The organism is Duganella sp. AC917 (assembly GCF_979258245.1).
In genome coordinates this window covers 1,887,125-1,944,795 of the sequence record NZ_OZ409848.1, presented here as the reverse complement: position 1 = coordinate 1,944,795, position 57,671 = coordinate 1,887,125, and the positions used below count along the sequence as shown (strand labels likewise).

Genomic DNA, 57,671 nt, shown 5'->3' with positions numbered 1-57,671 from the left:
AAAACCTTCACCGTCACCGACGTCAGTAGCCAATTCAAATCCCACGGTAACGGTATGGGACGTCAGAATGGCGAGAAGCTGCAGGTCGATCCCGGTTCCGGCAATGTGCTTTATGCGGGCACGCGCCGCGACGGCTTGTTCAAGAGCGCCGACGCCGGCGCGACCTGGAACCGCATGCCGGGCTTCGACGTCACCAGCACGCCGAACGACAATGGCGTCAGCTTCGTACTGCTCGACCCGACCAGCGTCGACGGCGGCCTGGCGCAGCGCATGTTCGTCGGCGTGTCGCGCTTCGATTCGGCGGGGCCCAACCTGTACTTCAGCTATGACGCGGGCGAAACCTTCGTGCCGGTCGAAGGCGGTCCCGCCGGGCTGATGCCACAGCGCGCGGTGCTGTCCGCCGAGGGACTGCTGTACATCACCTACGCCAACGGCGCCGGTCCGCACCCGGGCAGCGACGAACCAATGGACAACGGCCAGGTATGGGAGTACGACGCCGTCGGCGGCAACTGGACCAACATCACGCCGGCCGGCTTCGCGCGTCCGTTCGGCGGTATCAGCCTTGACCGCAACGATCCCAAACACCTGGTGGTATCGACCATCAACACCTGGATGCAGCAGGGCGCCAACCAGTACGGCGACCGCATTTTCACGTCGAGGGATGCCGGCCGCACCTGGACCGACGTTGTGGCGCGCGGCTTCGCGATCGACGCCAAGGGCGCCAACTGGATCACCGACACCTCGATCCACTGGGCCGGCTCGGTCGAAATCGATCCGTTCGATGGCAAGAAGGTGTGGGTGGTATCCGGTAACGGCTTGTTCAAGACAAACGACATCGACGCCAACACCACTACCTGGAACTTCGACGTGGCCGGGCTGGAGGAAACCGTGCCGTTCGATTTCCAGAGCATTCCGAACGGACCGTTGGTGTCGGTGATCGGCGATTTCGATGGCTTCATCAACAGCGATCCGTCCCAGTACGGCGTGCGCCATACGCCGCAAACCGGCACTACGACAGGGCTGGCCATCGCAGCGCAGGACCCGCGCATCATGGCGCGCGTCGGCAACGATATGTACTACACCACCAACAGCGGCTCGAGCTGGACCAAGTCGCCGGTGCTGAACGGCGCCAAGGGCTACATCGCGCTGTCGGCCGACGGTTTCGCCCTGCTGCATAGCCCCGCCGATTCGGCCATCAGCTATCGCTCGACCAACTTCGGCGCCAGCTGGGCGGCCATCTCCGGGCTCACGGCAAGCAATGCGCGCCCAGTTGCCGATCCGGTCAACCCGACGAAGTTCTACGCCTACGACAACGGCAGGCTGCTGGCCAGCGTCGACGGCGGCGCCTCGTTCGCCGTCAAAAGTACGCTCGCCTCGGGCGGTTCGAAACTGATTCGCCCTGCGCCCGGACGCGAGGGCGACCTGTGGGTTTGCCTGAATGGCAGTGGTTTGTCGCGCTCCACCGACTCCGGCGCAACGTTCAGCAAGATCGCAACGGTGAACCAGTGCGACGCTGTCGGTTTCGGCAAAACCGCGCCGCAGGCCGGCTATCCAACCGTCTACCTTCACGGCACCGTCGGCAGCGTCCACGGCATGATGCGCTCGACCGACGCCGGCGCCACCTGGGTGCGCGTCAACGACGCCGCCCACCAATACGGCGGGTTGGCCAACGGCGGCATGGTTGCCGGAGACATGAACGTCTACGGCCGGGTGTACATGAGCACCGCCGGAAGGGGCATCGCCTACGGCACGCCGGCGACCGCTGGCGAGGTGCTGGTGACGCCGGTGACCGCAGGCCCGCCCGTGGTGACGCCGCAACCGGTCAACGAATGCAGCTACGTCGTCACCGCATCCTGGTCGGGTGGCTATAACGCGGCCGTCCGCATCAAGAACAACCGTTCGACCGCCGTCAATGGCTGGGCGGTCAGCTGGACCTACACCGACAATTCCAGCGTCCAGGGGTTCTGGAACGCCGAGGTCACCGGCGCGCCGCCGACCTACACGGCCATGCCGAACCAAAGCTGGAACACGAACATTCAGCCCGGCGACACCGCCGAATTCGGGATCACGGTCAGCGGCGAGGCTATTCCCGTCGTCACCGGCGACGCTTGCAAATAACGAGAGACAAACATCATGAAAAAATTACTGACTGGTTTCTTGGCCGGCGCCGTGCTCGCACTCGCATCGCCTGTCCACGCCACTGTTGTGGACTTCGATGACGTCAGCGCCGGCGGCAAGCTGTCGACACTCTCCAAATACAATCCTTACGAGGATCTGACCTGGACCAACAGCTGGTTCCTGGGCGACACCGCCGTCAATGGCTACAGCAATGGCGCGCATTCGGGCACGCAGTTCGTCTCCAACGGATTCGGCGTGAATAATCTGGGCATCAGCAGCGCGACGGCGTTCAATCTGGACGGCGCATGGTTCGCCACACCCGCCACCAACGGGTCGAAAGCCACGTGGATCAACATTACCGCCTACGATGCGGCGAACCAGCTGATAGGCAGCACCGGCAATATCGCCATCAATGGCAGCTATAGCTGGGTGCAAGCCGGCTTCACCAACGTATCCCGGTTGACGATCACGCGCGACAAGGGTTGGTTCGTGATGGACGACCTGTCGATGTCCGCCATCGGCCCGGTTCCGAGCCCTGTGCCGGAGCCGGGCGCCCTGGTCCTGCTGGCGGCGGGATTGCTGATGACGGGTTTTGCCGCAGCGCGCCGGAAGTCCTAACCACGTAACCACGAAAGGTCACATGATGAAACCCTTTTTATCGATGATGCTTTTCCTCCTAGCGCTGGGCGCGGGGCCGCTCGCGCAGGCGCAGAATTGCGGCAGTGGTGGCGGCGCGACCGTCTGCCTGACCGCAACCGGCTCGCCGGATAATATCAAGTTGACCTGGACGGTCAGCGGCGCCGTGACCGGCATCCAGGTCTACCGCGACACCGACAGCGATACGGCCGGCCGCAGCCGGTTGGCGATGCTGGCCGTATCGGCCACCACCTACACCGACACCACGCCGGCGCAGGGCACGCCGTATTGGTACTGGATCAAGTTCACCACCAGCGGCGGCACCTACAATTCCGGCGCGGCCACGGCGCTGCGTTCCGGCGCGGTGCGCAACCTGACCAGCCTCCAGCTGGCGGCGCAGATGTCGCCCGGCTGGAACCTGGGTAACTCGCTGGAGGCCATTGGCGGCGAGACCGCCTGGGGCAATCCGCAAGCCAACCAGGCGCTATTCAACGGCGTCAAGGCGGCGGGCTTCAAGAGCGTGCGCATTCCGGTGTCGTGGAGCCAATACGCCGACGCCAACTACAACATCAGCGCCAGCTGGATGGCGCGTGTGAAGCAGGTGGTCGATTACGCCCGCAGCGCCGGCCTCTATGTGATCATCAACGTTCATTGGGATGGCGGCTGGATGCAGCCTTCGTTTGCCCAGCAGGCGGCGGTGAACTCGCGCCTGAACAAATTCTGGACGCAGATCGGCAACAACTTTAAAACCTACGACGACTATCTGCTGTTCGCCGGCACCAACGAGACCAATATCGAGGGGGTGTTCAGCGCGCCGACAGCGGAGAACTGCACCGTGCAGAAGAGTTTTAACCAGACCTTCGTCAACGCGGTTCGCGCCACTGGCGGTAACAACGCCCAGCGGCATCTGGTGGTGCAGGGATATCTGACCAATATCGATTACACGGTGGGGTGCAACGCGACGATGCCGACCGATTCGGTGGCCAGCCGTTTGATGATGGAGGTGCACTACTACGATCCGTACAACTTCACGCTGAGCGAGAGCGACAATATCTGGCAGTGGGGCGCCAGCGCCACCAATCCGGCGGCCACCGAGACCTGGGCCAACGAGTCGTTCACCGACGGGCAGTTCCAGAAGATGAAGACGAATTTCATCGACAAGGGTGTGCCGGTGATCCTGGGCGAGTATTCGGCCAACTTGCGCAGCAATGTCGACCCGACCGGCAAGTACCGCAAGCTGTGGAATCAGTACATCACCCAGGCGGCCTTCAAGCGCGGCATAGTGCCGATGTACTGGGACAGCGGCTACACCGGCAACCACGCCTCGGGACTGTTCAACCGCGCGAACGGCACCCAGGCGTATCCCGATGTCGTCACCGGTATCATCAACGCCGCTAAATAAATCAAGAACCCGGGTCAGGCCTCGACGGCGATTTCCGTCGCCGACATGCGCCAGCGCTTGTCGGCGTCGGCGGCGGCGTTGAGGTCTTGAGGGAAATCGTCCACATGCACCGACAGGTCGGTAAAGCGCGCGAAGTCCGATAATGCGCGGCGTTCCTCCGGCGTCACCAGACCTTTGGCGGCTGCCCGGGTGACCCATTGCTCCATCTCCGGCAGGCTCTGTGGCATGCCATCGAGCTGGCCGGAGCGCACCGCCGGCTTGAGACGGTGTTCAACCGCTTCCACCTGTGGCAGCAGGGCGAAGGCCAGTTCGCCGCATGCCACCGGATCGCGCAGATCGTCGGCCAGGAAGCCATCGGCCAGCAATCGTTCGCGGCTTGCACCGGCGGTCTGCATGGCGTTCGCCACGGCGCTACCCAATGCATCGGACGGCGGCGCGTACGGAAGCCCGAACGGGAACGTCAGCAGGCGCGCCAGGACGGCGGCGGGGCGGTTGGGGAAGTTTTCCAGCACGCCGTCCAATGCCAGCTGCGCCTTGTGCAGCGCGTCCTGCACCGACCAGTGGACGTAGGGCGCGTCGGCTATCTGCCGGCCATCGTCCTCGTAGCGCTTCAACGTGGCGCTGGCGAGGTACATCTGCGACAGCGCGTCGCCAAGTCGGCCGGAAATGCGTTCGCGGCGTTTCAATTCCCCTCCCAGCACGAACATCGACACATCGGTCATCAGCGCGAACGCGGTGGACATGCGGCCGATGGCGCGGTAGTAGCCGGCCATTTCCGCAGCCGCCTGCTCCGGCACCGGCGCAGTGCCGCCGCCTGTCAGCCCGTACCACAGGCCGCGCGCCGCGTTGGCGCAAACGAAGCGCATATGGCCGAAGAAGGCCGCATCGAAATCGTGCAGCGCCTTGCGGTGGTCGCTGTCGGCCGTGGCCTGCATTTCCTTCAGCACGTAGGGATGCGAGCGGATCGCGCCCTGGCCGAAAATGATCAGGCAGCGCGTGAGAATGTTGGCGCCTTCGACGGTGATGGCGATCGGGATCTGCTGGTAGGCGCGGGCGAGGAAATTACTCGGTCCCATGCAGATGCCTTTGCCGCCCAGGATATCCATGCCGTCGTTGACCACGGCGCGGCCACGCTCGGTGACATGGTACTTGGCGATGGCCGAGATCACGGCCGGCTTCTCGCCCAGATCGACGGCCAACGCCGACAGCTTGCGGGTCGCGTCCATCATGTACAGATTGCCGCCCATGCGGGCCAGCGCTTCCTGCACGCCTTCGAATTTGCCGATAGAGGTTTTGAACTGCCGGCGGATCGCGCAGTAGGCGCTGGTGCCGCGCACCGCCAGCTTGGCCGTGCCGACGCTGGCAGAAGGCAGCGAAATCGCCCGTCCGGCCGCCAGGCATTCCATCAGCATGCGCCAGCCCTTGCCGATCTGGCCCGGGCCGCCGATGATCCATTCCATCGGGATGAAGACGTTGTCGCCGCTGGTCGGACCGTTCTGGAACACGGCGTTCAGCGGCCAGTGGCGGCGGCCGATCACCACGCCGGGATGGGTGGTCGGGATCAGCGCGCAGGTGATGCCGGTGCTGGTCCCGGCCGGCAGCAGGCCATCCGGATCGACGACGCGGAAAGCCAGGCCCAGCAAGGTGGCGATCGGCCCCAGCGTGATGTAACGCTTGTTCCAGGTGATGCGCAGGCCCAGCGTCTCGCGGCCCTCGAACTGGCCCATGCACACCACGCCCGTATCAGGAATCGCGGCGGCGTCCGAGCCGGCGTAGGGACTGGTCAGCGCGAAGCAGGGGATTTCGGTGCCGGCGGCCAGGCGCGGCAGATAGTAGTTCTTCTGTTCGTCGGTGCCATAGTGCAGCAGCAGTTCGGCCGGGCCAAGCGAATTGGGCACCATGACCTGCACCGCCAGCGCCGAGCAGCGCGTCGACAGCTGCATTACCACTTGCGAATGCATGTAGGCGGAAAACGCCTTGCCGCCATATTCCTTCGGGATGATCATGCCGAGGAAGCCCTTGTCGCGGGCGTATTGCCAGGCCGGTGCCGGCAGGCCTTGCCAGACTTGCGTCGCTTCCCAGTCGTCGACCAGTTCGCACAGATGGCGCACTTCGTTGTCGAGGAACGATTGTTCCTCCGCCGTCAGCGTGGGACGCGGCAGCTTCATGAACTTGTTCCAGTCGGGTCGGCCCGAGAACAGGTCGGCGTCCCACCAGGTGGTGCCGGCTTCAAGCGCGTCGCGCTCGGTGTCGGACATGGCAGGCAGGATGCGCTTGAACAGCGCGAAGATATGCGGGGTGACCAGGCTGCGGCGCAGCGACGGTGTGGCGAGGATGATGGCGGGAACGCCGATCACTATCACGAAGAAGAAAAATAAGATCATATCGTGCTCCTTTATTATTGGAGCACCATACCGCTCAGGAAACTAAATTACCGTGCGTTCACGCGCATAACAGTTATCTAAACTGCCATGCGCGTCTGCCTGCTAACGTTTTACCGGGGGCGATGTCAGCACTTTTTCCGGGCTTCCGGTATTGATGGTCTGGTTATATAGGTAGTTCTGCGCGGCATCGAGTCCGGCGTTGTAGCGTACCGTCGCCATGACGCTGCTGGTGTCGATGGTCCACTCCTTGAATGCCGGGGCGGACGCCAACGCGGGCTGCACGGCGCGCATTTCCGCGACAATGTCGTCACGGCTTGCGCTCTCTGCCAGCTTTTGCTGCCAGGTGGTCGCCCAGGTCGCGGTCTGGGGATCGAGCGTGTTGAGCGCCAGCGTCTTCATCAGGATTTTCGCTTGCGAGGTATTGCCCAGGTAGGCGTGCGTCAACGCCGCCGATCTGGCGAACACGCCAACTTCCCGAGCGCTGTGCCAGGCGGTGAGGGCGCTCTCCAGCGCGGTTTCGCTGAGCTCGGATCGTCCCAGCAATTCGGCACGGAAGTAGGCGTGGGCGGCGTCGGCCGACTCCGGATTCAGTTCGCGGGCGTTGAGCAGCTGTTGCTGGGCCGTCCGAAGATAAGCCTGCGCCGCGGCGTCCTTGTTTTGCTCGGCCAACGTCAAGTTCGCCAGACCCGACAGATACACCGCATCGAAATTGCGCGCATTTCTTGCGATGGCCTGCGTCAGCCAAGGTAGCGCTTCCTTCGGATCGCCAAAAGCGATACGCGCCCGGCTCAACGTCATCTGCGCGAAATCATTCTTGGGGTATTTACCGGCCTCGCTCGCGATCTTGCCGAGCAGCGCTTGGCCCGCCGGCTTGGCCGGGCAGGATTTGACGGCAGCGTCGAGCATGACGAAATCGCTGGCCGCTTCCGGCAACGCGGTGAAGTTGACCGTGGCCGCAGGCAGATACGGCACGTCCACTTGCAGCACCTTGACCGACGTGCGACGGTAGCGCCACATCTCGGTCCCCAACTGGGACGCTTTCAAATCGAACGCGCCCTCGAACGACGCCACCGGGTCCTCGCCCTGGTAGACCGAGTTCAGGTATTTGGTGAGGCGGCTGCGGTTGTCTTCGGAACCCAGCATGTAATGCATCAGCAGCCAGGACTTGGCGGCGAACTCGAGGCGCACACCTGCAACGCCAGCGTAGTTTTTGGCGTTGCCGGTATTTTGCGTGAGCACGTCGGTGTAGTCGAGGCTGTAGCGGTGACCCTCGTCGAGGAAGTCGAGGTATTGCGCGATATTCGGCGGCGTTTTACCGACGATCATCTGCGCGTCGGTGAAGCGCACGCTGGCGAAGTACTGGGCGAATCCGTCGATGAACGCGGCCGGCGCACGGATATCCGTGTGACGATAAACGAAGTGGCGCGTGTAGGCCTCGAAGATGTAGGAAAGCCCTTCGTTCTGTGGCGTTTCGCCCAGATGGAAACCGAAGCCCTGCACCCCGGCGGCGCAGCTGCTGTACAGGCCGATGGCATCTGCCGGCAGCGCGGCGTCGATGCCGCTCAGGCCGGCGACCCGGTCCTGGTAGTAAAAGGTCAGCTTCTGCTCGGAACTGTTGGCCTTGCGGTAGGGCTTGGTGTAACTGCGCAGCAGGAAATCGAGACGCTCCAGATTATTCAGCAGCTCGGTTGCCGCTTCGCGCTTGGTATCGGCGTACACGACGAAGTGCTGGCTCTCGGCGCGGAACCATGGCGACGCTTTTTTGTAATTGGCGATGGTAACACTTTGCGTTGGCTGGGGCGCCCCGCTTTGTTGGGCGGCGGCGTGGGACATCGAGAGGATGCCGAGCGCCGCAAGCGCTCCGGCACGAATTGCATTGTGCATGTTTGTCTCAGGTAAAATTTTCCCAACACGATAGCACAAACGATGTATTTATTTGCAACTGTTTTTTCCCAGACATTGCAGGATCGCGCAATCTTTTGCCGCCTGTACTTCCAGACACTGTCCGCGCAGACCGCGCAGTTGCTGTTCAAGGCTGCGCAGTTGGGCGATGCGGTCGGCCACCTCGACGATATGCTTGTCGAGCAGCGCGTTCACGGCGCCGCAGCTTTGTTCGGGCTCGTCGCGGAAAGTCAGCAGGCTGCGGATCTCGTCCAGGGCCATGTCCAGCGAGCGGCAGTGCCGGATGAACTGCAACCGCTCCAGATGGGCGCCGCGATAGAGCCGGTAGTTGCCGCCGGAGCGCGCCGGCGCGGGCAGCAAGCCCTGCTGCTCGTAGTAGCGGATCGCCTCCACCGTATAGCCGGTCCGGGCGGCCAATTCACCGATTCGCAGTTGATCCTGTCGCATGGCTTGACCTTGTAGTGACTTCAGGGTTTCTAATGGCGACTATACAGGGAAAGGAAAACGCATGTCCGACTGCTGCTCTGGAGGTTGTGCACCGACGAAACCGGTGGTCGATCCGCGCTATCGCCGCATTTTATGGATCGCGCTGCTGGTCAATACGCTCATGTTCGGCGTCGAACTGGCCGGCGGCCTGGTCGGCAATTCGGTCGCCTTGCTGGCCGACGCCGTCGATTTTCTGGGCGATGCCGGCAATTACGCGCTGTCCCTGCTGGTGCTGGGTTCAACGCTGACGTGGCGCGCGCGCACGGCGCTGTTCAAGGGCGTGACGATGGGGGCATATGGCGTTTTCGTGCTCGGCAAGGCCGCGTGGCACATGGTGTCCGGCCCTGTGCCCGAGGCGGCCGTGATGGGAGGCATCGGCCTTGCCGCGCTGGTTGCCAACGGCTCGGTCGCGTTGCTGCTGTACGCCTATCGCGACGGCGACGCCAATATGCGCTCGGTGTGGTTGTGCACGCGCAACGACGCGATCGGCAACGTGGCCGTCATGCTGGCGGCGCTGGGCGTGTTCGGCACACAAAGCGGCTGGCCCGACATCGGCGTGGCGCTGGTGATGGGCTGCCTAGCCCTAAGTGCCGCGCGCCAGGTCATCACCCAGGCCAGCGGGGAAATGTCAAAAAGCCGCGAGGCCATAAAAATATCTGAAATACGCAGGACGGATCAGCCGAAGGCGTAATCCGCCCTGTATGCGCCGTCACCGAAGCGGAGGACGACGAAGCAGGCTCAGTTCAGCTTACCCGCACCAGCCTTGGCTGGCACGGTTGTCTGCGCCGCAGCCGCAGTCTGCAATGTGTACGCATACGGCGGCGTCCACAAGTTCGCCGCGCTTGGCGGCGCAAACCCGCACTGGCCGTCAATCGAGTTGCTCCCCGAGCGGTCGCTGCTGAATATATGTCCCGACGAGCGGAAACCAATGAAGCTCTTGCCCTTGATTACCTTGCCGCAGAAATCCTCGAGCTTCAAGCCCTCGATCGTGTAGTAGTTATTCTGTAGCAGCATGTTCGACTGGTAGCGCGCATCGCTGCCGCCTTCGAACTTGATGTCCGGATTCTTGGTCGTGGTACTTCCTGTCACAACGTTGTTGAACATGTGCACCTGACCAAAGCGGTTCAGCGGCAATCGCGTGGTCGCGCCGTTCCACCAGTTGCCCGAGAACGTCACGTGCAGGCGGCCGGCGTCGCTCCAGGCACGGCCGGAATCGCCGTTACCCACCAGGGTGGTCTTGTGGTGATTGGCGAACAAGCTGTTGGCAATGGTGACGAAATCGCTGCCGCGCACCACGTCGAGCGCGCCGTCGTGCCGCGTCTTGTAGCTGCCGGTCGCGCTCGAATCCGGCGTGTCGCCATCGCTGACGGTGAGGTGGTCGATGTAGATATTCTGCGCCCGTCCCAACGTGATGCCGTCTGCGTAGGCGTTGGCCGTATCCTCGGGATTCACATCCCACGGCGCGTCGAGCGCCAGATTGCGGACGATGACGTTGCGGGTCCAGGTTGGATAGTCGTCGCCATCCTTGCCGTCGGCGATCCACTTTTTGAAGTCCGACTCCGGATCGCCGCCGGGCGCCAGCGCCAGCTCGCCGCCGATCAGCAGCGAGGTGCCGGTGATGCGCGCCGGCCGACCCTGCGCATCGTTGATCCCCACCAGCGTGGTGTTGGACGGCAGGCTGATCGAGCCGCCGAACTTCTGGTCCGAGTAGCTGGTGTACTCGCGGAAGACGGTGTTGTTCTGGCTCCAGCGCAGATCGATATGGCCGATCACGCGGATGATCTTCGGTTCGTTGCCGGCCTGCTGGATGGCGGCGATCAACTGCTGGCCGTTGTAGACGGTATAGACGCGGTTGGCGGTTGCCGAAGCACCGCCCGTCACCACCACGTTGCCTTTGCGCGACCACGCGTGCCAGCCGGCTGCGGGCGCGCTCTGGCGCTCGAAGGTGAGCACGCCACCGGTCGGATCGGCCGAGGCGAACTGCCAGGTCGGCAGCTTGGGCGCAGCCATGTAGCTGGCGGGATCGTGCTGGCCGTTCACCAGCGCTGGGGCCGAGTAATTGCGCACCCCGTACTGGGCGGTTTGCAACGGCGTGCTGGCGCCGACCAGGATGGCGGCGTCGATGGCGGCTTGCGCCGAAGTGGCCACCAGGATGCTGGCAACAAGAACAGTGTATTTCATGCGTGTCTCCAATGTGGAAGTAACGTGCGGCGTGCGTTCTTTGGTGAACGCTTCATTTTCTGCTCGCGCTACGGTCCGTACCCGCGTGGGGACGCCTTGCCTGACGCAATGCGAAATCAATTTTCGATCTGAAAATCGACAACAATGTCCGCCGGAGGCGGTGACGGTTGGCCACGCGGATCGCGACGGACATTTTCCAACTGGGTGGGTACGGACAAACATTCAGCATCCGGACAGCGATGGCTGAAACAGGCACCTTGCGTACCTGTCGCCGTTGCGAGGAGGGCGGTGGGCCGAGTTCGCGCAGGTCAAAGATCCGGCGCCGGCGAACCCTGGAGGGCGCGTATCGACGTCGATGAAGGAATACTAATCCTGAAGAAAGAAATATGCAATCTTGGATTTATGTTATGTCGCATCCCAAGTTGCAAGCCAGCTTGAGCGTCAGGGCTGCAATGGCGTGGGCAGCCCGGCGTACTCCGATATTAATTGCACCGCCGGAGCTGTTACGCTATGATACTTCAACAATTATGGAATTATGGAAGCACTTCATGGACACCAACGACGTACTCAAGGCGCTGGCCGCGATCGCGCAGGAGAGCAGGCTGGCCGTATTCCGCCTGCTGGTGCAGGTCGGACCGGCCGGCATGGCCGCCACCAGGATCGCCGAGCAATTAAACATCGCCCCGTCGTCGCTTTCGTTCCACATGAAAGAGCTCTCGCACGCCAAGCTGATCACTTCACGCAATGAAGGCCGGTTCGTCATCTATTCGGCTGACGTTGGCGTCATGAACGGCCTGATCGGGTACCTGACCGAAAACTGCTGCGGCGGCGTTCCCTGCGGCCCGGCCGGCTGCGCCACAAATTGCCCGTCCATCTGACCAGGAAAACGCCATGCCAGAAATAGCCCGTAACGTTCTCTTCCTTTGTACCGGCAACTCCTGCCGTTCCGTCATCTCCGAAGCCACCTTCAATCATCTGGCGCCGCCCGGATTGAAGGCGATCAGTGCCGGCAGCCAGCCTGTGGGCAAATTGCATCCGCGCGCGGTTTCGCTGCTGGCGAGCAAGGGCATCCCGACCGCAGGCTATTTCAGCAAGTCGTGGAATAATCTGCCGGTCAGACCGGACATCGTCGTCACGGTGTGCGGCAGCGCCGCCGGCGAAACGTGTCCGGCCTATCTTGGGCCGGTGACCCGTACCCACTGGGGCGTCGACGACCCGGGCCACGTCATCGGCACGGAAGAGGAAATCGACGCCGCGTTCGAAGCAACCTACCGCATCATCCGCGCGCGCGTCGAGGCGTTCCTCGCGCTGCCACTCGCCGAGCTGGCCAACGACCAGTCAGCGCTGAAAGTCGAGCTCGATAAAATCGGCCACATCACCACCTAAATCCAAGGTCTGGCCATGGTTGCTGCGTTTTTGATTTTTCTTACCACATTAATTCTTGTGATCTGGCAGCCACGCGGGCTAGGCATCGGTTGGAGCGCCGCCGCCGGGGCCGTCGTGGCACTGCTCGCCGGCGTGATCCATGTCGCCGACATCCCCGTGGTGTGGCATATTGTGTGGAACGCCACCGGCACGTTCGTCGCGGTGATCATCATCAGTCTGTTATTGGATAAGGCGGGCCTGTTCGAGTGGGCCGCGCTTCACGTGGCGCGCTGGGGGCAGGGTAGCGGCAAACGCTTGTTCGTATTGCTGGTCCTGCTGGGCGCCGCCGTGGCCGCGCTGTTCGCCAACGATGGCGCGGCGCTGATCCTGACGCCGATCGTCATCGCCATATTGCGCGCGCTGCGCTTTAGCGCCAAGGCCACGCTTGCCTTTGTCATGGCGGCGGGCTTTATCGCCGATACGGCCAGCCTGCCGCTGGTGGTGTCCAACCTGGTCAATATCGTATCGGCCGACTATTTCGATATCGGCTTCGCCCGCTACGCCGCCGTCATGGCGCCCGTCAATCTGGTCTCCGTGGCTGCGACGCTGGGCGCACTGTTGTGGTTCTTCCGCAAGGACATCCCGGCCAACTACGCGCTGGCCCAGCTGAGAGCGCCGCACGAGGCGGTCCACGACCGCGCCACCTTCATCACCGGCTGGTGGGTGCTGGTCCTGCTGCTGGCAGGGTGCTTCTGGCTCGATCCATTGGGCGTGCCGATCTGCGCTGTCGCGGCGGCCGGCGCCGTCTTGCTGCTGGGGGTCGCCGCGCGCGGCCATCGTATCTCGACACGCGCCGTGGTCCGTGACGCGCCGTGGCAAATCGTGATTTTCTCACTGGGCATGTATCTGGTGGTCTACGGCTTGCGCAACGCCGGTCTCACCGTTTACCTGACCGGCGTACTCGACGAATGCGCCGCCTATGGCGTGTGGGGAGCGGCGCTCGGAACCGGGCTGATCACGGCGTTGCTGTCGTCAATCATGAACAATATGCCGACCGTTCTGATTGGCGCGCTGTCGATCGACGCGACCACCGCCCAAGGCGCGGTGCGCGAGGCCATGATCTATGCCAACGTTATCGGCAGCGACCTCGGCCCTAAAATCACGCCGATCGGCAGCCTCGCCACGTTGCTGTGGCTACATGTCCTGTCGAGCAAGGACATAAAGATCTCCTGGGGCTATTATTTCCGCGTCGGCATCGTGCTGACCCTGCCGGTGCTGTTGATCACGCTGGCGGCACTGGCGTTGCGGCTAGCCTGAAAACGCATGAACCAACCTGGACTCAACATGGAAAAGATCACCGACCTGCCCAACATCAATCCAGACCAGATCGATTTGCCGACGCCCGACAAGCTGGCCCAAACCGGCGACCTGAATCATCCGCCGCGCATCCTGATGCTATACGGCTCGCTGCGGGAGCGCTCGTTCAGCCGCTTCCTGACAGAAGAGGCGGCCCGCATCCTGGAGCACTTCGGCGCCGAGGTGAAAATTTTCGATCCGATGACGTTGCCGATGGCCGGCAGCGTGGACGACGATCATCCGAAAGTTGTGGAGCTGCGCGAACTGTGCCTGTGGTCCGAGGGCCAGGTGTGGTGCAGCCCGGAGCGCCATGGCGCCGTCACTGCCGTGATGAAGAACCAGATCGACTGGATTCCGCTGGAGATGGGCGCGGTCCGTCCCAGCCAGGGCCGCACGCTGGCAGTCATGCAGGTGTGTGGCGGCTCGCAGTCATTCAACGTGGTCAATACGTTGCGCCTGCTCGGGCGCTGGATGCGCATGTTCACCATTCCCAACCAGTCGTCGGTGCCGATGGCCTACAAAGAATTTGATGACGCGGGGCGCATGCGGGCGTCGGCCTATTACGACCGGGTGGTCGATGTCATGGAGGAGCTGTTCAAGATGACGCTGTTGCTGCGTGGCCGCACACACTATCCGACGGACCGCTACAGCGAGCGCAACGAACGGCACATGAAATTGATCGACGCGGCCGCCAAGCGGATTTGATCCGACGCACCGCAAGTGACATGGGCGATCACCAGTCTTTGCCCCAAGGCCAAAACAACGGATAATGGCGGCCAACTCATTTTGCGCACCAGATTGGAATTCCCATGGAAATTAAGGTCAACTTCCTCGATAAGCTACGTCTTGAAGCCAAGTTCGACGATTTCACCGTCATCGCCGATCAACCGATCCGCTACAAGGGCGATGGCTCCGCGCCAGGTCCGTTCGACTATTTCCTGGCTTCGTCGGCACTGTGCGCCGCTTACTTCGTCAAGTTGTATTGCGTAACTCGCAATATTCCAACCGAAAACATCCGCCTGTCGCAGAACAATATCGTCGATCCGGAAAACCGCTACCAGCAGATTTTCAAGATTCAAGTGGAACTGCCGGCGGATATCTCCGACAAGGACCGCCAGGGCATCTTGCGCTCGATCGACCGCTGCACCGTGAAAAAGGTGGTGCAGGCCGGGCCCGAGTTCGTGATCGAAGAGGTCGAGAATCTGGACGCGGACGCCCAGGCGCTGCTGACCCTGAATCCCTCTGGCGATGCCAGCACCTATATCGCCGGCAAGGATTTGCCGCTGGAGCAGACCATCGCCAACATGTCCGGCATTCTGGCGGGGCTGGGCATCAAGATCGAGATCGCCTCTTGGCGCAACATCGTTCCCAACGTCTGGTCGCTGCACATCCGCGACGCGCACTCGCCGATGTGCTTCACCAACGGCAAGGGCGCGACCAAGGAAAGCGCGCTGGCGTCGGCCTTGGGCGAATACATCGAGCGACTGAACTGCAACCACTTCTACGCGGGCAGCTATTGGGGCGAAGACATCGCCAACGCACCGTTTGTGCATTATCCGAACGAGCGCTGGTTCAAGCCCGGCCGCAAGGATGCGCTGCCGGCCGACATCCTCGACGAGTATTGCCTGGAAATCTATGACGCCGATCGCGAGCTGCGCGCCTCGCATCTGTACGACACCAACTCGGGCAACACCGAGCGTGGCATCTGCTCACTGCCATTTGTCCGCAAGTCGGACGGCGAGGTAGTCTATTTCCCGTCCAATCTGGTTGAAAACCTTTACGTCAGCAACGGCATGAGCGCCGGTAACACCCTCGCCGAAGCGCAGGTTCAATGCCTGTCTGAGATTTTCGAAAGGGCGGTCAAGCGCGAAATTCTGGAAGGCGAGATCGCCTTGCCCGATGTGCCGCAAGAAGTGCTGGCCAAGTATCCGGGCATCGTCGCCGGCATCAAGGGCCTGGAAGAGCAGGGTTTCCCGGTGCTGGTCAAGGATGCATCGCTCGGCGGCACTTATCCCGTGATGTGCGTGACGTTGATGAATCCCCGGACCGGCGGCGTGTTCGCCTCGTTCGGCGCGCACCCAAGCCTGGAAGTGGCGCTCGAGCGCAGCCTGACGGAACTGCTGCAAGGCCGCAGCTTTGAAGGCCTGAACGATTTGCCGCGACCAACGTTTGTCAGCAACGCCGTCACCGAGCCGAATAACTTTGTCGAACACTTCATCGATTCCAGCGGGATCGTTTCATGGCGCTTTTTCAGCGCCAGGGCGGATCACGATTTCGTCGAGTGGGACTTTTCGGGCCAGGGCGAAAACTCCAACGCCGAGGAAGCCGCCACCTTGTTCGGTATCCTCGAAGGCATGGGAAAAGAGGTGTACACGGCCGTGTACGACCAGTTGGGCGCGACCGCCTGCCGGATACTGGTGCCGGGCTATTCGGAAGTCTATCCGGTGGAAGATCTGATCTGGGACAACACCAACAAATCGCTGCTGTTCCGTTCCGATATCCTCAACTTGCACCGCCTGGACGACGACAGCCTGGAAGCGCTGCTGGAACGTCTGGACAACAGTGAGCTGGACGAATACGGCGACATCGCGACGTTGATCGGCATCGAATTCGACGAGAACACGCCGTGGGGCCAGCTGACCACCCTGGAGCTGAAGCTGCTGATCAACCTCGCCTTGCAGGATTTCGAGGAAGCCAAGGAGCTGGTGGAAGCCTTCCTCCAGTACAACGACAATACCCTCGAGCGCGGACTGTTTTATCAGGCCGTGAACGTGGTGCTGGAAGTGCTGCTGGACGACGACCTGGAGATGGACGACTACGTGGTCAATTTCCGCCGCATGTTTGGCGACGAGCGGATGGACGCGGTGCTGGGAACGGTTGACGGCAGCGTGCGCTTCTACGGCCTGACGCCAACCAGCATGAAGCTTGAAGGTCTCGACAGGCATGCGCGCCTGATCGACAGCTACAAGAAATTGCACGTCGCAAGGGCCAAGGCGGCGGGGTGACCCTGCGGCCACTCCCGTCCATCCCACGTAAGCGCCGCGCCGGGGCTTACGGTTTGATCACCGCCACCGCGCCGCCGGACGGCGCCAGCTTCAGGGTGATGCTGCCGGAGGCGGTGACTTTGCTGTCGCTGGCCTTCAGATGCGTGGGGGCGGCGCCATCCTGCAGCACGTGCGCGTTGTGCGCACCTTGGCCGAGGAAGGACAACGGCACTTTCACCGTCCGCGCCGCCTCGTTGGTCATCGCGCCGATGTACCAGGTGTCGCCCTTGCGCCGGGCCGAGACGATGTACTGGCCGATATCGCCGGCCAGGATGCGGGTCTCATCCCACGCGGTCGGCACCGTCTGGATGAATTCCGCGCCGTCGGCGTTGGCGTAGGCGGCCGGGGCGTCCGCCACCATCTGGAACGGACTGTCGTAGACCACGTACATCGCGAGCGCCTGGCCGCGCGTGGTCATCACCATCGGCTCGTGGTTGCGATGTTTGAACTCGGCCGGCGTAACGTTGCGGAAGCCGCCCGGCGTGTAATCCATCGGTCCGAGGATCATGCGCGTGAACGGCAAGGTCACGTTGTGCGTGGCCGTGATGCGCGCGCTCCACTTGTTGTTCTCAGCTCCCAGCACGCCTTCTTGCGTGATGTAGTTCGGCCAGGTGCGATTCAGGCCGGTCGGAGGATAGGCGCCGTGCAGGTTGACCATCAGGTGGTGCGCGGCCGCTTTCTCCAGCACCTTGTGGTACCAGTCGACCATTTCCTGGTCGTTGCGGTTCATGAAGTCCACCTTGACGCCCTTGATGCCCCACGCTTCGTACTGCTTGAAGGCCGCATCCATCTGCGCGTCCAGCTGCTGCCACTGCACCCACAGCCACACGCCCACGCCTTGCGACTTGGCGTATTGGAGCAGGGCGGGCATATCCATCTCCGGCTTGCCGCGCGTGACGTCCGCATCCGGATTCGGCTCGATGTCGCTGCCGACCGACCAGCCTTCATCGATCAGAATGTCCTCCAGCTTCATGCGCTTGGAAAAATCGACAAACGCTTTATACGTGGCGGTGTTGACGCCGGCATTAGGTACATCGACCGCCCAATCATTCCACCAATCCCAGGAGGTCTTGGCCGGTTTGATCCAGCTGGTGTCCTTGATTTTCGACGGCGCAGCCAGCGTCGGGATCAACGAGGACGCGGCCAGGTCGCCCGGCGCATCGGCCAGCATCACCACGCGCCACGGCGTCTGGAAGCCTTGTCCCTTCAGCTGCACAGTTGCCGAGACGGATTTGCGGGAGCGGAAGTTGCGGTCGTTGTCGAAGCGCGGCGGCAGCGTGACCGCCACGCCCAATCCCGCATCGCCACGGCCGGACAGGAAGAAACCGGGATAATCTTTGACGTCCGATTCGGCGATGGCGAAGGTCGTCTGGCCCGCACCGGTCTTGCACACCAATGGCGAGATGTAATGGTGGAAGTTGCGGATCTTGGACGACTTGGTCTGGTCGTACTCGGCCTCGAAGCTGGTGTCGAAGCGGCCCATGTTGGCGCCCCAGCAGTCGAAGTCCTTGGCAAAGTTGAACTGCGTGGCCTCGTTCTTGACGTTGATTTTGCTCACGCCGGCTTGTTCCGGCAGCGCGTAACGGAAGGCGACGCCGTTGTCGTAGGCCCGCACCAGCAGGTGGAAGCTGAGCGGTTTGCCGGCGGCGGCGAACGCCAGGTCGGCGTGGTTGTAGTGGTCTGGCGCGCTGCGCGCTTTGCCCAGCACGATGTCGTAGGTTTCGTTGACGGTACCACCGGTGCGGCCGGTCAGCTTGGCGCCGGCGCCGATGGCGCCAATGTCCATGCTCAATCCGAGTGGCGAAGGTTCGATGATGGTCTTGCCGTTGCGGCTGACGGAATAGGTCAGCTTGTCGCTGTCGACGGTTACCTCGTTGCTGCCGTTGGGCGATTTGACGGTGATCGTTTCCGCGTTGGCGGAGGCCGTCGCGGCAAGTAGCGTGGTCATCGCGATCAGGGTGGCGGCGCGGGCGTGATCTTGCATGTGGTGGTGTCTCCGAAGTAATTGGGGGTTTCGTCTTAATTGCCAATGCCGCTAAATTGTATTGCGTTACGCGCAATATTCCTATCGAAACATAGGCTTTTGCCAAACAAAATTTTTGGCCCTGGGAACGTCGATTGAGGTTGAATTGGACTCTCGACGAAATTTTGCGGACTTTCGGACGTAGAAAGTCCTCCTCCCGTTGGATATAGTGAACCCTCTCAACCACTTCACTGGAGCAAACATGAAAACCGTCCTCATCACCGGCTGCTCGTCGGGCTACGGCCTGCAAACCGCGCTGCACTTCCACGACAAAGGCTGGACCGTCATCGCCACCATGCGCACACCGAATGCGGACATCCTGCCGCGATCCGAACGCATGCGCCTCGTTGCGCTCGACGTGACCAATCCAGAAAGCGTTACCGCCGCTATCAATGCGGCCGGCCCGATCGACGTGCTGGTGAATAACGCCGGCATCGGCGCCGTGGGCGCTTTCGAAGCGACGCCGATGTCGTTGATTCGCGAACTGTTCGAGACCAACATCTTCGGCGCCATGGCGATGATGCAGGCGGTCATTCCGCAGTTCCGCGAGCGCCGGGCAGGCGTGATTGTCAACGTGACTTCGAGCACCACGCTCGCGTCATTCCCGCTTGCTGGCGCTTACACGGCCACCAAGACAGCGCTGGACGGCCTGACCGGGTCGGTAGCCCACGAGCTTGCCGCCTTCAACATCCGTATCAAACTGGTGGAACCAGGCTACGGGCCGGGTACACGCTTTGCCGAGAACGGGGGCGCACGCATGCAAGGCCTCATCCCGCCTGCTTACATACCGTTCGCCGAGCCGGTCTTTGCCGCATTCGCGAATCCGGCGCTGGTCACGACGGCGCAGGACGTCGCCGAGATGGTGTGGAAAGCAGCGAACGACACCTCTGAGCAACTGCATTTCGCCGCAGGCGCGGATGCTGTCGCGCTGGCGAACGCGCAGGCTGATCGAAAGCAGGGGGCTTAAAGAGAGCGGGACGACGCGTATCGGCTGGGCGATTGGCCCACGTGCCGGGTGAAGGCAACGCTGAATGTGCTGATGGACCCGTAGCCGACGCGCTCGGCAACTTCGGACACGGACAAGCCTTCCCGGCGCAGAAGGTCTTTTGCGATCTCGGTGCGCCAGGAAAGCAGGTATTCCATAGGCGGCACGCCGACCGTTCGCGTGAACCGATTGAAGAATGCGGACCGGGAAAGGGCGGCTGTGCGCGCAAGTTCGCCCACGGTCCACGCACGATCTACTTGGGCGTGCATTTGCTTCAAAGCCGGTGCAAGCCGCTCATCGCCCAGGCCGCGCAGCAAACCCGGCGGCGCGCTGCCAGCGGTCGTCGAGCGCATGGCTTCGACCAGCATCATCCCGATCAATCGAGACAGCATGAACTCGGTACCGGGCTGCTGATCGGCGTATTCCTCGCCCAGCATATGGACAAGTTGTGTAAGTCGTCTTGAGTTTTGGACGTGTACGACGCCTGGCAACAACGAGATCAGCAGCTTCGGATCTGCGTTGTCGAACAAAAAAGCGCCGCCAAGTGAGCGCATCTCGGGTTGACCGTCTTGGTCGCCGTAACGGCGCTCATCGGCGCCTTCGGTCATCGTGTGAGGATCGGCATGTATGCAGGGTCCGGGATCGATGCTTGAAATAGTAAATGGCGGGGTTGCGGGCAATAACACGAAGTCGCCGGCGCTGATCGTTATGGGGTCGTGGCCGTCGACGGCCAGCAGACAGCTTCCTTCCAATATGATACAGAAGCTGGGCTTGCCGTACGAGGAATAGCGAATGGCCCATTTTCCCTTGCCGCTGATTGGATTCGCGAAGACTCCATACGGCTGTAGGAGCCGGACAACTTGACTCAATGGGTCGCTCATGGGGCATAAGGGTTAGCTAAACAAATGAGGACTTTACCACGAGGGTAATTCTGGCTGATCCATAATGCGTTTCCGCGTGGTCAGCGTCGGGTTGGGATCCGTCGGCACCATTGCCGGGTCTGACTAAAATTTCGCATAATTTATATTCCCTGTAGTCGCCTGCTCTGCGACCCGCATGTTTGCGGCGTTCGCGTCCCCCGGTGTCAAAAATAAATTGACACTCATCACGACCACGACGGTTGCGGCCGTCGCTGCGGCCCTTTCCATAAAAACCGACCAAAGCGTCGGCTTGCCTTCCTTTTCCGCACGGTCTATGCATGCTGCGCCCACCACGTGTAGAGGGTCGATGTTGAGCTGCATTGCAATTTTTAGACACGTCTCATCGTCCATTACGCGCCGACCTGTTTTGTAGTGGCTGACAGCTGGTCCGCTCAGGTCCAGCAATTTGGCAATCCCGGCATCGTTGGTGCCGGTCTTGTTCTGCAAATCCAACAAGTATTTCACGCTTTTCATATATTTCTCCTTGACATGCATTACACCTGTAATCTATCGTTACACCTGTAATGCTTACGCCTGTAATGTAGTAAGGATCGTAGGGGTAAACCGGTGCTCAGTCAACCAGTTAACGCTATGAAATCTATCCAATTATCACTTTGACCGGTTCTTCTCTCGTCGCCGCCGCTCAGCCCGGAAGCCGATGTAGGTCAGGACTGCACAGAGCGCTAGACCGGGTACGGCGTATGTGAGGAACAGGTTGATGAATAGGTTAAATATTTCTTTTTGATTGGTGGGCGGCATGGATTTTGATCTCGTGATTTTTTTGAAAGTACTCCTCGCGATTGTATTGCATACAGGAATTCTTTATTTCATTTTCCGTCAACTCGACAAACTGTTCGGTGCCAAAAAATGAACGTCCAAAGCATGCATTTGCCCGGTGACCGGTATCGCATTCAGTTGCGTTTGGTTGGCGAGGCTCAGTGGGTAGATAGCACTGAGCACTCCGAGCTTTTCCCGTCGGAGTGGTCTGCTCAGCTGGTTAGGGAACTCAATGAGGTTGCTGACGGCATCGTGTATCAGGCTGTGCTGGTTGGTGCTTGTGCTGATGAGTCTGTGCTTGCCGTTGTCGCTGACGATGTGCGCATCCGGGATGTGTCTTTGACGGTCGCTGAGGACGCCATGTTGCGCATGTGGTTGCCCTTGCAAATCGAGTGCCTTGACGCCTCGGTAGCTGACTCTAAACGTTGGGAGATATGGCGCTGGCAAGCTGACGCCGCCCGGTTGTTGCTCCAAAAGATTTCGTGACTTGTCACACTAATTCGTTGCGTCGTTGAGACGCTTTTTTAATACCCGCTCTAGAGGGCGGTAACTTCGGAGAATTCCATGAAAGCTAAGATCGAGATTGTCCACGTCGTACAGGTAGCAGGTACGTCCCGTAAGACCGGCAATGACTACGACATTCGCAACGCGCAATGCGTCGTACGTGATGCTGATCCTGAAACCGGCGAGGTCAAGCCACGCATCGGTGTGCTGTCGCTTCCCGCACGCTACAAGGATTTGCCAAAGGGCGTCTATCACGTCGAGTTTGACGCTGCCGTTGGTCAGAATGGGCGCATCGTCTCTGAAGTCGCCGACATCCGCGCATGGGATGCCACCGCTGTTGACACGGCACCGCGCAAGGTAACCGTTGAAGTTCTCGGCGTAACGCCTTTGTCCGGCTTCTCCAAAAAGGCTCTCAAAGATTACGACATGCGCCTTGCTGATTGCATCGTCCACAAGGTGGACCGCGAGACCGGTGACGTGTCCATGCTGGTCGGTGAATTGCTGGTGCCTGAAGCGTACAAGGATATCAAGCCGGGTACTTACGACGTCGAATTTCAGCTCTTGATTAGCCAGGACAAACGGATTGGTGGCCGCGTCGCGAGCATGCAGTTGCAGCATTCTGCAAAGGCTATTTCGCCTCAAGTCAAGCCCTCCGTGCCTCCAGTAGCTTCTGCTGCCGGTAAGGCTGCTGCGTAATCATGCCCGCGTGTCTCAAGTCGTGGAGTTTGTTTTCTATTTCTCCTGACTCGTCATTTAGGTTTGTCGTGTTGTCGTCTACTGCTACTGGTGGGACTACCGGTGCTAGAGCGACTGTGTTGGTGCCTGACACTACTACAACCGACTTGGCAAACTGCGCTGCCGTGGCTTTATCAGGTGCTGAGTTTCAATCGCTGACTGCGCGCATTACGACGCTTGAGAACAAACCGGCGTCATCAACAGGGGGTTCCACGGTGAATGTTACCGCTGATATTTTTGTGGGTGCTGCGTTGGTGTGCATCTTCGTGTTGGGCTGGATCGCTGGGGCACAACGATGAAGCAGTTGTTTTTATCGGTGCTGCCTGTGTTGTTCCTGCTGGCGGTGTTCGTGGGAGCCGTTCACTTCGTTGCATTTATCGTGCGGCGTTTTAAGGGGATGTAGATGAGTTCGTTGTCCGCAGTGCAGATCATAGCGTTGTGTTTTACGGCCTTCGGTCTTGGGTACATGGGCGGTTCTTTGCAGCGTATCGCAAGACGCGCTATCGAGATTCTTGATTAATTTTTTCGTTGTACTGGATGGCTTGCCGAACCTTCCTTTTATGTTGGCTCATTTCTAGGGAAATTGTATGAACATCAAAAAAATCGCCGCTGCTGCGGTTGCTGTAATGGGTTCCGGTGCCGCCTTCGCTGCCGATCCGGGTGTTGACGCCATCACCGGCCTGAGCGCCACCGCAACGCTGTACATCACGGCAGCTTTCGGCGTCGCTGTGGTCGTTGCTGGCGGCTTCTGGGGCATCCGCTTCATGAAAAAAGCGTTCTCGGCCGCGGCGTAATCGTCGCTGTCTGATCTATTTTTCGGGGCGACTAGTGCGCCCCTTTTTTTTTGAGTTGTTCGTCGTAAGGTGAATTATGAGACGTTATTTCTTCGCGCTGTGCTGTTTATTGCTGCTCTGTGGTCAGGCGTCGGCGGCTCGGAAATTTTCGTTTAGCTTTTACATGAACGGCTCTCGCTCTTACCCTCTTGATCCCATTACATGCCTGCCGATTTCTGTTGGTTTGAAGGTAGACGGTTTTGTCGCTGATGCCGCCGACGTTTTGTGTAATGAAGCCGAATTATCTGCTTCCGTGATTAACGGCTCGTCGTTTACGGTTCGTCGGAAGCAAGATGGTTACACCATGTCTATCGGTGTGCAAAGGATTTCTGGCGATTGTCTGAAAGGTCGAGTCGCTGGGCCTGTTACCGTTCCTCTGGCTTACGTCGACAAAGATAATATCGATAAAGTGTTGCAGGTTATTCGTGATCCGATGACGCTTAAAGGTAGTCAGGGTGGATGCGAGATCGCTGCTACTGAAGTAGGCGGGTGCATCATGTATACGGCCAATCAGCCAGCCTTAAAGGAGTGTACCGTTTATTTTGCGGAGACCGGTGGCGAAACTGGCGCAGATGCATCGATTGATAGTTCTGTTCCCGCTTATACCGGTGGGGCGGGCGGTGGTGGTGGTGGTGGTGGTGGTACTACACCTGGGGATGGCGGAGGTGCTACACCTGGTGATGGCGGTGGTACGACTCCCGGTGGCGGTGGTACGACTCCTGGTGGTGGCGGCACTACTCCTGGCGATGGTGGTGGCGGCACTACACCTGGTGGTGGGGGTACTACGCCCGGTGGCGGCGGCACTGGTGACACTCAGGCTCATTGTGGCGCTCCGGGTCAGCCCGCTTGTGCGATCAGTGAGGGCAATACCCCTACAGGTATCGGCGGTTTAATGGACGGTCTGATGAAGCTTGTGGACGGTCTCGGTGAGGGTCGTCAAACCGGGATCGACGATGCTAAATCCAACGACGGCAAGAATACTGATGTCGCTAATTTCGCTATGAGCATTCCGCGCGCTGAGTGTTCAAATCCTACCGTCACTGAACCATTCTCTGGTCGCGTATGGACGATAGAAATCTGTAAGTACATTGCGATGGCTGCTGTTGCGTTTGACGGATTTTGGGTGTTCGCTTTTGCTGTCGCGGTCATGTCCTTGGTTTCTCGTGCCACTCAAAAGCCTGTTGCATAACCGGATTCACTTATGCCAATTTTCGCCAATTTTCTCCTAAGTCTATTTACCGGTGTCGCCACGTGGCTCGCTAAATATCTCACACAAAAGATTTCCGTTGCGGTCGCTTTGATCACTATTGTTACCGCGCTGTTTGTTGGTCTCTACGCAGCCCTCAACACACTTATCAACGCTGGCCTGAGTGTTGTGGCGTCGTTCCACCCCATGTTCGGCGCTGGTGTCGCCATGGTTATCTCTCCTCATACTGCCTCGCTTATTTCCAGTTACGTTACCTTCTGGTCGTTGGTCGAACTGTATAAGTGGAAGGTCAACATAATTTCTATATGGACTCGCACGATATGACCGGCTCAATTATTGAGGTAGTTATTTTGCTTGGAACGTTTGTCACTGTTGTTGTGGTGATCCTCAAGGTGATCGTCGCCGATCTGCCAGATAACTTTTTGACCAAGTCCAACGACCGTTTAAAGCAAATGAAGGAAGAGAGAAATGGCCGTCTACGCGATCACGGGTAAGTTGGGTAGCGGTAAGGGTAAGGCGGGCATCGATCAGATCCGGCGTTACCTGAGTGCTGGGAAGCGAGTCGCGACAAACTGTGATGTTTTTCTTGAGCATTTGATGCCGCTTCGGAATCGCGCAACCGTCCTTCGAGTTCCTGACAAGCCTGCTGCTGTCGATCTTTACATGATAGGTAGCGGCAATCGGTTCGTAGATTTTGAGCCACTCCTGTCGTCTGGCAAAAATGGGTTTGATGCTGTCGCGCCTGCTCCTCGGTTGTTGCCCGGTTTTGATGAATCGCACAATGGGGCGCTAGTGCTCGATGAGTGTGGATCGTGGCTCAATACTCGGAACTTTCAAGATAAGGGCAGGGCGGAAATGCTGGAGTGGGCTATCCATGCGCGCAAATATGGCTGGGACATCTTTTTCATCATGCAGAACATATCCCAGGTCGATAAGCAGTTGCGCGATAGCTTGTTGGAATATGTCGTTCGATTGAATCGGCTTGATCGCATGAAAGTGCCTGTCGTGAGCGGGTTGCTGAAAGTTCTGACCGCCGGTGCGGCATCCGGCAATCTGCCGCGTGTCCATATCGGTGTCGTTCGGCTCGGCGCCAATCCTGATGGTCTTGTTGCCGACCGGTGGGTTTTTCGCGGCGACGATCTTAACGATGCGTACAACACTACGCAGGTGTTTTCGGATACCTATCCTCACTCGACACATTGCTTGCTCTCTGCTTGGCACTTGTCGGCTACGGTCGGCCTTCCCGCTGATTTCGTTGGTCCCGTTTTGCCCGGTCCCCTAGGGTTGCAGCTTCTAACCCCTCGTGCTTTGCCGCCTAAAAAAGTAAGTAAGCATATGACTAAATTTCTCGTGATTGCTATGTGCATCGGTGCCGCTATCGGCGCTTTTGGCTCCATGTGGTTCGCGCCTAAGGTCGTGTCCGGTGGTGGCTCGGTTGTGTCTCAGAGAGTGTTCTCTGACAAGGTGCACGGCGTTGGGTATGTTCGTGATTCCGTTGGACGCGTGTATCTAAATTTGTCCGATGGTCGTAGTGTCCAGCCCCTGAACATGATTGTTGGTGCGGGTGGAGCATATCAAGCTGAAATTGCTGCTGGTGAATGGGTTCGGGGTGGACAATGAAAAAACTATTTATACTGTTTATGGCGTTTCCGCTGTTTGCGCTCGCCGCTCCTGTTTCGTTCAATTTTAGCGAGGTATCGCTGTTGGCTTTTAGCCAAACAACTTTGAAGAATTTGCTGCACGTCGATTACGTAATCTCGCCTGACGTGTTGGCGATGGACAGAAAAATAACATTGAGCGTTGCTGATGTGGAGCAGTCGAAAGTGTTTGAATTTGTCGAAGGGATTTTGCGTCAGCAGGGGATAGCTGTTGAAAATCGTCGTGGTGTTTACTACTTGGTCCCGGCTGTTCGTAGTGACGCTGCATCCGTACCGGCAGTGTCCTTGCCCGCGCCGTCTTCTGCTTCTGTCGTTGAGGCAGTTTCCAGCTCCTTGTCGTCCGTCGTTGAATCGGCGTCTGGCATCCCGCGCAAGGATGACGATGAGTCCGAGTTGTACTCGCCTTTAAACCGGTCCAGTGATTTTCTTGCCGCCGTTGTCGGTTCGGCGTTCGGTGAAAAGTCGGTGACTGTTGCTGGGTCTGATGTAATGATCACAGGGTCTGACTCCCGCTTGAAGAAAATGCGGAAGCTTCTAGAGTCCGTGGACTCGTTGCCTAAACTTGTCGATGTGTCCGTGTCGTGGGTTGAGGTTACTAGTAATAGCGCTACTGGTCGCGGTCTCTCGCTGATGGCTAATGTGTTGGGTGCCAAGCTTGGCATGTCTCTCGGTGCGGTTGGTGGTGCCTCTGCTATCAGCGTGAAGAGCGCTAACTTTGAAGTGGTCATTGATGCGCTCAATACGGATGGACGGTTTAAGCAGGTGTCCAATAGCCGTGTCGTCGGTGATGATTATGAGAAGCTTGTTCTGACCGTTGGCGACGAGACGCCTACTATCGCCAGTACTGGCCGTGATAATTCCGGTAACTCGGTTCAGAACGTCGTCTATCGGCCTTCTGGTGTCATCGTTGATGTCCTGCCTAAGGTGCTTGGTAATGGGCGTATTCAGTTGCTTGTTGACGGCCAGATCAGCAGTTTTAAGGCTACCGCTACCGGCGTCACTGCGTCGCCTACTCTTATAAAACGCCAGGTCAAAACAAAGGTCACTGTTGGTGATGGCGATGTGCTCCTCATTGGTGGTCTGAATGATCAGCAGTCAGCCGGCACTTCCAATGCGCTCGCCTTCCTTCCGTTTTGGCCGGCGAAGTCTGATTCATCCTCGCAAACCGATCTGGTCTTGGTGCTAAGCGCGAAAGTGCTGCCGCGTCCTTGATCGTGGTCCGGAATTTCGTTACTTGTCACGTTAATTGGAGGCTGTATGAAGCAGGCTGAGGACAAGGCTACCGGTGATCTGCTTGATGGTTTTAAGCGCCCGGTGGGCCGTCCGCCTACCGGTAAAGCTATGTCCGCCGCCGACCGGCAAAAGTTGCGTCGTGATCGGTTGGCTACGGAAGGGAAGGGCATGCTCACCGTGGAGGTGAAACTCGATGTGATCGCCGCCCTCGATGCGTTTGTGAGGTTTAAGGATGTGACCAAGGGCGATGTGGTCGACCGTATTTTGCGCGGTACGTTGTTGAGGAAACGCTGAAGTGATCAGGTTTGCGGTGATTGCACAAGCGGCCGTAGGCAAAATCTTTGGGGGCTTGCTGGCGTCGGTGTTTGATCTTGAAGTAATTCCATCTGGGGCCTGTTGGTGTCGGAGCGAGGAGCGACAAGTCTCCAAAGTTTTAGCGGGTAGTCCGCTGGCTTGTTTAGCGCCTCGCTGGCGCACGTCGGCCACCGGCACCACCCTGAAGACAGGTTTTCTGTTTCAGCGTCCTGTAGGCGGTATTGAGGCCGACACAGGGCGGTCAGCTAGCGTGACGCCACGTGCGCGCAGCGGGCGGGGCGGCGCGCTAGCGCCGCCTAAACTTGTATTAGGAACACTTAAGAACACAGACACCTAAAGCACGTGTTTGCCATAGGGAAAGTAAGGATTTTCGAAGCACCAAATAAAAAGCCCCGTAACAGCTAGAACTGTCCGGGGCCGTTGATAAACCTGCCGTTACAGGAAATACCAATGACCGAATTAGATTATGAAAATGCTTTGTCGTCAATTGAATTCGCTCCAATTGAGCGTGATCCAGATTCGAAGCGTCCAGATTACTGGACCGACGATGGCGTCAAGGGAACGTGGCAGGACACGTATACGGCCCGTAAGCGCGTTTTTGACGACGGCCAGTGTGTTGTTACCGTTACGAAGGATCGCTTCTTTGTAGGCCCTGCACAGACTCGCGTGAAGGCTAAGCGCGGTGAGTCTGAGAATCGGGAGGCCAGCGAAGAAATCGCCGGTCGTCGCGCTAAGCAAAAAGTGTCGGAGTGCTGCAAGGCTATTTCTGCTGATCGCATGGTGACACTTACGTACCGCGAAAACATGGTCGACCGCGAAACCGCGCTTAAGCATTGGAAGGCCTTTTGCCGCAAGATGGGCAAGCACAAACAGTTTCACTACGTTGCCGTGATTGAGGAGCAAGAGCGGGGCGCTTTGCACTTCCACGTGGCCGTCCGTGGGCGCCAGATGTACGCCTTGTTGCGCTCGATCTGGCAAAGCGTGCTTGGCCTTGGTCCTGACGGTCAGCAGATGGGTCAGGTCAACGTACGCGACCCTAACTCGTTTGGTTTCGGTGTCAAGGGTGCGCACCGGCTTGCGGCGTACATCGCCAAATACTGCGGCAAGCAAATGGACTGTCGCGAGCTTGACCAGAAGCGCTATTTTAGGTCCAGGGGAATCGTGGTGCCTGAGGTGGTGTACTGGCGTTTGCCGAACTGCACCAGCATGCTTGATGCCGTCCACGCCGCATTCAGGGCTGTCGAGGGGCACACTATGGAAGGGCTGATAACGTGGTGTAACAATGCGTTAGGCGTCGTGTATCTCGCTACAGCGCCCGGAGTTCCGTCGCCGGTCGAGTGTCCTTTCTAATAATGGGTCCATTTCCGCTGGACACAACATTGTTCGGTGGTTATGCTCGATAATTTAGCTCGGAGGAAACATGACGCCAGCAATGATTGCCGAGCTTGCTCAGAAGATCGCTCAAGAACAGGTGCATCAAAATCTTTGGTTTTATTTACTCTGGCTGGCACTAATTGGACTGGCTGCGTTTTTGGGAAGCTGGCTACGGGGTTACGCTACTGATGCTGGTAAATTCCAAGCGATACAGCGCAATTTTGATAACGTGCTTGAGCAGTTGCGCAAATCTACGTCCGCGACAACTGAGATACAGCTCGCCTTAAATCATCACGACTGGACTTCTCGCGAGTTCAAAACCTTACGTAGAGATAAGCTGGAGGGGCTGCTGCTTGGGGTGTATGAAGTGCGCGATTGGGCCGGGAAGATGGCGATCGTGGACATAGAAGAGATCGACGTTGATACCAGTCCGATTAATAAAGTTCTCGTTACCGGAGGATTGTATTTTCCAGAGCTTGAGGCTCGCATTTTTCAGTTTTACACTGCGCATCACAATTTTGTTGTTGGGATGTTGAGTACCTCCAAGCCCGTTCGAGACGCGACTCTTGAAGTCGATAAAATGCAAGTTCAGTTCGACGCCTATCAGAAAATGACCAGCGCCGAGTCGGTGACTCTGGCACGGGAACTACTACCGCAAATGGCAGAAGCGAAACAAACGTTGCTTTCTGTGAAGCGAGAGTACCAGCTCGGTCTGATGACGCACTATCAACATATTCAGACAGAATTCACTGCGTTCGAACGGCACATCAAGACTTTGATGAGAACAATCATTGTTCCGTTGTAAGGTTGCGCTGGCAGCCTCTTGTTTTAGTTGTCGGGTTGTATGCTCCTTTTGACAGTGCTGTCGAGGTACTTCATACTGTATTTTTATACAGCATAAGAGGCTGTTATGACCAGTACAGCACATAAGCTTTATTTTTTTAGATACACGCCAGCGGGTAGCAAAACGCCGAAAAAGAGTCGTTTCGGATGACCCCGGAGGATGCTGCTGAACGGTATGCCGGGCTGCGATATGAACGGCTGGAGGCCGATAAGATTGAGGTTCCTGCTGGGTTGGATGTGGGGGCGCACTCGACTAGCTGTTTCTCGCGAAAGGGATAGCTCGCACGTTTGCTCAGGGTTGCTCTAGCGGCTATATTGTCGCCATGCAATTAGAACTGTTTCCGTTTGAAGTTATTGGGGAGGAAGAATTACGGGCGGTGTACCGGCGGATTCGGAATCATTATTGGTACTTGAGGAACAGCCGTGCATGGGACAGTGCCAGGAATCGCAAGCGGTATCGTTTGGTTGCAGCCGAAAAAAAACGCCTGTTGTTAGCAGGCGTATCAAAGCGTGAGGTACTGGATTTGTTAGCTTGCTGCCGGTCCCAGTGTACGAGGTACAAACATCCGTTTAAACCTTGTAAATACTGCCGAAACGTTAGCCCGTAACCACCTCCTCAATTTCGCATAATTTATATTATGTCAAATGAATTATGTGGCCGGGCGTATCATTTAGGATCGATGACGACTGCCGTCGAAGATCCCGTGTAATCCCGTGTCTTCCGCCGCCCTCGCGACTGCTGAGCGCAACCGATCAGCGCCAGCCTGAATAAAAAAACGCTTTCGATAGCGTCTTTTTTCCTGGTCCAGCGTCGTGTTTATTAGTGCGCCTTTTCGTCGTCCGCCGGTTGGTGTTTCTCGCGCTCGCGGACGGCTGCCTTTTGCTGCTCGGCGGCCTCTATCTGCGCGATCTGCTGCTCCATCAACTGGATCGTACGTTGCAGGTCGAAGATCTGCTTGAACAGCAGCTTCTGCAAATCCGGATCGCTGGTCATGCTCCGCACCAGCTGTACCAGCGCCGAGCTCGTCCAGAAATGTCCGACACCGTCGGCGCTATCACTTTCCCGCAGCCTTCAGGATAAGCTCAGCGATTTCCTGCGGATGCGAAATTAGCGCAAGGTGACTGCCAGCCACCTCGATGGTCTGTGCGTTCATGCGGTTAGCCATGAAGCGCTGGAGGGATGGATTGATCGTACGGTCCTGACTGGATACCGCATACCAGCTCGGTTTAACGCGCCAGGCCGCTTGGGTGGTGCGCGCCGAGAATATCGACTGGGACGCCTGACCCTGGACAGCGTAAAGGATTTTTGCCCTTGCCGGGTCGACATCACCCGCGAAATCTTTCAAGAACGCAGCCTCGCTCAGCTGCGCGTACCCATCTGCGGATTTAATCAATCAGCACTAGCGGGCGCAGCTGGATAGCGGCCGGCCAGCGCGCCGTAATCCTCACCAGCATCCGGGCCGCGTGCGGCCACGTACACCAGTGCGGAAACCTTCGGGTCGATTCCGGCCTGGCTGATCACCATGCCGCCGTACGAGTGGGCGACCAGCACCGTCGGCCCGTCTTGCAGGGCGAGAACGCGGCGGGTTGCTTCAGCGTCGTCAGCCAATGAGGTCAGCGGATTCTGTACCGCAGTCACGTGCAGCCCGGCTTTCTGAAGGAGCGGAATCACCTCCGACCAGCTGGACGCGTCCGCATACAAGCCATGTACCAGCACCACATTGTTGGACTCGATGCTGGCTTTTTGGATGGGTTTCGTCTGTGCAAAGCTTGCGCTCGACACCAACAGCGCGGCGGCAGTCGTGAGAATGCTCAGTTTCATAATATCGTCCTGTTCGTAAGTGGATAGGAAACAATCGGCTTCTTGCTCGATGTGACGAGTATGCAAGACGCAACTTGACAGGAACATGACGCGATCATTACCAACAGATTACAGGCGATATTTTCGCTTTAAGCGCCCTCTTCGTTAGCTGGCGCGTCGTTTGGCCGGTCAGCTCACGAGGGACTGTCCTCAAGGAAGTCGGTTGATGAATACTATGATCCCGCTATAATCGCTGTTTTCATCGCACCGGATCACGCCATGACTTTGCTAGCCCACCAGCTCGAATTGCTGTCGCCCGCCAAAACCGCTGAGATCGGCCGCGAAGCCATTCTGCATGGCGCCGACGCCGTCTACATCGGCGGCCCGGCCTTCGGTGCCCGCCACAATGCCAGCAACTCGATCGAGGAAATTTCCAGGCTGGTGGAGTTTGCGCACCGCTACCGGTCGCGCATCTTCGTCACCCTCAACACCATCTTGCACGATGCCGAACTGGACGCCGCCCGCGCGCAGATCTGGCAGTTGTACGAAGCCGGCGTGGACGCGCTGATCGTGCAGGACATGGGCCTGCTGGAGATGGATTTGCCGCCGATTCAGCTGCACGCCAGCACGCAGTGCGACATCCGCACGATGGAAAAGGCCAGGTTCCTCGGCGATGTCGGCTTCTCGCAGCTGGTGCTGGCGCGCGAGTTGACCATCGAACAAATTCGCAAGATCCGCGCAGAGGTCGACACCCCGCTGGAATACTTCATCCACGGCGCGCTGTGCGTGGCCTATTCCGGCCAATGCTACATCTCGCACGCGGACACCGGCCGCAGCGCCAATCGCGGCGACTGCTCGCAGGCCTGCCGCCTGCCGTACACGCTGAGCGACACCAAAGGCCGCGTCGTGGCGTACGAAAAACACCTGCTGTCGATGAAGGACAACGACCAAAGCCGCAATCTGGAAGCGCTGATCGACGCCGGCATCCGCTCGTTCAAAATCGAGGGCCGCTACAAGGACATGGGCTACGTGAAGAACATCACGGCCCACTACCACCTGCTGCTCGACGAGATTCTGGAGCGCCGCACCGAGTTCACGCGCGCGGCCAGCGGCCGCACCGATATCCTGTTCACGCCAGACGTGGACAAGACCTTCCACCGGGGCCATACGGATTACTTCGCCCATGGCCGCGAGGAAGGAGACATCGGCGCCTTCGACAGCCCGAAATACGTCGGCGTGGAGCTGGGAACGGTCACGCGCATCGCCACCGATCATTTCGACATCACCACCAATGCTCCCATGGCCAACGGTGACGGCCTCAATTACATGTACAAGCGCGAATCGTTCGGTATCCAGGCCAATACGGTCAAAAAACTGGGCGAGTCGGCGGATGGCGAACAGTGGCGCGTGTTCCCGAACGAATTGCTCACCACCCTGCCCGGCTTCAAGGTCGGCGCCGCCATCATGCGCAATCGCGACCACCATTGGGAAGGAACGCTGACCAAGAAGTCCTCCGAGCGCAAAGTCGATCTACACCTGACCTTGAGCGAGTGCGCGAGTGGGAACGAGCAGGGACTGCGCCTGACCTTGCGTGACGAGGACGGCATCGTCAGCGTGACCGATGCGACGATCGGATACCAGCCCGCACAGCAAGCCGAGCAGGCGGACGCCTCGCTGCGGTCCAGTCTGGGCAAGCTGGGCGCCACGATGTTCTCGGCCGCGAGCGTGCATCTGAACCTGTCGAAGCCTTGGTTCGTGCCGTCGTCCGCCATCAATGCCCTGCGCCGCGACGCGATCGAGGCGCATGAGGCCGCGCGCCTGGCCGCGTGGGATCGTCCGACGCGCAAGCCCCGTGCCGAACCGCCGGCGATCTATCCCGATACCCAGCTCAGTTACCTCGCCAACGTGTACAACGAGAAGGCGCGCGCGTTCTATCACAAGCACGGCGTGAAGCTGGTCGCCGCAGCCTACGAATCGCACGAGGAACCCGGCGAAGTGCCGCTGATGATCACCAAGCACTGCCTGCGCTTCTCGTTCAACCTGTGCCCCAAGCAGGCCAAGGGCGTGCAAGGCGTGCAGGGCCAGGTCCGTGCCGAGCCGATGACGCTGGTCAGTGGCGACCATACCTACACCTTGCGGTTCGACTGCAAACCTTGCGAGATGCACGTGGTTGGCGCCATGAAGCCGAACATCCTCAAATCGGCTCCGCCGTCCAACATCCCGTACAGCCCGCTGGTCTTTCACCGCCAGCGCCCCCGCGCCACGACCTGAGCCCGCTCGCGTGCAGCGTCCAGCATCGGACTTGATGGTGGCTCAGGGAACCGGCGGCATGATCGTGACGATCACACGTCCGTAGCGCGTCAGCGCCGGGCTTCCCTTGTCGGTCACCTTGACGATGAAGTGGGCGCTCTCCTGCTTGGTCACCATTGGCGCCTGCCCGGTAACGGTATGGTGATTTTCCGCATACCCCAGCTTGATCGGCTCCTTGTAGCTGCCAGCTTCAGGATACTGGAGCCACAGGTAGCTCAAGCTGTCTCCATCGGGGTCCGAGCTGCCGGCCGCGCTCATCATGAAGGTTTCGCCGGACTTGATGGTGACGCTGCCGCCGGGGTATAACTTCACCACTGGCGGATGATTCGCCCCGTTGTAGGGCTTGGTCGTCCAATCCATTCGCGCCGCGAAATCGTTCTGGAAGTCTTTGCGCCAGCGCCAGATCGTGGTCCGATATCCGGTCGACGCCTTGTCGTGGGGTTTCACGCTGCAGCCATAATCCTGCTGGATCATCGGCCTGTAACTATCGACGGCGTTGGTCCAGATGGCACGCGGCTCTTGCACTACTGGTACGTTGCCGGTGAAGCCTCGCGGGTCGGTGCGCTCCAGCGCCGGCGTGTACAACTCGTAGCGCCCTCCCCAGCCGCCCCAGTCCGGATGGTCCGGCGCGTTCAGGCCGTTCGGTATCAGTGACAGGAAGGCTGGCGTATCGCCCTCAACGCCAAAAGATACATCCGGATACACCGCGCCCAGCGGTCCATGGCCTTGCTGGATATGCGCGGCGATCCAGTTGTTGCTGATTTCCGTGCTGTCGAAACCCTGCTCGGTCGAGTGCATGCCAGTCCAGGTTCCGTTGCCATACCCGCCGGGGCTGACGATGTAAAACAGCTCGGGAAACGTGGCGCGTATCCAGATGCCTGAATCGTCCTGATCGGAGATCGTGTAGACGCGCAATTTGTTCACCAGGCGCGCCGCCTGCTCCGGCGTCCGGTCGTGGCCAATCCGATACAGCGCTTGCGCCAGCGTATTGGCGCCGCCCCAGACCGAAACCCATAGCGGCCGCGTGTCGTTTTTCTCCAGGGACTTGATGATGGCGTCCGACCCCGGCGAGTCCTTGCCCTCGCCCACACCTTGCATGCCGTAGAGCTGCGAGCCGGAGCGCACCACGGCTTTCAGCGCCTGCGCTTTCGGAAAACCCGGTTCGTGCTTCGACAGATTGGGTTGTACTTGTCCATAGGCATCGATGATCGCATGCACGGACGCCGGGGCGATACGCGATTTCTGATGCGTGGAGGTCGTGGCGACGATGCCTTCGATATCGATCTGGTTCGCGTACAGAAGCAAGCGCACGAGCGATTGGCTGTCATCGGGATCGGCCTCGATATCGCTGAGGACAATCAGGCGCTGTTTTGGTTCGGCGAGGCCAACGGAGGGCGCGCAGGCCAGCAATACCGCCAACAAGGCAGGCGGCGGAAGTAATCGCATCGTGTCTCTCCTGAAATAGACGGCTGGCTCGGAGCCGAAGATTGTGATTCAGAAAGTGAGAAAACACAATTATCAAATCCGCCGATGCGACGAACGATATTTCTTGCCAATCAAAACAATCGGGATCAAGTCTAAACAATCGGGGTCAAGTCTGTCATTCGGACACAGGCTGAACAACAATCGGGGTCAAGTCTGTCATTCGGACACAGGCTGAGCCGTCAAGCACCTCCAGTGTCCAGCTCCTGTCCGAAAGACAGACTTGACCCCGGAGGTTATGGCGATGAATGGTTACGCTTATCACCCAGCCCTTCACACTCCACTCCTCTGGTGGGCGATAAAGACGCCTAGCCCGCCAACGCTCGTGTTGCTCAAAATGGTTGCGCTTATCAAATTTTGTTTGAAGTTGTTGACTTTGCTCTGTCCGCCTCCTAGACTTGCCGTTGTCGTGCTGAAAAAAAACAGGAAAAGCACGTTAGTACCGATAAAAAACAGGAGACCAGCAATGAATCAACGAACGACCGCCAGCCGTCGCGCGGCGCTTGGGCTGACCGTCATGGCCAGCATGATCGCCCAGGCTTACGCCCAGCAAACCGCCCCCGCACCGGCCGCCGATCCGGCCCCGGCCACCACCGCCGAGGCGCCGATCACCAGCGTCCAGGTCACCGGCTACCGGAACAGCTTGCTGTCTTCCGCACGCGACAAGAAGGAGGCCGTGGGCTTCCAGGATTCGATCAACGCCGAGGATTTCGGTAAATTCCCCGACAAGAACCTGGCCGAGTCGCTCAGCCGTGTTCCAGGCGTCGGCGTCTCCCGCGACGTCACCGGCGAGGGCATGACCATCCAGATCCGTGGCCTGGGCTCGTCGTTCACCAAGATTTTGCTGAATAATTCGCCGATCGCCGTGGCCTCGTCCGGTCCGATTGATGGCGCTAACACTAACCGCGAAGTCGACCTCGACCTGCTGCCGACCGACCTGTTCACCAAGCTGACCGTCAGCAAGAGCCCGACCGCCGGCCAGATCGAAGGCGGCGCCGCCGGCGTCGTCAATCTGCGCAGCGCGCGCCCGTTCGACAAGGAAGGCAAGCAGCTCTCCATGGGCCTGACCGGCACCAAGCAGCAGATCGCCGACAAGGCCGGCATGCGCGGCAATATCATCGGCAGCAACACCTGGGACGGCAAGTTCGGTCTGTTGGGCGGCATCTCGTTCTCGCGCCAGCAGGCCCGCACCACCGGCTTCGAGACCGTCGGCTGGACCAATCCCAACCTGACCGCTTCGCAAAGCAGCTCGCCGACCCGCAACAACACCGGCGGCGGCAACTGGACCATCCCGGCTACCGTGCCGGCAGGCGCCGGCAACGGCCTGGTGGCGGGCACGCCGATCAACGAGGCATTCCTGCTGGCGAACAACCCGGGCCTCAGCATCGGCCAGATTGACAACGCAATCATTCCGCGTCTCGGCCGCACCATGGAGTACTACGGCACCAAGGACAAGATCTCCGGCGTGCTGGCGGCCGAATACCGTCCGACGCAAGACCTGCACTTCTACCTGGACACCATGTACAGCAAGAAGGACGACGATATGCAGCGCAACGGCTACACGTGGGCCGTGCGTAACAACGGCGCCATTCCGCTGAATATGCAGGTCGATAAGACCGATTGCGCGAACGGTTGCACGGTCACCTCCGGCACCTACGCCAACGCGCTTAATTTCATCGAGTTCGGTCCGCGCCGCGACAAGGTGGACCTGCTGGGCATCAATCCGGGCATGGAGTGGAAGATCACACCGACGCTGTCGCTCGATGTCGCCGGTAACTGGAACCGCAGCCGCTTCACCCACGAAGCGCCGACGATCATGCCGATCACCGCGCCGAACAGCGGCAACACGATCACCTACTCGAACAATGGCGGCGTGCCGTCCATCGTGTCGAACATGGACCTGAACAACCCGGCCAATTACCAGTGGATCGGCGGCCGCGTCAACGTCCAGAACGAGTTGCGCGAGACCGAGACCAAGGGCTTCCACACCAACCTGGCATGGGGCGACAAAAAACTGCTGATCAAGGGCGGCTTCGCCTGGGATGATGTCGACCGCACCATTCGCGGCCAGGACAATTCCGCCGCATGGCAGGCTGCCGTCTGCGGCAACAATCCGACCGTGTTCCTGCAAGGCCCCAACGGCGCGCCGCCATGCAACGGCGCCAGCACGCCGGGCGCCAGCGCCGCCGGCCTGTATCCAGGCTACGGCACCGGCTACACGGCCGGCCAGACCGCTCCCCTCAACTATCAGGGTTCGCTGATCACCAACGCCGCGCTGCCAAGCTATCTGACGCCCGGCCCGTACGGCAACCTGGCACTGGATTGGGATCGCTTCCGCAAGGATTCCCAGTACGACTTCTACAACAGCACCGCGCCCGACACCGGCGCGTCGTCGACCGGCGCCAGCGCCGGCTACATCCGCGAGAAGTCGAAGGCCGTCTATGTCGAGGCGAGCGGTGAGTTGTCGCCGGCCGGCTTCAACACCCGCTGGAACGTCGGCGTGCGTTACGTCCGCACCCAACAGCAGGTCGGTTCGCGCAATTCGTTCAGCGATCCGCGCAACGCCAGCTTGCCGCTCAACGGCAGCAAATATCCAAACATCGATTCGTGGGTATATCAGGATTCGGAGTACAGCAACACGCTGCCGTCCGGCACCTTGGCGGTCGATGTGATGAAGGACGTCGTCGTCCGCGCCGCCCTGTCGCGCAGCATGACGCGCGTGAATCCAAACTCGCTGCGTCCGGGCGTCAATTTCTCCGGCGTCTCGGCGGATACCGGCACCCAGGGCAATCCGAACCTGAAGCCCTACCTGTCGGATAACATCGACCTGGGCATCGACTGGTACACCGGCCGCGAAGGTTATGTATCCGTGACCGGCTTCCAGAAGCGCGTCAACGGCTTCACCATCGACGAGAACGTGACGCTGCCCTTCTCCGCGCTGGCGCAGTACGGCATCAACTACGGCACCCTGATTCCGACCCAGCAGCTGGCGATCGATTCGCGCGGCGGCCCGGATGTGGCCACCGTCGTGATGACCCGTCCGCGCAACGCCGAGGGCATCCTGCGCATCCGCGGCCTGGAAGTGGGCTGGGTACAGCCGCTCGACAAGCTGCTGCCGATCAAAGGCTTCGGCTTCAACGAAACGCTGACGCTGATCAACCAGAAGGCCAGCGGCGAAGGCTCGAACGGTTTCATCGCACTGGGCGTGCCGAAGAAGACCAACAACTTCGGCGTCTACTACGAGAACCACGGCTACATGGCGCGCTTCATGCACACCTACTCGCAGGGCAGCCAGGTAGCGACGGCAAACCAGAGCGGCATCACCCAGGCGGCGCTGTTCAGCGACACCTATAAGCAGTGGGACTTCTCGTCGAGCATCGAGCTCGATCAGGTGTTCGACCGCGAGGGACTGCCGATGATCACCTTCGACATCGTCAACCTGAACAAGGCCAAACGTCGCGGTTACTTCCAGTTCCCGAACGCCACGATGTCCGAGTATGATCCGGGCCGTACCTTCGCCGTTGGTCTGCGTATGAAGTTCTAACGCAGCCGGTGCCGCACTTTTAGGGTTGATCGATGAATCAAAAGATCTTACTTGTCGCGGCACTGTGCGCGGTGCAGGCGCACGCCGCCGACACCGCCGCGAGCGCGCGCTTCGAGCGTTTCAGCTACGCGGGTAAAACGCAGGAGCAGGCCAAGCCGCGCGCCGGCGAATTCCTCAATCCCATCCTGTCGGGCTATTTTCCCGACCCGTCGATCCTTCGTGTTGACGACGACTATTACATCGTCAATTCGTCCTTCACCAATTTCCCCGGCCTGCCGGTCATGCATTCGCGCGATATGGTCACGTGGACGCAGATCGGCAACGCGCTTGACCGCCCCGAACAGGTGGACTTTACCGGCGTGCGCGGTTCGCAGGGTATTTACGCGCCGGACATCTCGTTCCACAACGGGCGCTATTACATCATCACCACCTGTTCCAGCTGCCCCGGCGGCATGGGCAACTTCATCATCACGGCCGAACATCCGTCCGGCCCGTGGTCCAAACCGGTCACCATCAAAGGCTTGAACGGTATCGATCCATCGATACTTTGGGATGGCGACAAGGCCTACGTCGTCCACAACGACGCCCCGGTCGGCACGCCGCGCTACGACGGTCACCGCGCCATCTGGATCACGGAACTGGACCCGACGACCTTCCAGCGCATCGGCACGCCGAAGGTGCTGGTTGACGGCGGCGTGGTGCCGGCCAAAAATCCAATCTGGATCGAAGGCCCGCATCTGCTGAAAAAGGACGGCTACTATTATTTGATGTGCGCGGAAGGCGGCACCGGGGACAATCACTCCGAGGTGATCCTGCGTTCGAAGGACGTCATGGGCCCGTATGTTCCCGGTCCCGCCAATCCGATCCTGACCCAGCGCGATCTGGACCCCAAACGCCTGAATCCCGTCACGACCACCGGCCACGCCAAGCTGGTTCAGACGCAGCAGGGCGACTGGTGGGCGGTGTTCCTGGCGACCCGCCCCTACCCCGGCAATTTCTACAATATCGGCCGCGAGACCTTCCTGCTGCCGGTCACGTGGAAAGACGGCTGGCCGACGATCCTCGAACAAGGCAAACCAGTGCCGTACACTTTGGCCAAGCCCAGGTTGCCGGCCCAACCGGCGCCCGAGCTTCCGATGAACGGCGACTTCGCCTACGTCGACGAATTCGACAAACCGCTGTCCAAGGCCTGGACCGGGCTGCGCGCGCCACGCGGCCAGCTGTACAAGATCGACAAGGGCGCGCTGGTGCTGCAATCCGGCCAGCCGCTGGGCAAGCTTGACGGCGTGCCGGGGTTTATCGGCCGGCGCCAGCAACACCACGACGCGACCGTGTCGACCGTGGTCGATTACGCGCCACAGCGCGATGGCGACCGCGCCGGCCTGCTCGCCATCCAAAACGATGCGAACTATCTGTTCATGGGCGTGACGCAAACCGCAGGACGCCGAATGATTGCGCTGTACAAAATAGAGGATGGGAAGGAAACCTTGCTGGAATCCGCACCTGCCACCGACAAGCGTGTCGAGCTGGTCATGGAGATGCGCGGCGGCCGTTCCTCCTACAGCTACCGCAGCGGAGGCGAACTCAAGGCGCTCAAGCAAGACGTCGATGTCACATTCCTGTCCACGCAAAAAGCCAAGGGCTTTGTGGGCGTGATCATCGGCCCTTACGTTCAATCCAGCGGACCGGATTGAATGAGGGCGGCCGTCACGGTGTTGTATAGTAGAATTTTTATCGACCGCGACGCCGCATGCCGGAAAGCCTACTACTGATCGAAGACGACCTGGCCCTGGCCGCGCTGACCGCCGAGTTCCTGCGCGCGGAAGGCTACCACCTGACGGTGGCCCACCGTGGCGATGGCGTCGCCGCGCTGGTCCGTGCGCTGCAACCAGCGCTGATCGTGCTGGACGTCATGCTGCCTGGCATGGACGGTTATGCCGTGTGCCGGCAAATCCGCGCCGACTATGCCGGCCTGATCCTGATGCTGACCGCGCTCGATGAATCCGCCGATCAATTGACCGGCTTTGCCGCCGGCGCCGACGACTTCGTGGTCAAGCCGGTCGATCCGCAAGTGCTGCTGGCCCGGCTGCGCGCGATGCTGCGGCGTCTCCCGCAGGCATCGCAATCGCAGCGCGGGCTGCTGGCGTGCGGCCCGCTGGCCATCGATCTGACGACCCAGCGCGCCACCTTGGACGGCATACCACTGCCCTTCTCCACCGCCGAATTCGAACTGCTGTCGATTTTCGTGCGGCACGCCGGCGTGCCGCTTGGGCGCGAAGTGCTGCTGCAAAACCTGCGCGGCCTCGAATACGACGGACTAAACCGCTCCATCGACATGCGCGTCTCGCGCCTGCGCAAGAAAATGCAGACGATGCAATGCCCTGTCACCATCCATACCATCACGGCGCAGGGCTATCTGCTGGCCGTCGCCGACGATGCCGCCGCTGTTTAAGCTTGGCCGCCCGCTGCTGGTGGCGCTGTGCGCCGGCTGGGCGGCGTTGACCATGTGGCTGCTGTGGCTGTCGGCCCTGGGCGCGATCCAGGTCAGCGAGTACAGCTTCCGACGCCTGCTCAGCGGCCCTGGTTATCTGGTGGCCGAGCATTTGCGCACACTGCCGCCGTCCGAGCGGGCCGCCGGGCTGCGGACGTTGCAGCGGCACTTCCAGTTTCCGCTGTCGCTTGTCGCGCGTGAGGATGTCGAGCTGGCACCCGAGGCGGACGTCATGCTGGGGCACGGCCAAGTGGTGCAAGGCAGCACCGAGGAAATCGCCTACTTCGCGCTCGACAAACAGACTTTGATCCAGATGGGGCCGATGTGGGGCAGCGCCTCGCTGGGCGACGTGTCGGGCCAGCCGGTGTTCTGGCTGGCCGGCGCCGCCTGCTTTGCGCCGCTGCTGGTACTGTCGCTGGCCGCGTGGCAGCGTCGGCGGCGCCGCGCACGGTCCATGACGTCGCTGGTCGACCTGCTCGGCCAGTTGGTGCGCGCACCGGCGGCGGTGTTGCCGGCCGTTGGGGCGGAATGGTCGCCGCTGATGGTGGCGCTGCAGGAGCATGCCCGCCAGATCGGCGCGATGGCCGATCGACACAAGGAGGTGTCGCAGGCGGTTTCGCACGAACTGCGCACGCCGCTGGCGCGCATGCGTTTCGCGCTGGCGCTGCTCGAGCGCGGCGCCGACGAGACTACCCGCGCACGCCTGCAGGAGCGGTTGCTGCGCGATGTCGGCGAGCTGGAGGCGTTGGTGCGCGCAAGCCTGACCTTCGCCCGGCTGGCAGATGCGCCGGCCGTCGTCGGCAACGAACGCATCGCCCTGCGTGCCTGGCTGGAGGGCGAGCTGTCTGCGCTGGAGGACGGTCGCTGCGCAGTCGCGCTGGACGTCGAGGGAACCGCAGACGAGCTATGGGGCGACCGGGCGCTGTTACACCTCGTGCTGCGCAACCTGCTGGACAACGCCGCCCGCCACGCGCACGCCCAGGTGCGGCTGGCGGCGCGCGACCACGGTCCGGCGCATGTGCTGCTGGAAGTGCATGATGACGGCCCCGGCATCGCCCCCGAGGACTACGAACGCATCTTTGAGCCGTTCGTGCGCCTGGGCGTGCACGACGGCGCCGGCGGCGAGGACGGCCACGGCGGCAGCGTCGGCCTTGGCCTGGCATTGGTGCGGCGCGCGCTGCACTGGCAGCACGGCGAGGTGAGCGTCGGGCGCAGTCCGTTGGGCGGAGCCCGCTTCAGCGTCATCCTGCCGCGTCGCCGGGCCTGATACGCAGCGGTCGCGGTGCCCGTTACAGCCTGTGACAACGTTCGCAGCCTGACGCAACTAGACTGCCAGCAGCCCTCGCAACCCCTGCGACGGGTCTCTCTGGAGAATGTCCCATGCCCGTACGATCCGCCCTTCGTCCCGTCCCATTCACGTCCTCCCTGTCGGCAGCCATGCTGGCGGCGCTGCTGACCGCCTGCGGTGGCGGCACGGCCGACACCCCGTCGAACAGCACGGCCGCGGCGCTCACCGTCGTCGCCGCCCCGGCTAACGCTACTGTCACCGGCGCTTCCGGCGCCAAGGCTGCCACGCTCAAGGCGGTGTCGACGCCGTTGCCGTACACCGCCGGCACCATCCGCCCCAACCATGTCAGCGACGCCGTACTGGCGCAACAGCGCGTCGACTTCTACGCCCAATGGAAAAAACTGTACGTGGCGCAGGAGTGCGGGACCGGCCGCTATTTCGTCAAGGTCAATGCCGACGGCAAGGTGGTCGGCGGCGGCACGGCCGACGCGACAATCACCGTGTCCGAAGCACACGGCTACGGCATGTTAATCAGTGTGTTGATGGCCGACGAGGACAGCGACGCCCGCACCGTGTTCGACGGCATGGTCCACTACTTCCATGATCATCCGGCCAGTTCCGGCCCCGGCCTGATGGCGTGGAACCAGATCAAGGGCTGCGGCAACGCCGGCGGCGACAAGCGCGGACAGATCAGCGCCACCGATGGTGACCTCGACATCGCCTATGCGCTGCTGCTTGCCGACCGTAAATGGGGCAGCGCCGGCGCGATTAACTACATGGCAGAGGCGCAGCGCGTGATGAGCGCCATCATGACGTATGAAGTGCATCCGACCGGCAAGCACCTGCTGGTAGGCGATTGGGCCCGTATCGACGACGACCGCACCTATGAGCACACCACGCGCACGTCGGACTTCATGCTGCAGCATCTGAAGGCTTTCGCGCTGAGCAGCGGCGATCCGCGCTGGCAGGCGGTCCAGGACCGTAGCTACGCCATCGTCGACCTTATGCAGCGTAACTTCAGCAAGACCACCGGCCTGGTGCCCGACTTCGTCTACAAACTCAATGGCACCCCGGCGCCGGCCGCCGCCGACTTCTTCGAAGGCGAAAACGACGGCAATTATTCGTGGAACGCGTCGCGCTTCCCGTGGCGGGTGGCGATGGATTACCTGATCTATGGCGACAGCCGTGCGCTGACGGTGCTCAAGCCGCTCAATAGCTGGGCGCGCACCGTCACGAAGAACGACCCGACCCGCTTCGCCGCCGGTTACAATCTCAATGGCAAAGTCTCGGAGGCCGACTACAACCAACTGCCGTTTGTCTCCGCGCTGGGCGTATCGGCGATGGTCGACGCCAATAACCAGGTCTGGCTCAACGCCATCTGGAAGGACGTGCAAAGCCAGACCTTGAAGGACAACGACTACTACGGCAACACGCTCAAGATGCTGGGCATGATCAGCATGTCCGGACGCTGGGCCAAGCCTTAACGCCCGGGTACGGGTACCGGGCCGCCGGCGGGCGTGGGCAGTTGGTTCCAGCCCGCCGGCTCACGGCTTACGCTTTCTGCCGGGCGAACAACTGCTCGATCTCCTCCAGCGACTTGCCCTTGGTTTCGGGCAGGAAGAAGGCGGAAGTGACGAAGTACACCAGCGTGCAGGCGGTCCAGAACAGGAACATCACGTGGAAGCCGTAGTTTCCCACGATCGGCAGGAAGGCGCCTGCGATCAGCGTGCCGGTGCCCTGATTGATCAGCAGCGCAACGCCCATGCCCACGGAACGTATCCGCGTCGGCATCAGCTCCGACAGCGCCAGCCAAACGCACACCCCCGGCCCGATCGAGAAGAAGGTGATAAAACCGGCAATGCACAGGGCGGCCAGCAGCCCGGTCTCGCGGCTCGGCGTCGGTCCAACGCTGGCCCGCAGGATTTGTAACGGCGCGCCGGCGGTCTCCGTGTCCAGCGCACGCACCTGCACGTGCTGGGCGACGACCACGCGACGGGCGGCATCCAGCGCGTCGCGCGACGCTTTAGGCAAAGTCGCGATCAATTGTTGCGCCGGTTCCGCGGCAGCGGCAGGTGCGCGTCCGCTCCAGGCCAGCTTCGCTTGTTCCAACAGCGCCCGCTGCGCTGCCGGCAGTGTTTGAATCACGTCGGCCGCGCGCCTGAGCACAGCCTGCGACGCCTCGGTAGGCGTGTAGGCCTCGGCCACTTGCTGACGGTCGCCATACTGGTACAAGATACTCAGCTGCACAGCGCCTTGCGCGCCCCACGAGGCGTCGGCCAGATTGAAATCGAGACGGTTATCCTTGACCAGCGCCGCCACCTCCGCGCGCACATCGACGCGTTGCGATTCGAAGCGATGGAACAGCAGCGCCAAAAGACAAAGCGACACGATAATCCCGCCCGTGCCCAGCTTGAGCAGGAATACCCTGCCCTTGCGTTCGACCAGCACGATCGCCACCACCGTCATCACCGAGTTGAGGATTTTGATGACCGTGCCATAGCCGGCAGCGGCCACCGGATCGAGGCCGGCCTTCTGCAAAATGGTCGACATGAATTGCAGCACCGAGTTGATGCCGGTGGCCTGGTTACAACCGAGGATGATGCAAGCGAGGATGAATGGCACCACGTAGCGGCGCTCCGTCAGCATCTCGGTGGCCGCCGTCAACGCCGACGTTTTCGGACGCGCGCGTTCGGCCGCCAGCGCGGCGCTGATCTCGTTTAACTCCACCTCGCGTTCGGCCGGCGGCAGCAGACGCCCCAGCGCGGCGCGGGCCTGGTCGGGCCGGTCGCGCCGTACCAGCCAGCGCGGCGATTCCGACAGCAGGCAGCAGCCAGCGAAGAACAGCAGGCCGGGATACAGAACGGTGAGGAACATGCTGCGCCACGCGTGGTCGGCGGCTGCCACGATGCGCTGCTGGTCGGCGCCGGCGGCCTGTATCTCCAGCTCCGCGTTGCCCAGGTAGTGGTTGCCGACGAAAGCCGCCAGCACAATCCCGACGGTCAGCATGAACTGGAATACGGCGACGCCGCGCCCGCGCTGTGCGGCGGGCAGGCATTCGGCCAGGTACAGCGGCACCACGACGGCGATCACGCCGCCGCTCGTACCTTGCAGCAGGCGGCCCAGCATCAGCGGCATGAACGACTGCGACAGGTAGATCAACGCCACGCTACCGACGAACATCAGCGCGCTGATCACCATCATCGGCTTGCGCCCCAGCCAGTCGGCCAGCGCGCCGGCCACCACCGATCCCAATACGGAGCCGGCCAGCACCGCCGCCACCACCATCGACAGCTGGCTTTCGGACAGGCTGGTGGAGCGGTTCAGGTAGGGCAGCGCCGGATCGATGATGCCGATGTCGATCCCGTACAGCAGCCCCGCGAGGCCGCTGACCACCGCCAGGAACATCTGATAGTTTTTTTGCGAAGACATGGTTCTCCCCTCAGCGCGGCCAACGCGGGCCGTCGGCGGTGCGATAGTTGACGTCCTGCGCATCCAGGCGCTGCAGGGATGACGGCAGCCGTTGCTGGAATTTTGCGTAGTCCTTGAGCGGTTTCGGCGTCCATAGTACCTCGGCCATCGCCAGCAGTCGCGGCCAGGCCATGTATTCCACCTCGCGCGGTCCCTTCATGTACTCGGTCCACAACTGCGCCTGGCTACCCAGTACGTGTTTGGCCAGCGCGGGCGGCATGCTGGCCGGCAGCGGTTCGTAGGCGTACACGTGGTCGAGGGTGTTGACCGCGCGCGCTCCAACCGGCTCCCGGTAGCCGGGCGTGTTCGCAGGGATCTGGGCGTAATCGAGGTAGGTGTCGCGTTCCGGCGTCATCACCACGTCGTGGCCTGCGCTGGCCGCTTTCAGGCCGCCCTCCTCGCCGCGCCAGCTCATGACCGTGGCGCCTTGCGCCAGACCGCCCTCGAGTATTTCGTCCCAGCCGATCAGGCGGCGGCCTTGCTTGGCCAGATAGGTATCCATCTCACCGATAAACCAGCTTTGCAGCTGGTGCAGCGCCGGATGCTCGGCGGGCTTGCCCTGCGCGTCCTTGTAGTTCTGGATGTCTTCCAATGTCGTCCCGGCCGGCACCAGCTTGAGCGCCTTCATGCGCGCAAGGGCCGCCGGCGAATGCGCCCACTCGGTTTTCGGGCACTCGTCGCCGCCGACGTGGATGTACTGGCTCGGGAACAGTGTCAGCACTTCGTCCATGACCTGCTGCAGGAAGCGTACGGTGTTCTCCTCTGGGCTGAACACTTGCGTGATCACGCCCCATTCACGGCCGACCGGCAGTTTTTTGTCAGGCTGGTTGCCCAGCTCCGGATAGGCGGCGATGGCCGCCAGCGCGTGGCCCGGCATCTCGATCTCCGGCACCACCGTGATGTGGCGCGCCGCCGCGTAAGCCACCACTTCGCGGATATCCTCCTGCGTGTAGTAGCCACCGTGCGGTTGGCCGTCGTAGCGCAGGCCGGGCGGATCGCCGGCACGCGGCGTCAACTGGGTTTCGCTGCGCCAGGCGCCCACGCGCGTTAGCAGCGGGAAGCGTTTGATTTCGATCCGCCAGCCCTGGTCGTCGGTCAGGTGCCAGTGGAATACGTTCATCTTGTTCTGCGCCAGCAGTTCAAGGTGCTTGAGCACGAAATTCTTCGGCATGAAATGACGCGCCGTGTCCAGGTGGCTGCCGCGCCATCCGAAGCGGGGCTGGTCTTCGATGCGCACCGCCGGCAGCTTCCAGTCGCGCCGCACCTGTGCGTTACGGTAGATATCGGCCGGCAGCATCTGGCGCAAGGTCTGCACACCGTAGAACAAGCCCGCCGGATCGGTGGCGGTGATGGTCACGCCGCGCGCGTCACTCACCAAACGGTAGCCCTCCTTGCCCAGCGCGGGCTGTTTCTTGTCCAGTTTGAGGCGGATGGCGTTGGCGCCGTCGCGGGAGCCGACCGGCAGCTCGAAGCCGGTGGCCGGACGCAGATAGTCGCGCAGCGTCAGCGCCTCGGCCAGCGCGCCCCCGTCGGCGACGATGCGCGTGGCGGACGTCAGCGCGAACTCGCCGGCGTTACGCTGCAGCTGCGCGGGCAGCGGCACGATCTCCTGCGCCTGCGCGGCCCCCATCAAACCTAACAAACAAGATGCCACAACTTGTAAACGCATACTTACCTCAAACGAAGAATTAAGACGCAGGTCCGGCTATCCTTGCGGCGCCGCAGCTGCAACGTTGCGGCCGCGCTCCCACGCGGCCTTTGAATCGATAAACGTGCGAAGGCAGTCTGGTGGCCGCATCGACACTGTCCCGTCACCGGCGTGCCTGTATGCGCTGCCATTCCAGTCCGGGGCGATCAACACGGAATTGCAGCAGTTGCTGATGTTCGACTTCCGTCACGTACACCGTACGGCCATCCGCGCCGCCGAAACACAGATTGCTGGGCCGGTCGCCCGGCAGCCTGACCTCGCGCAGCAATCTACCGTCAGGCGCCAGCTTGACAACCGACCCCTTGCCGAATCGGCTGACGTACAGATTACCATCGACATCCACGCGCATGCCATCCATGCCGTAATCGTCGAAGCTGTGCAGCAGGCGTTTCTTAGACAGCGTGCCGTCGGCGGCGATGGCGAAAGCCCAGATTTTTCGTTGTACGCTCTCGTTCACATACAAGGTACGCCCGTCGGGACTCACGTCGATGCCGTTGGCAGTGCCCATGCCGTCGGCCGCGAGCGACACCTTGCCGTCACTGTCCACGCGCCATACGCGGCCCGTGCCATGTTCCCAATCCGGATCGCTGGCGTACAGCACTCCATCCGCGGTGATCGCGATGTCGTTCGGCTGCGACATTCTGGCGTCGTGCGCATGGAGTTCCGGTGTGGTGGCGCCCGGCGCGATGCGGAAAATATTGTGGCCCACGTAGTCCGCGATAAACAGGGTGCCATCGCGCCCGAACCGCAGCCCGTTCGGGACCGAGGCGCCGGGCAGCAGCGCGAACTCGCGCGCCTCGCCCTGCGGGGTGACGATACCGATCGCCTGCTGGCGACCGAAATTGACGGCGTAGATGTTCCCGGCGGCGTCCACCGCCGGCCCTTCGATGCCGGCAGTAAAAGCGCGTTCCGCCGTCAACGGCGTGGCGACGAAAAGATCCTCCGCGCCGGAAGGCGCGGCCCAGCCCATGGCCGCCAACAGCGAAAGCAAGATCATCGAACGCATGGCGGCCTTACCATTCGGTGCCCACCCGGACCCCGAACATGCGCGGATCGTTGTAGGACGCCAGCGTGAACGTCGATTGCGGGCCGCCGATGCCGCCCCAGGTCTTGGCGCGCACGTCGCCCACATTGCGGACGTAAAGCTCGGCGTGCCATGGATACTTCGAACCACTCGGGGCGCTCAGGCGCAGCGAGGCGTCGACCTGGCTGTAGGCGTTTTGGCCGTCGGACAGGTGCGGCGTATCGAGGTTACGCAGCGAGAAGTACATCTTGTCCTGCCAGCGCCATTGCACCCACGGCGACAGCGACCAGCCGTCGTTGAAGTAGAAGTCCTGCGAAAAACTCAGCGCCATCGTCTTCGGCGGCGAATAAGGCAGATGGTTGCCGACCACGTTGTAGGGACGCAGCTGCGCCAGCGATGGATCGGTGCCGCTATAGTAGTCCGGGCACGGCGTAACGCCTTGCTTGGCCCGCGCATCGCAGCCGATATCGTCGCTGTAGGTCGGATAGTCGGCGATCTTTGCGCTCAGCAGCGATGCCGAATAGCTGATGCGGGCGTCGCGCCACGGGCGGTACTGTCCTTCCAGTTCCAGACCCTTGATGTCGGCGCGGCCGATGTTCTGGGTCGAATACCAGCTGATGACCGCATCGCAGGCCGGATGATCGGCGTCGCAGGTGCGCTTGCTGCGGCCAACGGTATGCTGGCCGGTCGCCTGCATATCCTTGTACCGGCTATAGAACACCGTCGCCGACAGGGTCAGACGGTCCTCGAGCAGCTTGCCCTTGTAGCCGAGTTCCAGATTGGTGACGGTCTCCGGACGGTATGGCAGGAACGAGTACTGCGGGCCGGGTGGTCCGGAGAAGCAATCGTAAGGTTTGCCGGTGGCGTCAAGCTCGTTGCCGCAAAGGTTGAAGCGGTCGTTGAAGCCACCCGCCTTGTAACCGGTCGACAGCGACGTGTAGACCATATTGCGTGGATCGAGCTGCCAGGTCAGGCCCAGGCGGCCGGTGGTTTTGCTCCACGATTCCTCGTGGTTGCTGATCGACGACGCCGCAGGGAAAACACTGCTGCCGTAGTAGGCGCCCATGCCCGGCTTGAGCAAACTCGAATTGACGCCGGTGTAGCCGGGCGTACCGGGGCCACCCGGATCGAGCATGCCGTTGAAGTAGTCCTTGCCGTACGATTCCCAGAACTGGCCGTCCTTGTCGGCGCGTTTGTCCTTGCTCATGCGTACGCCGGCGGTGAAGTTCCAGGTCGGCGCGAACTGCCAGTCCGCCTGCGCGAACGCCGCTTTCGATTCGGATTGGCGGTCCGGCTGGTGGTAAAAGTTCGAGTACGGGTAGCCGCTCGGCCCCTGGTTCAGGTAATCCTGGCCGAAGTCGATGTTGTTCTTCTCCTTCATATAGAACAGGCCCGCCACGTAGCGCAGCGTGCCAAAGTTCTGGCGCAGCTGCAGCTCGTGGACGTCGGAGGCGAACTTCGATCCCATCGTGTAGGTCGCGGCGTCCACCACCGGCCAATGATCGCCGCCGGTCGCTGGCGTGGCGTCGACATCGGCCTCGATGTTCTGGTAGCCGGCGTCGGTGTCCTGCTGCTGGAAGCGGCGCTGCACGGCGTGCGCGTAGCTGTACTCGATGTCCGTCTGCTTGTTAAGGTTCCACACGATGTTGGAGCGCAGCGTGCGAATCGACATGTCGGTGACGCCCGGCACGTTGATCGACACGTCGTACTTGCCGCCCTTGCAGGCGTAAGGCGTACCGGCCGCTTGCGCGCAATCCTTCAGCGCCAGGTCGCCGGCGTCGTTGTTCTGGTAGTTCTCGTAGGAGACCAGCCATTGCAGGTCCTTGTTGACCTTCCACAGACCGGACAGGCGGGCCGCCCACTGATTGCGGTTGGTGTAGTAATCGCTTTTGGACACCGGATGGTTGCGGCGCTGGTCGGTGTCCGGAATGCCGTCGGCCGGGAAGCCCTTCGACGGCATGTTGACGTCATAAGTGTCCTGCGTCTGATTAACCCAGCCATCGCGCTTGACGCCCATCGCGGTAAAGCGCAGCGCGATATCGTCGGACACGGGGATGTTCTGCACCACGTTGAGCTGGCGTTGGTTGTAATTGCCGATATCCAGTTCGACGCTGCCTTCCTTGCTGCCGATGACAGGCTTGTTCGGGATGACGTTGATGCTGCCGCCGGTCGAATTACGGCCGAACAGCGTGCCTTGCGGGCCGCGTAGGATCTCGAGCCGGTCAAGGTCGAACAGCAAAGCCAGCGCACCCTGTGGGCGCGGCGAATAGATGCCGGCGACGTGCAGGCCGACCGCCGGGTTGCCGATCTCGGTGAAGTCGGAATTGGATACGCCGCGTATCGCAATCTGCACGCCGGAGCTGCCATCGACCGAGCCGCCCAGCTGCAGGTTGGGCACTTCGCCGGACAGCGACTTGACGTTGACCGCGCCCTGGCGGGTCAAATCCTCCTGCGTGACTGCGGTCACGGCGACGGGAGTTTTCAGCAGCGAGGTGCTGTAGCGCGTGGCGGTGACCATCACCTCCTGAATAGTGTCCGAGGACTTGGCCGGCGTGGCCGCCTCCTGGCCCAGTGCCGGTACCGCCAGTACCGCCAGGGCGCCGGTGACTGCGGAGCTGATCAAGGTCTTCCTGCGATTCAAATCAAACATGCTCTATCCTCTTTTTGGCGTGACGGACGTGCCGTCATCTCGATTGAAATCCCAACCGCTTGTTTATGGGCGCTCAGTGATGTGCTTCGCTACGGCCTGGCGGTTCTTTGCGTGTTCGTTTGCAGCCGTGTTTTAACACTAACACCCGCGTCCCGGCCCGCGCAAACACGGGTCAAAAACCAAAAAAAAGATCGTAAGTATTTGAATCAATTGAATATTAATTAAATCTGCGGAGGCTGCGATTACACTTCTTTACGCACTGCTCGGCGCCGCGCCATCGATCGCCCGCGAAGCTAAAAAATCCATGCAAAACCTTACAATTCATTACAGAGATTCTGTGCCGCGCTTGCAACATGGAAGCCGAGAGCGCGACTTCGTAGCCCGCCGATTACTGACGCACGGACTGCATCGCGCGCGACAGCGAGAAGTCCGCGTCGTCCTGGTCCAACGACCAGGACATCAGGCCGCGCAATCCCTGCGCACGCACATAGTCGGCCTTTTCCCGGATCACGCGCGGGTCGTCGTAAGTCCAGAAAGTGCCTTTGTCGTAGGTCCAAAGCTGCTTGGTGAGCGGGTGATAGAAGGTGGTCAAACCGCGCGCCGCGATGGTCGAATACTGTTCCGCGCCCTCCTCGAAGCCCTGCGCGGGACCGGTCGCCGGTTGATACAGGCCGTTGTTGGCCGGACCAACGCCGCTCCAGCCGCGCGCGTAGAAAGGCACGCCGACGACGATCTTGGACGCCGGCACGCCGGCTGCGGTAAAGCGTTTCACGCCGGCTTCCACGCTGCGCGGGCTAACGTCGCCGCTGGCCGGATCGCTGAACAAATTGGACTGGAAGCCGGTCGGCCCCTGCTTGCTCCAGGCGCCGTGGAAGTCGTAGGTCATGAGGTTGATCCAGTCCAGCGAGCGGCTGTAGGCAGCCGGATCGGTGTGGCGCATCTTTTCGTCGGTGCTGTTGACGGCCGCGGTCAGCACATAATGCTTGCCGTTGGATTTGCCCAGCGCGTCGAGCTGGCGGCGGAACTCTTCCAGCAGCAGCGTGAAATTGGTCTTGTCGTTCGGACCCGGATGCTCCCAATCCAGATCGATGCCGTCGAATACGCCGGCCGCAGCGCCGGCGCCACCGTGCCCATCCAGCTTGGGCAGATTACCGCGCAGGTAAAGGTCGATGCACGACGATACCAGCGCGGTGCGCAGCGCTGGCGTAGCCGCTCCGGCCGGGAACTGGTGCGACCACTCGCCGCCGCCCAGCGCCACCAGCACCTTCAACTTTGGATGGCGTTTTTTGAGTTGCGCCAGCTGATTGAAGTTGCCCGCCAGCGGCTGGCCGGCCTTGTCGGCGCTGCCGTCGACCGATTCGTCGGCCGTAAAGCGGCGCGCGTAATCGAGCGTGGCGTTCATGCCGTTGGCGACATGGTCGATATCGCGGCCGCTGTCACAACGCACGCCGCCGTCGGGCATTTTGTAGACATTTTCAAAGGCGTACACCAGATAGGTGAAGCCCGCCGCGCTACTCGATTGCTCCAGTTGCTTGAGCCGGAAGCCCTTTCCCATGCTCCAGCTGGTGTAATAGGAGCCCACTTCGGCCGCGTAGGCGCCGCCTGCGAACAAGGCGGCCGCCATGGCCATGCAAGATAAACGTGTGCGCATGTGTCCTCAGAGTTTGATGTAGATTTTTCGGCGGTCCATCACATAAGCCACCAGCCAGCACGCCAGCATGAACGCCACCGCGAACATCAGCGATGCGTTGAGCGGCGATGCCCATGACGCGAACAGCGTTTCGTACAGCCAGCGGTATAGCGTGTCGCCGCCCACCTGCAGCCGCGCCAGCACAATGACCGCCACATCGGCCAGCACGTAGATGAACAGCGTGTTCTTGCCGAACACCTCGAAGAAGTAGGTGCCGGTGCGCGCGCCCGCCATATCGATCACGGCCACCAGTACGGCGAGGATGATCAAGTCCCAGCCCACTGTGCAGGCGACGAAGCTGCTGGTCCAAAGCTTCTTGTTAATCGGTAGCAGTACATCCCAGCCGTACGCCAGCACCAGACATACCGCCCCCGCCCCAGCCAGTGTCGCCACGGTAGCCAGGCCGGGGCCTTTGCGCTTCAGCCACACAGCCGCCGCGTAACCGGCCAGCACATTCACGATCGAAGGCAAGGTGCTGAGTATTCCTTCCGGGTCGAACGGTACGCCCTCGCCGCGATACATATGCGACTCGCCAAGCACCGCCAGGTCGACTTTCAGCGCGGCGTTGCCGGCCAGCGTGTAGTCGCCGAAGGACGCCAGCATCCACCAGTAGCCAATCAAGGCGGCCACGCTGAACGCCAGGGCGCCGCGCATGCCGCCGTAGCGCACGATCAGCGCGGCGAACAGGTAGCACAGGCCGATGCGCTGCAATACGCCCATGACGCGGGTGTTCTCGATTGGCGAAAGCGTGAACTCCGGCGTGAAGAACGGGAACCAGTACAGCAGATAGCCGACCAGGAAAATAAGTACGCCGCGTTTGACCACGCGTTTGAGGAAGTATGCCTCGTCATGGCCGCTGAACTTTTGCATGCTCAGGCTAACAGCGGCGCCGACCACGAACAGGAAAGACGGGAACACCAGATCGGTCAACGTAAAGCCGTGCCAGACCGCGTGTTCCAGCGGCCCATAGCTGGTCGGGCCACCGGGCGTATTCACAATGATCATCAGCGCCAGCGTCAGGCCGCGAAAGACATCCAGTGCAAGGTAGCGTGGGGAAGCGGAATTGGGCATCTCAGAGTTTCAGTTTAAAGTTATAAGTGTTCAGGACTGCCACCACCGCGACAACGACAGCGGAGAACAGCAGCGCGAAGGCGATGGCCACGGTGCCGTGCATCAGGGCCGGCCACCACCGCAGATGCAGATAGCCCATCAGCGTGACCAGTATCATCGGCAGCAGATAGGTCACCAGTGGATTGGCGGCGGCGGGCTGCACCAGCGCGGTCCAGCGGGTGATCCGACGCATCTCGATCAACCAATACAGCAGCACGAACAAAGCGCTGCAAAGCGCCGCGCAATACAACGCCCATGGCGGCGTCGCGCCGATTTTGGAGATTGGGTAGATGTGGTGCAGCAGCCAGGCCGCCGCCGCCAGCAGCGCCGCCAAGACGCCGCCGGCCAACAGGCGCCGCGATCCGGGCGCGCCACGCGCGCCGTCGAACAGCAGCAACACGCACATCGCGCCGCACAGCACGAGGGACGTGTGGGTCGCATGCATGGCGATGACGCCATTTCCGTTCACCGCGCCGCTGACCATGAACCATGCAACGCACGCCGCCGTCGCCAGTGCCAGCACGACCAGTCGTCCGCGCCCGGCCAGATAGACGATGCTGGCGACCAGGTACGCCCAGCCTATGCAACCGAGAATGCCCCACCACGATGTCTGCATCCATTCGTGTCCATCAGGGCCTGCGCGATAGACCAGCGCCAGCGCCACGATCACCGACGCGCCCAGCCAGCGCATTGGCCGGTTGCTGCGGGTTCCCCATACCAGCAGGGCCGCCGCGTAGAACAGCAAGGCCCATAGCTGGATCGAGATGCCCATTGCCGCTTCGTTATAGCCCTCCTCCGTGTTCACCATGAAGACGCCGATGACGATCAAGCCGAAGGCCCGCGTGACGATCTGCCATAAGGTTTGGCGCGTCCCGTTCTGCACCGCCAGCCGGTGATTCAGGCTCAAAGGAATGGAGGTGCCGACCACGAACAGAAACGCTGGAAACACCACATCGGCCAGGCTCATACCGTCGACCGATGCCGCCATGTGATGAATTCCATAGGGGATGCCGTTGGCGCCGGCCAGGCAGTTCACGAACAACATGACGAAGAAGGTCAAGCCGCGCAGCGCATCGATGGCGATGATGCGTTGGCGCGGTAGTACGGGGCGGACGACAGGCATGGGCGATGTTCTTTTTATCAGAATAAGCAGGACACTAGCATGGCTCCCGCACGCCCGCAACGCCGCCGGCGCGAAGCCGTAAGTGTTTGATTTAAATGGCTAATCAATCGAAACGCGAGGCTGGCGCTTACGCTTCCTTACACAAGCGGCCCGCACCCCGCAAGAAAGCGTGCATGGCCGTGATGCCGGCTCACAAATCATTACGAATTAATGGCGCTTGGCGGGAAAATGGTGGCGATCAAGCCACCGTCAGCATCGTTACGCCGGCGAAGCCGCGACATCGGCCGAGAACACATAGCCGGCGCCGCGCACAGTCTTGATCAGCGAGGGCTGCTTGCCGTCGTCATTGAGGCGCAGCCGCAGCTTGCTGATCTGGACGTCCAACGAGCGATCGAGCGGGCCGGCGTCGCGGCCACGGGTTTGTTCGCACAAGACGCTGCGGTCGAGGATATCGCCCGGGTGCTCGACGAAGTATTTCAGCAGTTGATAGTCCATGCCGGTCAGCGGCACCGGCGTGCCGGCGCTGTCGGTGACGACGCGCTCCAGCAGATCGAGCGTGAAGCCGACAAACCGGTAATAGCGCGGCGCGCTCTGGTTGTCGAAGCCGGCGCGTCGCAAGATGGCCTTGATTCGCGCCAGCAGCTCGCGCGGGCTGTAAGGTTTGGCGATGTAATCGTCCGCGCCCAGTTCCAGGCCGACGATGCGGTCGGCCTCGTCCGAGCTGGCGGTCAGCATGATGATCGGTACATCGCAGCGGCGCCGCACAAGCTTGCACAGCGCGAAGCCGTCGGTATCGGGCAGCATCACATCGAGGATGACCAGCGACAGCTGGTCGGCAAGGCGGGAAAACTTGGCCTGAAACGTTACGCCATCTTGCGCCAGCAATACCTCATATTGGTGTTTTTCCAGATAGGTCTTGAGAAGAGTGCCCGCCTTCAGGTCATCCTCGGCGATCAATATCTTTCGCATGCAGTTCCTGTCCGATGAATTCAAACCACTAGTCACTGGCAACTAGTATAAACATAAGGTAGCGGAAAGAAAAAGCCGGCGCCCGGCGGGGCGCCGGCAAAGGGAGAGCACATCACTTGGGGGAGCGATGCGATTCCTTGTTTGCGCACGTTGCGGCGCCGCGCAAACAAGGACGGTAGCGGCCATCTGGCCAATACCGTAAAACGATTCTAGCAGCCGAGACATTGCATCGCGTATGCTGGGTAAGTCGTTGATTTAAAACGAAACGTATCAAAATCCGGTTAGATTGGTATTACACTTCCTTACCTGCCGTACCGCGCCACGGGCGAAACGCGCTGTCGCCGCCTGCCGCCCCGCTACGCTATGCGGCAAAACCTTACAAAACTTAACAAAATTGTTCTGCTGTTGTTGTTGAGATACGCCACCGGCCGCCGCGCTGCCTTCCGGCTATTTGCTGTCTCTCTTCGAACCTGCGGACATTTTGTCGAGATAGGCTTGCAGTTGCTCGCCGATGTGGTCTTGCGCCTCCGCCTTGGCGTTGGCCTGAGCCAGCAGCAATTCCAATTCGCGCGCCCGTGCTCTGGCCGGTTCGATTTGTGCCACGGCGGCCTTCAGCTGCTCGCTCAGCACTTCGGCTTCAGCGATCTTGCTGACCAGCTGGCGCTCAAGATCGCCGCTGTGCCGGTGGGCGGTCTGAAGCTGCTCGATCTTCTGCTCCAGCTTGCGGCCATT

The 57,671-nt window shown here is 60.8% G+C and carries 47 protein-coding genes (2 of these 47 running past the window's edge); 27 read left to right on the top strand and 20 right to left on the bottom strand.

Annotation, left to right across the window (positions count from 1 at the left end):
* The 3 genes in view from ACZ0BA_RS08485 to ACZ0BA_RS08475 are tightly spaced (at most 22 nt apart) and all read left to right on the top strand, a layout consistent with a single transcriptional unit that may run on beyond the window.
* On the top strand, nucleotides 1-2,118 hold the 3' portion of the coding sequence (locus ACZ0BA_RS08485; protein ID WP_463450851.1) for a cellulose binding domain-containing protein. Its footprint begins 369 nt before the window's first position; the window shows 2,118 of its 2,487 coding nt (coding positions 370-2,487); its start codon lies beyond the left edge, outside the window; its stop codon occupies nucleotides 2,116-2,118.
* Between the two features lie 15 nt (nucleotides 2,119-2,133).
* Nucleotides 2,134-2,736: a PEP-CTERM sorting domain-containing protein gene (locus tag ACZ0BA_RS08480; RefSeq protein WP_463450850.1), complete on the top strand. Its 603-nt coding sequence runs from the start codon at nucleotides 2,134-2,136 to the stop codon at nucleotides 2,734-2,736.
* A gap of 22 nt (nucleotides 2,737-2,758) precedes the next feature.
* The gene (locus tag ACZ0BA_RS08475) at nucleotides 2,759-4,156 is read left to right on the top strand and encodes a glycoside hydrolase family 5 protein (protein ID WP_463450849.1); all 1,398 of its coding nucleotides are present in this window, start codon (nucleotides 2,759-2,761) and stop codon (nucleotides 4,154-4,156) included.
* 14 nt (nucleotides 4,157-4,170) lie between these two features.
* Here the strand turns inward: ACZ0BA_RS08475 and ACZ0BA_RS08470 are convergent, their stop codons facing one another.
* The 3 genes from ACZ0BA_RS08470 to cadR form a co-directional block, all read right to left on the bottom strand.
* Nucleotides 4,171-6,540 (bottom strand): acyl-CoA dehydrogenase, encoded by a 2,370-nt coding sequence (locus ACZ0BA_RS08470; protein WP_463450848.1) that lies wholly within the window; start codon nucleotides 6,538-6,540, stop codon nucleotides 4,171-4,173.
* A gap of 102 nt (nucleotides 6,541-6,642) precedes the next feature.
* The gene (locus ACZ0BA_RS08465) at nucleotides 6,643-8,424 is read right to left on the bottom strand and encodes a tetratricopeptide repeat protein (RefSeq protein ID WP_463450847.1); all 1,782 of its coding nucleotides are present in this window, start codon (nucleotides 8,422-8,424) and stop codon (nucleotides 6,643-6,645) included.
* Nucleotides 8,425-8,472: 48 nt separating this feature from the next.
* On the bottom strand, nucleotides 8,473-8,889 hold the full coding sequence (gene cadR / locus ACZ0BA_RS08460; RefSeq protein ID WP_463450846.1) for a Cd(II)/Pb(II)-responsive transcriptional regulator: 417 nt from the start codon (nucleotides 8,887-8,889) through the stop codon (nucleotides 8,473-8,475).
* Between the two features lie 61 nt (nucleotides 8,890-8,950).
* Here cadR and ACZ0BA_RS08455 point away from each other — a divergent pair, with 61 nt between their 5' ends.
* Nucleotides 8,951-9,619 (top strand): cation efflux transmembrane domain-containing protein, encoded by a 669-nt coding sequence (locus ACZ0BA_RS08455; RefSeq protein ID WP_463450845.1) that lies wholly within the window; start codon nucleotides 8,951-8,953, stop codon nucleotides 9,617-9,619.
* Between the two features lie 47 nt (nucleotides 9,620-9,666).
* Here ACZ0BA_RS08455 and ACZ0BA_RS08450 read toward each other — a convergent pair whose 3' ends face one another.
* On the bottom strand, nucleotides 9,667-11,109 hold the full coding sequence (locus ACZ0BA_RS08450; protein WP_463450844.1) for a pectate lyase family protein: 1,443 nt from the start codon (nucleotides 11,107-11,109) through the stop codon (nucleotides 9,667-9,669).
* A gap of 548 nt (nucleotides 11,110-11,657) precedes the next feature.
* On the opposite strand from ACZ0BA_RS08450, the gene ACZ0BA_RS08445 reads away from it, so the two are divergent.
* The 5 genes from ACZ0BA_RS08445 (at nucleotide 11,658) to ACZ0BA_RS08425 (ending at nucleotide 16,835) form a co-directional block, all read left to right on the top strand.
* The gene (locus ACZ0BA_RS08445; protein ID WP_463450843.1) at nucleotides 11,658-11,987 is read left to right on the top strand and encodes an ArsR/SmtB family transcription factor; all 330 of its coding nucleotides are present in this window, start codon (nucleotides 11,658-11,660) and stop codon (nucleotides 11,985-11,987) included.
* Nucleotides 11,988-12,000: 13 nt separating this feature from the next.
* Nucleotides 12,001-12,495, top strand: coding sequence for an arsenate reductase ArsC (locus tag ACZ0BA_RS08440; protein ID WP_463450842.1), 495 nt, complete (start codon nucleotides 12,001-12,003; stop codon nucleotides 12,493-12,495).
* 15 nt (nucleotides 12,496-12,510) lie between these two features.
* Nucleotides 12,511-13,791: an arsenic transporter gene (locus ACZ0BA_RS08435; protein ID WP_463450841.1), complete on the top strand. Its 1,281-nt coding sequence runs from the start codon at nucleotides 12,511-12,513 to the stop codon at nucleotides 13,789-13,791.
* 27 nt (nucleotides 13,792-13,818) lie between these two features.
* Nucleotides 13,819-14,535 carry an arsenical resistance protein ArsH gene (gene arsH, locus ACZ0BA_RS08430; protein WP_463454726.1) on the top strand — a complete coding sequence of 239 codons (717 nt, stop codon included), beginning with the start codon at nucleotides 13,819-13,821 and terminating at the stop codon, nucleotides 14,533-14,535.
* Nucleotides 14,536-14,639: 104 nt separating this feature from the next.
* The gene (locus ACZ0BA_RS08425; RefSeq protein WP_463450840.1) at nucleotides 14,640-16,835 is read left to right on the top strand and encodes an OsmC domain/YcaO domain-containing protein; all 2,196 of its coding nucleotides are present in this window, start codon (nucleotides 14,640-14,642) and stop codon (nucleotides 16,833-16,835) included.
* 46 nt (nucleotides 16,836-16,881) lie between these two features.
* Here the strand turns inward: ACZ0BA_RS08425 and ACZ0BA_RS08420 are convergent, their stop codons facing one another.
* Entirely contained in the window at nucleotides 16,882-18,858 is a 1,977-nt protein-coding gene (locus ACZ0BA_RS08420; protein WP_463450839.1) for a glycoside hydrolase family 97 protein, read from the bottom strand.
* A 241-nt stretch (nucleotides 18,859-19,099) separates the two neighbouring features.
* On the opposite strand from ACZ0BA_RS08420, the gene ACZ0BA_RS08415 reads away from it, so the two are divergent.
* Entirely contained in the window at nucleotides 19,100-19,864 is a 765-nt protein-coding gene (locus ACZ0BA_RS08415) for an SDR family oxidoreductase (protein ID WP_463450838.1), read from the top strand.
* On the opposite strand, the gene ACZ0BA_RS08410 is transcribed toward ACZ0BA_RS08415, so the two are convergent.
* Nucleotides 19,861-20,763: an AraC family transcriptional regulator gene (locus ACZ0BA_RS08410; protein WP_463450837.1), complete on the bottom strand. Its 903-nt coding sequence runs from the start codon at nucleotides 20,761-20,763 to the stop codon at nucleotides 19,861-19,863. The two genes, ACZ0BA_RS08415 and ACZ0BA_RS08410, sit on opposite strands and share 4 nt — an antisense overlap.
* Nucleotides 20,764-20,886: 123 nt before the next feature.
* Nucleotides 20,887-21,276: a helix-turn-helix domain-containing protein gene (locus ACZ0BA_RS08405; RefSeq protein ID WP_463450836.1), complete on the bottom strand. Its 390-nt coding sequence runs from the start codon at nucleotides 21,274-21,276 to the stop codon at nucleotides 20,887-20,889.
* A 393-nt stretch (nucleotides 21,277-21,669) separates the two neighbouring features.
* Between ACZ0BA_RS08405 and ACZ0BA_RS08400 the strand changes: the two genes are divergently transcribed.
* The 11 genes from ACZ0BA_RS08400 to ACZ0BA_RS08350 all read left to right on the top strand — a co-directional run bounded on the left by ACZ0BA_RS08400 (nucleotide 21,670) and on the right by ACZ0BA_RS08350 (nucleotide 30,243).
* Nucleotides 21,670-22,065 (top strand): hypothetical protein, encoded by a 396-nt coding sequence (locus ACZ0BA_RS08400; RefSeq protein ID WP_463450835.1) that lies wholly within the window; start codon nucleotides 21,670-21,672, stop codon nucleotides 22,063-22,065.
* A gap of 78 nt (nucleotides 22,066-22,143) precedes the next feature.
* Nucleotides 22,144-22,779, top strand: coding sequence for a hypothetical protein (locus ACZ0BA_RS08395; protein ID WP_463450834.1), 636 nt, complete (start codon nucleotides 22,144-22,146; stop codon nucleotides 22,777-22,779).
* 626 nt (nucleotides 22,780-23,405) lie between these two features.
* Complete coding sequence (locus tag ACZ0BA_RS08390; protein WP_463450833.1) at nucleotides 23,406-23,612, top strand: major coat protein; 207 nt, start codon at nucleotides 23,406-23,408, stop codon at nucleotides 23,610-23,612.
* Between the two features lie 76 nt (nucleotides 23,613-23,688).
* Nucleotides 23,689-24,840, top strand: a complete 1,152-nt coding sequence (locus tag ACZ0BA_RS08385) for a hypothetical protein (RefSeq protein ID WP_463450832.1) — start codon at nucleotides 23,689-23,691, stop codon at nucleotides 24,838-24,840.
* A 12-nt stretch (nucleotides 24,841-24,852) separates the two neighbouring features.
* On the top strand, nucleotides 24,853-25,182 hold the full coding sequence (locus ACZ0BA_RS08380; protein ID WP_463450831.1) for a DUF5455 family protein: 330 nt from the start codon (nucleotides 24,853-24,855) through the stop codon (nucleotides 25,180-25,182).
* Nucleotides 25,179-25,352, top strand: a complete 174-nt coding sequence (locus ACZ0BA_RS08375) for a hypothetical protein (protein ID WP_463450830.1) — start codon at nucleotides 25,179-25,181, stop codon at nucleotides 25,350-25,352. Before ACZ0BA_RS08380 ends, ACZ0BA_RS08375 begins: the two co-directional genes overlap by 4 nt.
* Entirely contained in the window at nucleotides 25,327-26,478 is a 1,152-nt protein-coding gene (locus tag ACZ0BA_RS08370) for a zonular occludens toxin domain-containing protein (RefSeq protein ID WP_463450829.1), read from the top strand. The genes ACZ0BA_RS08375 and ACZ0BA_RS08370 overlap by 26 nt, the downstream gene beginning before the upstream one ends.
* Nucleotides 26,475-27,728: a type II secretion system protein GspD gene (locus ACZ0BA_RS08365; protein ID WP_463450828.1), complete on the top strand. Its 1,254-nt coding sequence runs from the start codon at nucleotides 26,475-26,477 to the stop codon at nucleotides 27,726-27,728. Before ACZ0BA_RS08370 ends, ACZ0BA_RS08365 begins: the two co-directional genes overlap by 4 nt.
* Nucleotides 27,729-27,773: 45 nt before the next feature.
* Complete coding sequence (locus ACZ0BA_RS08360) at nucleotides 27,774-28,043, top strand: hypothetical protein (RefSeq protein ID WP_463450827.1); 270 nt, start codon at nucleotides 27,774-27,776, stop codon at nucleotides 28,041-28,043.
* 471 nt (nucleotides 28,044-28,514) lie between these two features.
* On the top strand, nucleotides 28,515-29,414 hold the full coding sequence (locus ACZ0BA_RS08355) for a rolling circle replication-associated protein (RefSeq protein WP_463450826.1): 900 nt from the start codon (nucleotides 28,515-28,517) through the stop codon (nucleotides 29,412-29,414).
* Nucleotides 29,415-29,484: 70 nt separating this feature from the next.
* A complete protein-coding gene (locus tag ACZ0BA_RS08350) occupies nucleotides 29,485-30,243 on the top strand; it encodes a hypothetical protein (RefSeq protein ID WP_463450825.1) in 759 nt (252 codons plus the stop codon).
* An 858-nt stretch (nucleotides 30,244-31,101) separates the two neighbouring features.
* Here ACZ0BA_RS08350 and ACZ0BA_RS08345 read toward each other — a convergent pair.
* The 3 genes from ACZ0BA_RS08345 to ACZ0BA_RS08335 form a co-directional block, all read right to left on the bottom strand.
* A complete protein-coding gene (locus ACZ0BA_RS08345; protein ID WP_463450824.1) occupies nucleotides 31,102-31,275 on the bottom strand; it encodes a hypothetical protein in 174 nt (57 codons plus the stop codon).
* Between the two features lie 61 nt (nucleotides 31,276-31,336).
* Entirely contained in the window at nucleotides 31,337-31,627 is a 291-nt protein-coding gene (locus ACZ0BA_RS08340) for an alpha/beta hydrolase (protein WP_463450823.1), read from the bottom strand.
* 44 nt (nucleotides 31,628-31,671) lie between these two features.
* Nucleotides 31,672-32,103 (bottom strand): alpha/beta fold hydrolase, encoded by a 432-nt coding sequence (locus ACZ0BA_RS08335; RefSeq protein WP_463450822.1) that lies wholly within the window; start codon nucleotides 32,101-32,103, stop codon nucleotides 31,672-31,674.
* A gap of 258 nt (nucleotides 32,104-32,361) precedes the next feature.
* On the opposite strand from ACZ0BA_RS08335, the gene ACZ0BA_RS08330 reads away from it, so the two are divergent.
* On the top strand, nucleotides 32,362-34,353 hold the full coding sequence (locus ACZ0BA_RS08330; protein WP_463450821.1) for a peptidase U32 family protein: 1,992 nt from the start codon (nucleotides 32,362-32,364) through the stop codon (nucleotides 34,351-34,353).
* Between the two features lie 42 nt (nucleotides 34,354-34,395).
* Here the strand turns inward: ACZ0BA_RS08330 and ACZ0BA_RS08325 are convergent, their stop codons facing one another.
* Nucleotides 34,396-35,838: a DUF1593 domain-containing protein gene (locus tag ACZ0BA_RS08325; protein WP_463450820.1), complete on the bottom strand. Its 1,443-nt coding sequence runs from the start codon at nucleotides 35,836-35,838 to the stop codon at nucleotides 34,396-34,398.
* A gap of 502 nt (nucleotides 35,839-36,340) precedes the next feature.
* Between ACZ0BA_RS08325 and ACZ0BA_RS08320 the strand changes: the two genes are divergently transcribed.
* The 5 genes from ACZ0BA_RS08320 to ACZ0BA_RS08300 all read left to right on the top strand — a co-directional run bounded on the left by ACZ0BA_RS08320 (nucleotide 36,341) and on the right by ACZ0BA_RS08300 (nucleotide 44,681).
* Nucleotides 36,341-39,418 carry a TonB-dependent receptor gene (locus tag ACZ0BA_RS08320; RefSeq protein ID WP_463450819.1) on the top strand — a complete coding sequence of 1,026 codons (3,078 nt, stop codon included), beginning with the start codon at nucleotides 36,341-36,343 and terminating at the stop codon, nucleotides 39,416-39,418.
* Nucleotides 39,419-39,450: 32 nt separating this feature from the next.
* On the top strand, nucleotides 39,451-41,112 hold the full coding sequence (locus ACZ0BA_RS08315; RefSeq protein ID WP_463450818.1) for a glycoside hydrolase family 43 protein: 1,662 nt from the start codon (nucleotides 39,451-39,453) through the stop codon (nucleotides 41,110-41,112).
* Nucleotides 41,113-41,168: 56 nt separating this feature from the next.
* A complete protein-coding gene (locus ACZ0BA_RS08310; RefSeq protein ID WP_463450817.1) occupies nucleotides 41,169-41,870 on the top strand; it encodes a response regulator transcription factor in 702 nt (233 codons plus the stop codon).
* Nucleotides 41,854-43,176, top strand: a complete 1,323-nt coding sequence (locus ACZ0BA_RS08305; RefSeq protein WP_463450816.1) for an ATP-binding protein — start codon at nucleotides 41,854-41,856, stop codon at nucleotides 43,174-43,176. The genes ACZ0BA_RS08310 and ACZ0BA_RS08305 overlap by 17 nt, the downstream gene beginning before the upstream one ends.
* 113 nt (nucleotides 43,177-43,289) lie before the next feature.
* Nucleotides 43,290-44,681, top strand: a complete 1,392-nt coding sequence (locus tag ACZ0BA_RS08300) for a glycosyl hydrolase family 8 (protein WP_463450815.1) — start codon at nucleotides 43,290-43,292, stop codon at nucleotides 44,679-44,681.
* Between the two features lie 67 nt (nucleotides 44,682-44,748).
* Here the strand turns inward: ACZ0BA_RS08300 and ACZ0BA_RS08295 are convergent, their stop codons facing one another.
* The 9 genes from ACZ0BA_RS08295 to ACZ0BA_RS08255 form a co-directional block, all read right to left on the bottom strand.
* The gene (locus ACZ0BA_RS08295; protein WP_463450814.1) at nucleotides 44,749-46,626 is read right to left on the bottom strand and encodes an MFS transporter; all 1,878 of its coding nucleotides are present in this window, start codon (nucleotides 46,624-46,626) and stop codon (nucleotides 44,749-44,751) included.
* A 10-nt stretch (nucleotides 46,627-46,636) separates the two neighbouring features.
* Entirely contained in the window at nucleotides 46,637-48,334 is a 1,698-nt protein-coding gene (locus ACZ0BA_RS08290; protein WP_463450813.1) for a beta-N-acetylhexosaminidase, read from the bottom strand.
* Between the two features lie 142 nt (nucleotides 48,335-48,476).
* On the bottom strand, nucleotides 48,477-49,379 hold the full coding sequence (locus tag ACZ0BA_RS08285) for an SMP-30/gluconolactonase/LRE family protein (RefSeq protein ID WP_463450812.1): 903 nt from the start codon (nucleotides 49,377-49,379) through the stop codon (nucleotides 48,477-48,479).
* A gap of 7 nt (nucleotides 49,380-49,386) precedes the next feature.
* Nucleotides 49,387-52,047: a TonB-dependent receptor gene (locus ACZ0BA_RS08280; protein ID WP_463450811.1), complete on the bottom strand. Its 2,661-nt coding sequence runs from the start codon at nucleotides 52,045-52,047 to the stop codon at nucleotides 49,387-49,389.
* Nucleotides 52,048-52,435: 388 nt separating this feature from the next.
* Nucleotides 52,436-53,698, bottom strand: a complete 1,263-nt coding sequence (locus ACZ0BA_RS08275) for a glycoside hydrolase family 18 protein (RefSeq protein WP_463450810.1) — start codon at nucleotides 53,696-53,698, stop codon at nucleotides 52,436-52,438.
* A gap of 6 nt (nucleotides 53,699-53,704) precedes the next feature.
* Nucleotides 53,705-54,808 carry an acyltransferase family protein gene (locus ACZ0BA_RS08270; protein ID WP_463450809.1) on the bottom strand — a complete coding sequence of 368 codons (1,104 nt, stop codon included), beginning with the start codon at nucleotides 54,806-54,808 and terminating at the stop codon, nucleotides 53,705-53,707.
* Between the two features lies 1 nt (nucleotide 54,809).
* Nucleotides 54,810-55,970 (bottom strand): DUF5009 domain-containing protein, encoded by a 1,161-nt coding sequence (locus ACZ0BA_RS08265; RefSeq protein WP_463450808.1) that lies wholly within the window; start codon nucleotides 55,968-55,970, stop codon nucleotides 54,810-54,812.
* 258 nt (nucleotides 55,971-56,228) lie between these two features.
* On the bottom strand, nucleotides 56,229-56,939 hold the full coding sequence (locus tag ACZ0BA_RS08260) for a response regulator (protein WP_463450807.1): 711 nt from the start codon (nucleotides 56,937-56,939) through the stop codon (nucleotides 56,229-56,231).
* 447 nt (nucleotides 56,940-57,386) lie between these two features.
* Nucleotides 57,387-57,671, bottom strand: the final stretch of a protein-coding gene (locus ACZ0BA_RS08255; protein WP_463450806.1) for a DNA-binding protein. 630 nt of this gene lie beyond the right edge of the window; the window shows 285 of its 915 coding nt (coding positions 631-915); its start codon lies beyond the right edge, outside the window; its stop codon occupies nucleotides 57,387-57,389.

Bases quoted from the DNA above. Each gene is read 5' to 3' on its own strand.
- ACZ0BA_RS08385 (WP_463450832.1), top strand. From the start codon at position 23,689: ATGAGACGTTATTTCTTCGCGCTGTGCTGTTTATTGCTGCTCTGTGGT.
- ACZ0BA_RS08305 (WP_463450816.1), top strand. From the start codon at position 41,854: ATGCCGCCGCTGTTTAAGCTTGGCCGCCCGCTGCTGGTGGCGCTGTGC.
- ACZ0BA_RS08310 (WP_463450817.1), top strand. From the start codon at position 41,169: ATGCCGGAAAGCCTACTACTGATCGAAGACGACCTGGCCCTGGCCGCG.
- ACZ0BA_RS08295 (WP_463450814.1), bottom strand. From the start codon at position 46,626: ATGTCTTCGCAAAAAAACTATCAGATGTTCCTGGCGGTGGTCAGCGGC.
- ACZ0BA_RS08475 (WP_463450849.1), top strand. From the start codon at position 2,759: ATGATGAAACCCTTTTTATCGATGATGCTTTTCCTCCTAGCGCTGGGC.
- ACZ0BA_RS08455 (WP_463450845.1), top strand. From the start codon at position 8,951: ATGTCCGACTGCTGCTCTGGAGGTTGTGCACCGACGAAACCGGTGGTC.
- ACZ0BA_RS08280 (WP_463450811.1), bottom strand. From the start codon at position 52,047: ATGTTTGATTTGAATCGCAGGAAGACCTTGATCAGCTCCGCAGTCACC.
- arsH (WP_463454726.1), top strand. From the start codon at position 13,819: ATGGAAAAGATCACCGACCTGCCCAACATCAATCCAGACCAGATCGAT.
- ACZ0BA_RS08270 (WP_463450809.1), bottom strand. From the start codon at position 54,808: ATGCCCAATTCCGCTTCCCCACGCTACCTTGCACTGGATGTCTTTCGC.
- ACZ0BA_RS08365 (WP_463450828.1), top strand. From the start codon at position 26,475: ATGAAAAAACTATTTATACTGTTTATGGCGTTTCCGCTGTTTGCGCTC.
- ACZ0BA_RS08355 (WP_463450826.1), top strand. From the start codon at position 28,515: ATGACCGAATTAGATTATGAAAATGCTTTGTCGTCAATTGAATTCGCT.
- ACZ0BA_RS08345 (WP_463450824.1), bottom strand. From the start codon at position 31,275: ATGACCAGCGATCCGGATTTGCAGAAGCTGCTGTTCAAGCAGATCTTC.
- ACZ0BA_RS08480 (WP_463450850.1), top strand. From the start codon at position 2,134: ATGAAAAAATTACTGACTGGTTTCTTGGCCGGCGCCGTGCTCGCACTC.
- cadR (WP_463450846.1), bottom strand. From the start codon at position 8,889: ATGCGACAGGATCAACTGCGAATCGGTGAATTGGCCGCCCGGACCGGC.
- ACZ0BA_RS08335 (WP_463450822.1), bottom strand. From the start codon at position 32,103: ATGAAACTGAGCATTCTCACGACTGCCGCCGCGCTGTTGGTGTCGAGC.
- ACZ0BA_RS08290 (WP_463450813.1), bottom strand. From the start codon at position 48,334: ATGCGTTTACAAGTTGTGGCATCTTGTTTGTTAGGTTTGATGGGGGCC.
- ACZ0BA_RS08275 (WP_463450810.1), bottom strand. From the start codon at position 53,698: ATGCGCACACGTTTATCTTGCATGGCCATGGCGGCCGCCTTGTTCGCA.
- ACZ0BA_RS08315 (WP_463450818.1), top strand. From the start codon at position 39,451: ATGAATCAAAAGATCTTACTTGTCGCGGCACTGTGCGCGGTGCAGGCG.
- ACZ0BA_RS08320 (WP_463450819.1), top strand. From the start codon at position 36,341: ATGAATCAACGAACGACCGCCAGCCGTCGCGCGGCGCTTGGGCTGACC.
- ACZ0BA_RS08380 (WP_463450831.1), top strand. From the start codon at position 24,853: ATGCCAATTTTCGCCAATTTTCTCCTAAGTCTATTTACCGGTGTCGCC.
- ACZ0BA_RS08465 (WP_463450847.1), bottom strand. From the start codon at position 8,424: ATGCACAATGCAATTCGTGCCGGAGCGCTTGCGGCGCTCGGCATCCTC.
- ACZ0BA_RS08360 (WP_463450827.1), top strand. From the start codon at position 27,774: ATGAAGCAGGCTGAGGACAAGGCTACCGGTGATCTGCTTGATGGTTTT.
- ACZ0BA_RS08330 (WP_463450821.1), top strand. From the start codon at position 32,362: ATGACTTTGCTAGCCCACCAGCTCGAATTGCTGTCGCCCGCCAAAACC.
- ACZ0BA_RS08450 (WP_463450844.1), bottom strand. From the start codon at position 11,109: ATGAAATACACTGTTCTTGTTGCCAGCATCCTGGTGGCCACTTCGGCG.
- ACZ0BA_RS08445 (WP_463450843.1), top strand. From the start codon at position 11,658: ATGGACACCAACGACGTACTCAAGGCGCTGGCCGCGATCGCGCAGGAG.
- ACZ0BA_RS08410 (WP_463450837.1), bottom strand. From the start codon at position 20,763: ATGAGCGACCCATTGAGTCAAGTTGTCCGGCTCCTACAGCCGTATGGA.
- ACZ0BA_RS08370 (WP_463450829.1), top strand. From the start codon at position 25,327: ATGGCCGTCTACGCGATCACGGGTAAGTTGGGTAGCGGTAAGGGTAAG.
- ACZ0BA_RS08400 (WP_463450835.1), top strand. From the start codon at position 21,670: ATGAACGTCCAAAGCATGCATTTGCCCGGTGACCGGTATCGCATTCAG.
- ACZ0BA_RS08260 (WP_463450807.1), bottom strand. From the start codon at position 56,939: ATGCGAAAGATATTGATCGCCGAGGATGACCTGAAGGCGGGCACTCTT.
- ACZ0BA_RS08300 (WP_463450815.1), top strand. From the start codon at position 43,290: ATGCCCGTACGATCCGCCCTTCGTCCCGTCCCATTCACGTCCTCCCTG.
- ACZ0BA_RS08390 (WP_463450833.1), top strand. From the start codon at position 23,406: ATGAACATCAAAAAAATCGCCGCTGCTGCGGTTGCTGTAATGGGTTCC.
- ACZ0BA_RS08375 (WP_463450830.1), top strand. From the start codon at position 25,179: ATGACCGGCTCAATTATTGAGGTAGTTATTTTGCTTGGAACGTTTGTC.
- ACZ0BA_RS08440 (WP_463450842.1), top strand. From the start codon at position 12,001: ATGCCAGAAATAGCCCGTAACGTTCTCTTCCTTTGTACCGGCAACTCC.
- ACZ0BA_RS08265 (WP_463450808.1), bottom strand. From the start codon at position 55,970: ATGCCTGTCGTCCGCCCCGTACTACCGCGCCAACGCATCATCGCCATC.
- ACZ0BA_RS08350 (WP_463450825.1), top strand. From the start codon at position 29,485: ATGACGCCAGCAATGATTGCCGAGCTTGCTCAGAAGATCGCTCAAGAA.
- ACZ0BA_RS08435 (WP_463450841.1), top strand. From the start codon at position 12,511: ATGGTTGCTGCGTTTTTGATTTTTCTTACCACATTAATTCTTGTGATC.
- ACZ0BA_RS08420 (WP_463450839.1), bottom strand. From the start codon at position 18,858: ATGCAAGATCACGCCCGCGCCGCCACCCTGATCGCGATGACCACGCTA.
- ACZ0BA_RS08470 (WP_463450848.1), bottom strand. From the start codon at position 6,540: ATGATCTTATTTTTCTTCTTCGTGATAGTGATCGGCGTTCCCGCCATC.
- ACZ0BA_RS08425 (WP_463450840.1), top strand. From the start codon at position 14,640: ATGGAAATTAAGGTCAACTTCCTCGATAAGCTACGTCTTGAAGCCAAG.
- ACZ0BA_RS08285 (WP_463450812.1), bottom strand. From the start codon at position 49,379: ATGCGTTCGATGATCTTGCTTTCGCTGTTGGCGGCCATGGGCTGGGCC.
- ACZ0BA_RS08325 (WP_463450820.1), bottom strand. From the start codon at position 35,838: ATGCGATTACTTCCGCCGCCTGCCTTGTTGGCGGTATTGCTGGCCTGC.
- ACZ0BA_RS08415 (WP_463450838.1), top strand. From the start codon at position 19,100: ATGAAAACCGTCCTCATCACCGGCTGCTCGTCGGGCTACGGCCTGCAA.
- ACZ0BA_RS08405 (WP_463450836.1), bottom strand. From the start codon at position 21,276: ATGAAAAGCGTGAAATACTTGTTGGATTTGCAGAACAAGACCGGCACC.
- ACZ0BA_RS08395 (WP_463450834.1), top strand. From the start codon at position 22,144: ATGAAAGCTAAGATCGAGATTGTCCACGTCGTACAGGTAGCAGGTACG.